The organism is Lentibacillus halodurans (genome assembly GCF_900112045.1).
In the GTDB taxonomy this organism is placed as follows: Bacteria; Bacillota; Bacilli; order Bacillales; family Amphibacillaceae; genus Lentibacillus; species Lentibacillus halodurans.
This window is the reverse complement of record NZ_FOJW01000019.1, coordinates 1-57,671: the sequence shown is the minus strand read 5'-3', so window position 1 is coordinate 57,671 and position 57,671 is coordinate 1. Positions and strand designations below refer to the sequence as shown.

At 38.9% G+C, this 57,671-nt stretch carries 57 protein-coding genes, 11 pseudogenes and 2 riboswitches (1 of these 70 running past the window's edge); of the genes and pseudogenes, 50 read left to right on the top strand and 18 right to left on the bottom strand.

The features are described 5' to 3' along the window. The 3 genes and pseudogenes from BM195_RS16920 to BM195_RS18720 form a co-directional block, all read left to right on the top strand. Positions 1-89, top strand: the end of a protein-coding gene (locus BM195_RS16920; protein WP_090241211.1) for a hypothetical protein. It extends 166 nt beyond the left edge of the window; 89 of the gene's 255 nt are visible here — the last part of the coding sequence; the start codon falls outside the window, past its left edge; it ends in the stop codon at positions 87-89. Between the two features lie 227 nt (positions 90-316). Beyond that, a pseudogene (locus tag BM195_RS18725) lies at positions 317-496 on the top strand (sigma factor-like helix-turn-helix DNA-binding protein); the annotation flags it as partial. Between the two features lie 57 nt (positions 497-553). Continuing rightward, entirely contained in the window at positions 554-955 is a 402-nt protein-coding gene (locus tag BM195_RS18720) for a sigma-70 family RNA polymerase sigma factor family protein (protein ID WP_244535794.1), read from the top strand. A 289-nt stretch (positions 956-1,244) separates the two neighbouring features. On the opposite strand, the gene BM195_RS16910 is transcribed toward BM195_RS18720, so the two are convergent. Then, positions 1,245-1,739 (bottom strand): hypothetical protein, encoded by a 495-nt coding sequence (locus tag BM195_RS16910; RefSeq protein ID WP_090241209.1) that lies wholly within the window; start codon positions 1,737-1,739, stop codon positions 1,245-1,247. Positions 1,740-2,099: 360 nt separating this feature from the next. Here BM195_RS16910 and BM195_RS16905 point away from each other — a divergent pair, with 360 nt between their 5' ends. From BM195_RS16905 to BM195_RS16875, 7 genes and pseudogenes are all read left to right on the top strand, one after another. Next, entirely contained in the window at positions 2,100-2,906 is an 807-nt protein-coding gene (locus tag BM195_RS16905) for a helix-turn-helix domain-containing protein (RefSeq protein WP_090241207.1), read from the top strand. Positions 2,907-2,970: 64 nt separating this feature from the next. Continuing rightward, positions 2,971-3,336 (top strand): VOC family protein, encoded by a 366-nt coding sequence (locus BM195_RS16900; RefSeq protein ID WP_090241201.1) that lies wholly within the window; start codon positions 2,971-2,973, stop codon positions 3,334-3,336. Between the two features lie 273 nt (positions 3,337-3,609). Beyond that, complete coding sequence (locus BM195_RS16895) at positions 3,610-3,948, top strand: hypothetical protein (RefSeq protein ID WP_090241199.1); 339 nt, start codon at positions 3,610-3,612, stop codon at positions 3,946-3,948. A gap of 17 nt (positions 3,949-3,965) precedes the next feature. Then, on the top strand, positions 3,966-5,429 hold the full coding sequence (locus BM195_RS16890) for a serine hydrolase domain-containing protein (RefSeq protein WP_090241196.1): 1,464 nt from the start codon (positions 3,966-3,968) through the stop codon (positions 5,427-5,429). A gap of 89 nt (positions 5,430-5,518) precedes the next feature. Next, positions 5,519-5,701: pseudogene (locus tag BM195_RS16885) on the top strand (VOC family protein); the annotation flags it as partial. 131 nt (positions 5,702-5,832) lie between these two features. After that, positions 5,833-6,138: a TIGR04104 family putative zinc finger protein gene (locus BM195_RS16880; RefSeq protein WP_090241192.1), complete on the top strand. Its 306-nt coding sequence runs from the start codon at positions 5,833-5,835 to the stop codon at positions 6,136-6,138. Positions 6,139-6,239: 101 nt separating this feature from the next. After that, complete coding sequence (locus BM195_RS16875; RefSeq protein WP_090241190.1) at positions 6,240-6,473, top strand: hypothetical protein; 234 nt, start codon at positions 6,240-6,242, stop codon at positions 6,471-6,473. 228 nt (positions 6,474-6,701) lie between these two features. Here BM195_RS16875 and BM195_RS16870 read toward each other — a convergent pair. The 5 genes and pseudogenes from BM195_RS16870 to sda form a co-directional block, all read right to left on the bottom strand. Then, positions 6,702-7,545: pseudogene (locus BM195_RS16870) on the bottom strand (tyrosine-type recombinase/integrase). A gap of 170 nt (positions 7,546-7,715) precedes the next feature. Continuing rightward, on the bottom strand, positions 7,716-8,051 hold the full coding sequence (locus BM195_RS16865; protein WP_211772934.1) for a hypothetical protein: 336 nt from the start codon (positions 8,049-8,051) through the stop codon (positions 7,716-7,718). Positions 8,052-8,822: 771 nt separating this feature from the next. Continuing rightward, positions 8,823-9,404, bottom strand: a complete 582-nt coding sequence (locus BM195_RS16860; protein ID WP_090241188.1) for a YkgJ family cysteine cluster protein — start codon at positions 9,402-9,404, stop codon at positions 8,823-8,825. Between the two features lie 14 nt (positions 9,405-9,418). Beyond that, positions 9,419-9,616 carry an SEC-C metal-binding domain-containing protein gene (locus tag BM195_RS19240; protein WP_139224018.1) on the bottom strand — a complete coding sequence of 66 codons (198 nt, stop codon included), beginning with the start codon at positions 9,614-9,616 and terminating at the stop codon, positions 9,419-9,421. 700 nt (positions 9,617-10,316) lie between these two features. Further along, positions 10,317-10,457 carry a sporulation histidine kinase inhibitor Sda gene (sda, locus tag BM195_RS16850; protein ID WP_139224017.1) on the bottom strand — a complete coding sequence of 47 codons (141 nt, stop codon included), beginning with the start codon at positions 10,455-10,457 and terminating at the stop codon, positions 10,317-10,319. 361 nt (positions 10,458-10,818) lie between these two features. On the opposite strand from sda, the pseudogene BM195_RS18715 reads away from it, so the two are divergent. From BM195_RS18715 to BM195_RS18710, 4 genes and pseudogenes are all read left to right on the top strand, one after another. Further along, a pseudogene (locus BM195_RS18715) lies at positions 10,819-11,205 on the top strand (DUF3231 family protein). Between the two features lie 33 nt (positions 11,206-11,238). Continuing rightward, a pseudogene (locus BM195_RS16835) lies at positions 11,239-11,776 on the top strand (DUF3231 family protein). Positions 11,777-11,965: 189 nt separating this feature from the next. Continuing rightward, positions 11,966-12,988 carry a DUF3231 family protein gene (locus BM195_RS16830; protein WP_090241178.1) on the top strand — a complete coding sequence of 341 codons (1,023 nt, stop codon included), beginning with the start codon at positions 11,966-11,968 and terminating at the stop codon, positions 12,986-12,988. An 85-nt stretch (positions 12,989-13,073) separates the two neighbouring features. Continuing rightward, positions 13,074-13,536, top strand: a pseudogene (locus tag BM195_RS18710) (hypothetical protein). 191 nt (positions 13,537-13,727) lie between these two features. Here the strand turns inward: BM195_RS18710 and BM195_RS16820 are convergent. Continuing rightward, a complete protein-coding gene (locus BM195_RS16820; RefSeq protein ID WP_090241176.1) occupies positions 13,728-14,186 on the bottom strand; it encodes a MerR family transcriptional regulator in 459 nt (152 codons plus the stop codon). Positions 14,187-14,357: 171 nt separating this feature from the next. Here BM195_RS16820 and BM195_RS16815 point away from each other — a divergent pair, with 171 nt between their 5' ends. Beyond that, positions 14,358-15,209, top strand: a complete 852-nt coding sequence (locus BM195_RS16815) for an aldo/keto reductase (protein ID WP_090241174.1) — start codon at positions 14,358-14,360, stop codon at positions 15,207-15,209. 337 nt (positions 15,210-15,546) lie between these two features. On the opposite strand, the gene BM195_RS19235 is transcribed toward BM195_RS16815, so the two are convergent. Both BM195_RS19235 and BM195_RS16805 read right to left on the bottom strand, forming a co-directional pair. Beyond that, positions 15,547-15,960, bottom strand: a complete 414-nt coding sequence (locus BM195_RS19235; protein WP_170848293.1) for a VanZ family protein — start codon at positions 15,958-15,960, stop codon at positions 15,547-15,549. 413 nt (positions 15,961-16,373) lie between these two features. Beyond that, positions 16,374-17,573, bottom strand: coding sequence for an IS110 family RNA-guided transposase (locus BM195_RS16805; protein ID WP_090241170.1), 1,200 nt, complete (start codon positions 17,571-17,573; stop codon positions 16,374-16,376). Positions 17,574-17,933: 360 nt separating this feature from the next. Here BM195_RS16805 and BM195_RS19230 point away from each other — a divergent pair. The 10 genes and pseudogenes from BM195_RS19230 (at position 17,934) to BM195_RS16750 (ending at position 27,938) form a co-directional block, all read left to right on the top strand. Continuing rightward, positions 17,934-18,121, top strand: a pseudogene (locus BM195_RS19230) (hypothetical protein). Positions 18,122-19,525: 1,404 nt separating this feature from the next. After that, positions 19,526-20,578 (top strand): Bug family tripartite tricarboxylate transporter substrate binding protein, encoded by a 1,053-nt coding sequence (locus BM195_RS16790; RefSeq protein ID WP_211772933.1) that lies wholly within the window; start codon positions 19,526-19,528, stop codon positions 20,576-20,578. A gap of 70 nt (positions 20,579-20,648) precedes the next feature. Continuing rightward, complete coding sequence (locus tag BM195_RS16785; RefSeq protein ID WP_170848292.1) at positions 20,649-21,098, top strand: tripartite tricarboxylate transporter TctB family protein; 450 nt, start codon at positions 20,649-20,651, stop codon at positions 21,096-21,098. 15 nt (positions 21,099-21,113) lie between these two features. Further along, positions 21,114-22,604 carry a tripartite tricarboxylate transporter permease gene (locus tag BM195_RS16780; RefSeq protein WP_090241164.1) on the top strand — a complete coding sequence of 497 codons (1,491 nt, stop codon included), beginning with the start codon at positions 21,114-21,116 and terminating at the stop codon, positions 22,602-22,604. A gap of 167 nt (positions 22,605-22,771) precedes the next feature. Continuing rightward, positions 22,772-23,461: a FadR/GntR family transcriptional regulator gene (locus BM195_RS16775; protein WP_090241162.1), complete on the top strand. Its 690-nt coding sequence runs from the start codon at positions 22,772-22,774 to the stop codon at positions 23,459-23,461. A 70-nt stretch (positions 23,462-23,531) separates the two neighbouring features. Continuing rightward, positions 23,532-24,203, top strand: a complete 672-nt coding sequence (locus tag BM195_RS16770) for an aspartate/glutamate racemase family protein (RefSeq protein WP_170848291.1) — start codon at positions 23,532-23,534, stop codon at positions 24,201-24,203. A 134-nt stretch (positions 24,204-24,337) separates the two neighbouring features. Beyond that, on the top strand, positions 24,338-25,243 hold the full coding sequence (locus BM195_RS16765; protein ID WP_090241158.1) for an NAD(P)-dependent oxidoreductase: 906 nt from the start codon (positions 24,338-24,340) through the stop codon (positions 25,241-25,243). Positions 25,244-25,356: 113 nt separating this feature from the next. Beyond that, a complete protein-coding gene (locus BM195_RS16760) occupies positions 25,357-26,013 on the top strand; it encodes a class II aldolase/adducin family protein (protein WP_090241157.1) in 657 nt (218 codons plus the stop codon). A 122-nt stretch (positions 26,014-26,135) separates the two neighbouring features. Next, on the top strand, positions 26,136-27,419 hold the full coding sequence (locus BM195_RS16755) for a four-carbon acid sugar kinase family protein (RefSeq protein ID WP_244535793.1): 1,284 nt from the start codon (positions 26,136-26,138) through the stop codon (positions 27,417-27,419). Positions 27,420-27,494: 75 nt separating this feature from the next. Beyond that, positions 27,495-27,938: a cupin domain-containing protein gene (locus BM195_RS16750; RefSeq protein WP_090241153.1), complete on the top strand. Its 444-nt coding sequence runs from the start codon at positions 27,495-27,497 to the stop codon at positions 27,936-27,938. A gap of 610 nt (positions 27,939-28,548) precedes the next feature. Here BM195_RS16750 and BM195_RS18400 read toward each other — a convergent pair. Together BM195_RS18400 and BM195_RS16745 are read right to left on the bottom strand one after the other, a co-directional pair. Continuing rightward, positions 28,549-28,689, bottom strand: a complete 141-nt coding sequence (locus tag BM195_RS18400; protein WP_170848290.1) for a hypothetical protein — start codon at positions 28,687-28,689, stop codon at positions 28,549-28,551. A 194-nt stretch (positions 28,690-28,883) separates the two neighbouring features. Beyond that, positions 28,884-29,315, bottom strand: a pseudogene (locus BM195_RS16745) (transposase); the annotation flags it as partial. Positions 29,316-29,491: 176 nt separating this feature from the next. Here BM195_RS16745 and BM195_RS16740 point away from each other — a divergent pair. Further along, a pseudogene (locus BM195_RS16740) lies at positions 29,492-29,731 on the top strand (transposase); the annotation flags it as partial. Positions 29,732-29,741: 10 nt separating this feature from the next. On the opposite strand, the gene BM195_RS18145 reads toward BM195_RS16740, so the two are convergent. The 3 genes from BM195_RS18145 to BM195_RS16720 all read right to left on the bottom strand — a co-directional run bounded on the left by BM195_RS18145 (position 29,742) and on the right by BM195_RS16720 (position 32,873). After that, the gene (locus tag BM195_RS18145) at positions 29,742-30,245 is read right to left on the bottom strand and encodes a hypothetical protein (RefSeq protein ID WP_139224016.1); all 504 of its coding nucleotides are present in this window, start codon (positions 30,243-30,245) and stop codon (positions 29,742-29,744) included. 1,114 nt (positions 30,246-31,359) lie between these two features. Beyond that, positions 31,360-32,295, bottom strand: a complete 936-nt coding sequence (locus BM195_RS16725) for an AEC family transporter (protein WP_090241145.1) — start codon at positions 32,293-32,295, stop codon at positions 31,360-31,362. A gap of 263 nt (positions 32,296-32,558) precedes the next feature. Then, positions 32,559-32,873 carry a transposase gene (locus BM195_RS16720; protein ID WP_342028048.1) on the bottom strand — a complete coding sequence of 105 codons (315 nt, stop codon included), beginning with the start codon at positions 32,871-32,873 and terminating at the stop codon, positions 32,559-32,561. 253 nt (positions 32,874-33,126) lie between these two features. On the opposite strand from BM195_RS16720, the pseudogene BM195_RS16715 reads away from it, so the two are divergent. Continuing rightward, a pseudogene (locus BM195_RS16715) lies at positions 33,127-33,554 on the top strand (pyridoxamine 5'-phosphate oxidase family protein). 191 nt (positions 33,555-33,745) lie between these two features. Next, positions 33,746-34,171 (top strand): YugN family protein, encoded by a 426-nt coding sequence (locus BM195_RS16710; RefSeq protein WP_090241143.1) that lies wholly within the window; start codon positions 33,746-33,748, stop codon positions 34,169-34,171. 628 nt (positions 34,172-34,799) lie between these two features. Here BM195_RS16710 and BM195_RS16705 read toward each other — a convergent pair. Then, a complete protein-coding gene (locus BM195_RS16705) occupies positions 34,800-35,810 on the bottom strand; it encodes a DUF3231 family protein (RefSeq protein WP_244535792.1) in 1,011 nt (336 codons plus the stop codon). Positions 35,811-36,355: 545 nt separating this feature from the next. Between BM195_RS16705 and BM195_RS16700 the strand changes: the two genes are divergently transcribed. Then, positions 36,356-36,760 carry a hypothetical protein gene (locus tag BM195_RS16700; RefSeq protein ID WP_090241139.1) on the top strand — a complete coding sequence of 135 codons (405 nt, stop codon included), beginning with the start codon at positions 36,356-36,358 and terminating at the stop codon, positions 36,758-36,760. A 175-nt stretch (positions 36,761-36,935) separates the two neighbouring features. Here BM195_RS16700 and BM195_RS16695 read toward each other — a convergent pair whose 3' ends face one another. Next, entirely contained in the window at positions 36,936-37,697 is a 762-nt protein-coding gene (locus BM195_RS16695; protein WP_090241136.1) for a C40 family peptidase, read from the bottom strand. 329 nt (positions 37,698-38,026) lie between these two features. Here BM195_RS16695 and BM195_RS16690 point away from each other — a divergent pair, with 329 nt between their 5' ends. Continuing rightward, on the top strand, positions 38,027-38,881 hold the full coding sequence (locus tag BM195_RS16690; RefSeq protein WP_090241134.1) for a chemotaxis protein: 855 nt from the start codon (positions 38,027-38,029) through the stop codon (positions 38,879-38,881). A gap of 191 nt (positions 38,882-39,072) precedes the next feature. Here BM195_RS16690 and BM195_RS16685 read toward each other — a convergent pair whose 3' ends face one another. Further along, entirely contained in the window at positions 39,073-40,008 is a 936-nt protein-coding gene (locus BM195_RS16685; protein WP_090241132.1) for a S66 peptidase family protein, read from the bottom strand. A 252-nt stretch (positions 40,009-40,260) separates the two neighbouring features. Between BM195_RS16685 and BM195_RS16680 the strand changes: the two genes are divergently transcribed. The 3 genes from BM195_RS16680 to BM195_RS16670 all read left to right on the top strand — a co-directional run bounded on the left by BM195_RS16680 (position 40,261) and on the right by BM195_RS16670 (position 42,457). Next, positions 40,261-40,809, top strand: coding sequence for a TetR/AcrR family transcriptional regulator (locus BM195_RS16680; RefSeq protein WP_090241130.1), 549 nt, complete (start codon positions 40,261-40,263; stop codon positions 40,807-40,809). A 66-nt stretch (positions 40,810-40,875) separates the two neighbouring features. Beyond that, complete coding sequence (locus BM195_RS16675; protein WP_090241214.1) at positions 40,876-42,018, top strand: MFS transporter; 1,143 nt, start codon at positions 40,876-40,878, stop codon at positions 42,016-42,018. Between the two features lie 124 nt (positions 42,019-42,142). Next, complete coding sequence (locus BM195_RS16670) at positions 42,143-42,457, top strand: hypothetical protein (protein WP_090241128.1); 315 nt, start codon at positions 42,143-42,145, stop codon at positions 42,455-42,457. Positions 42,458-42,853: 396 nt separating this feature from the next. Here the strand turns inward: BM195_RS16670 and tatA are convergent, their stop codons facing one another. Continuing rightward, a complete protein-coding gene (gene tatA / locus BM195_RS16665) occupies positions 42,854-43,048 on the bottom strand; it encodes a twin-arginine translocase TatA/TatE family subunit (protein ID WP_090241126.1) in 195 nt (64 codons plus the stop codon). Positions 43,049-43,255: 207 nt separating this feature from the next. Between tatA and BM195_RS16660 the strand changes: the two genes are divergently transcribed. The 17 genes and pseudogenes from BM195_RS16660 to BM195_RS16580 form a co-directional block, all read left to right on the top strand. After that, the gene (locus BM195_RS16660; RefSeq protein ID WP_090241124.1) at positions 43,256-44,692 is read left to right on the top strand and encodes an alkaline phosphatase PhoX; all 1,437 of its coding nucleotides are present in this window, start codon (positions 43,256-43,258) and stop codon (positions 44,690-44,692) included. Between the two features lie 92 nt (positions 44,693-44,784). Further along, positions 44,785-45,366, top strand: coding sequence for a TasA family protein (locus BM195_RS16655; RefSeq protein WP_090241122.1), 582 nt, complete (start codon positions 44,785-44,787; stop codon positions 45,364-45,366). Between the two features lie 74 nt (positions 45,367-45,440). Then, complete coding sequence (locus BM195_RS16650) at positions 45,441-46,010, top strand: TasA family protein (protein ID WP_090241120.1); 570 nt, start codon at positions 45,441-45,443, stop codon at positions 46,008-46,010. Next, positions 46,000-46,329, top strand: coding sequence for a SipW-dependent-type signal peptide-containing protein (locus tag BM195_RS16645; protein WP_090241118.1), 330 nt, complete (start codon positions 46,000-46,002; stop codon positions 46,327-46,329). The genes BM195_RS16650 and BM195_RS16645 overlap by 11 nt, the downstream gene beginning before the upstream one ends. A gap of 139 nt (positions 46,330-46,468) precedes the next feature. Then, complete coding sequence (gene sipW, locus BM195_RS16640; RefSeq protein WP_090241116.1) at positions 46,469-47,029, top strand: signal peptidase I SipW; 561 nt, start codon at positions 46,469-46,471, stop codon at positions 47,027-47,029. Positions 47,030-47,498: 469 nt separating this feature from the next. After that, positions 47,499-48,113 (top strand): annotated as a pseudogene (locus BM195_RS16635) (TasA family protein). 1,095 nt (positions 48,114-49,208) lie between these two features. After that, complete coding sequence (locus tag BM195_RS16630) at positions 49,209-49,514, top strand: PadR family transcriptional regulator (protein WP_090241114.1); 306 nt, start codon at positions 49,209-49,211, stop codon at positions 49,512-49,514. A 15-nt stretch (positions 49,515-49,529) separates the two neighbouring features. Continuing rightward, positions 49,530-50,726 (top strand): chromate efflux transporter, encoded by a 1,197-nt coding sequence (chrA, locus tag BM195_RS16625; protein ID WP_090241112.1) that lies wholly within the window; start codon positions 49,530-49,532, stop codon positions 50,724-50,726. 155 nt (positions 50,727-50,881) lie between these two features. Then, positions 50,882-51,181: a Rossmann-fold NAD(P)-binding domain-containing protein gene (locus BM195_RS18700; protein ID WP_244535791.1), complete on the top strand. Its 300-nt coding sequence runs from the start codon at positions 50,882-50,884 to the stop codon at positions 51,179-51,181. A 378-nt stretch (positions 51,182-51,559) separates the two neighbouring features. Beyond that, positions 51,560-51,698: riboswitch (SAM riboswitch) on the top strand. A gap of 60 nt (positions 51,699-51,758) precedes the next feature. Further along, positions 51,759-51,968, top strand: coding sequence for a hypothetical protein (locus BM195_RS16615; protein ID WP_090241109.1), 210 nt, complete (start codon positions 51,759-51,761; stop codon positions 51,966-51,968). A gap of 63 nt (positions 51,969-52,031) precedes the next feature. Next, complete coding sequence (sfnG, locus tag BM195_RS16610) at positions 52,032-53,114, top strand: dimethylsulfone monooxygenase SfnG (RefSeq protein ID WP_090241107.1); 1,083 nt, start codon at positions 52,032-52,034, stop codon at positions 53,112-53,114. Further along, the gene (locus BM195_RS16605) at positions 53,111-53,698 is read left to right on the top strand and encodes an NADPH-dependent FMN reductase (RefSeq protein ID WP_090241105.1); all 588 of its coding nucleotides are present in this window, start codon (positions 53,111-53,113) and stop codon (positions 53,696-53,698) included. The genes sfnG and BM195_RS16605 overlap by 4 nt, the downstream gene beginning before the upstream one ends. Before the next feature lie 469 nt (positions 53,699-54,167). Then, a riboswitch (cyclic di-GMP riboswitch) is annotated at positions 54,168-54,260 on the top strand. Positions 54,261-54,447: 187 nt separating this feature from the next. Then, a complete protein-coding gene (locus BM195_RS16600) occupies positions 54,448-55,218 on the top strand; it encodes an EAL domain-containing protein (protein ID WP_170848289.1) in 771 nt (256 codons plus the stop codon). Beyond that, positions 55,211-56,011, top strand: coding sequence for a flagellar motor stator protein MotA (gene motA, locus BM195_RS16595; RefSeq protein ID WP_090241100.1), 801 nt, complete (start codon positions 55,211-55,213; stop codon positions 56,009-56,011). Before BM195_RS16600 ends, motA begins: the two co-directional genes overlap by 8 nt. Beyond that, positions 55,989-56,771 (top strand): flagellar motor protein MotB, encoded by a 783-nt coding sequence (gene motB / locus BM195_RS16590; protein ID WP_090241096.1) that lies wholly within the window; start codon positions 55,989-55,991, stop codon positions 56,769-56,771. Before motA ends, motB begins: the two co-directional genes overlap by 23 nt. 6 nt (positions 56,772-56,777) lie before the next feature. Then, positions 56,778-57,239 carry a chemotaxis protein CheX gene (locus BM195_RS16585; RefSeq protein ID WP_090241094.1) on the top strand — a complete coding sequence of 154 codons (462 nt, stop codon included), beginning with the start codon at positions 56,778-56,780 and terminating at the stop codon, positions 57,237-57,239. Positions 57,240-57,256: 17 nt separating this feature from the next. After that, positions 57,257-57,671 (top strand): Hpt domain-containing protein (locus BM195_RS16580; protein ID WP_170848281.1); only part of this gene is annotated, 415 nt, incomplete at its 3' end.

The window sequence follows — 57,671 nt, the reverse complement described above, 5'->3', positions numbered from 1 at the left end:
TTGTTAAGAGACGTAACACCAATAACGAAATGGAATCAATTGTTGGATGTGCTGAATTGAAAAATGGTTTAGAAACCAATGAGTTATAGAGTCTTTGAAGTAAAAGCAAGTTCATTTCCAGATTACATAAAATACCAATCTGAGTTTAATAATAGGACTCGGAAAATATCAATGAACTTTTATGCTATGGAAGGTCAAATAATAGCTTACGATAATAAGGAGTTCAAGTGATTACGTATTTCATAAATTAGGTTAACAAATAACTCTAATCACTGTCTCAATCTTCAGAAATCAGCGCGAAAGAGACGGGAAGTGTATGTTGGTCCGTGGCTACCCGAACCGATTCGGACATCTGAGTCGTATACGCTCGAAACAACAGTCGTCCACCGCGACCTGCTGTCTTACGCCATGCTCGTTGGAGCAGTTAACCCCGACAGAGCGAGCGGTTTTCATACTGCGTGAGGCGCTTGGCTTCGATTATTCCGAAATCGCTGACTTGCTCAGCAATCGAGAAACGAATTGCCGCAAGCCAATGAGCCGGGCGAGAAGCAAGATGGGAATATCCACGGAAGAACAGGTCAAGGCAGAACCGACCGATTTGGAATGGGTTAGCCGATTCATCACTTCTCTTGAGCAAGGAAATGTTGATCATGTATTGTCTCTCCTGAGTGAAGACGTCATGCTAGTTGCCGACGGAGGCGGAAAAATAACTGCATTCAAGCATCCGGTACAAACGCGCGATCAAGTGGCTCATATCCTGGCAATGACGCTCAGCAGCGCAAAGACTATTTATCAAAGTAATATCCACTTTGAGGTGGCTCCTTTGAACGGTGGGACGGGGATATTACTTCGTTCGATGGACGAAATTGTTGCTACCATGTTTATACATCTCCATTGCGGAAAGCTTGCCAGAATTTACGTCGTACGAAACCCAGATAAGCTTACCCGGATTTAGGTAGAGTGCAGTGGCAAAGTCAATAGATTAATTAACATTATTTACTTTTTCGAGTTCATTTCAGCAACTCCCGATCTGAACTTTTCAGACTGATGTCCAGATTTGTTTTAATTTTGACAAGCTCTGGATATCCAATGCAGAAAGCAGCAACTGTGTATTCATAAGAAATTTTATTTGTTTATGTTCTTCCATGAGGGGGAGGAACAAAGCAAGAGTTCTTTTTACGATGCTGGGAATATCATGTGCCTTTTTCTCATGTGCGCTCGAGAACGCGAAGAAAGCTGGGTTCTCATGACTTGGTTACTCGTTGTTGACCCCATGGGCTTCGGTATTTTATCAAAAAATAAATCATGAACAAGATCAGGATCAACGCACCGCCGTCAGTCACAGTGCTCGGCAAAATACCCCAGAAGCCGTACGCTTCGGCAGCAGCTGTCCACATGGATGAAGGAATCATTACGAACCCTGCTGCCTGAGTGATATTAACGGTGAAGACGGTCCACCACAGTGTATGCGATCTGTTAAACAGTGACAGCATACCTAACGCATTACCGAGAATATAGATGCAGCCGACAATGCGAAAGCCTGTTGTGAAGCCTGATGCTTCAGCAGCTGGATCAGCAACACCTTCCATACGCATCATCGTCTCGATCAAAGCAGTGTTTACAATAACGAAATTATGCAATGTAGTGCCGATGGTAAAAACCAACGAGCTCAAGGCAATGGCCAGTTGCAATTTTCGAGTGGCAAGAGTGGGGTTCAGTTCATCTTTAGCTGTACTCATTCGTCTATAGCTCCTTTTTTAGCAATTCTGCTGCAAACCATTCCAACCATTAGAGCCCAACTTGTAATAAGTCCATAAAAGTTGTGGTCCGCTTCTAAATAGTCTTATGCATACATTATGATGAAGGAATGATAGTTTTTCAATAGGAATTGATCTCACGCCACTCAAAATAGCAATCTAAAAGAAATCGTCATTCAATATTAAAGTTAAAGTGTGTGGGGGTAATGCAATGAATTCACATACGGTAATCAGAGGGCAGGATGGTTTACAGTTGACTCGTGTAAACGTCAAAGTCAACGATGAGTACTTTATGTGCAAAAATTATAAAAACGAATCTGGATTAAGATAGGGGAGAGGATTATGTCGCAAGATCATGAGAGGACGGAGTGGGAGGCAGCCGTGGAGAGGGTGCTGGAATATATTCATCACCATTTGGATGGTCCGATAGCTTTGTCCGATCTGGCCGCCATCGCTTCCTACAGTCCGTACCATTTAACCAAAATTTTTAATAAAGTAACAGGCATATCTCCCCTTTACTATATTTCCGCCGTCCGCATTCAGAACGCCAAGACGCTTTTGCTGAACACCAATTTGACGATTCGGGATATTTGTCTGGATGTCGGTTACCAGAGCCTGGGATCCTTCACTTCGTCCTTTATGCAGAAAGTCGGCATGACCCCGGCTCAATACCGTGCCCAGTCACGGCAATTGCACGAATACCACCATTCCATGAAAGTCCATCGTGCAAAAACAAGTATTCCATACGGCAGCGATGGTTCCGTGGTTTGCGGATGGGTAACAGGGGTGGAGCAGCTTGATGAGGGGATCGTGTTAGTCGGGTTATTTAAAAAGCCTGTACCGGAGGGGTTGCCCGCCTATTTTCAATTGTTGAAAAAAGATGGTTTTTATCGTTTGGCAAATATTTGTTCCGGCACATATTATTTGATGGCGTCATCGATCGCGAAGTCCAAGCATACAACGAACAGGGAAATTCTTCACAATTCTTTATACGCAAGATGGGGAGAGCCTTTCGCCTTCGACCAAGGCTTTCATATCAGGGAAGGAATTGATCTGGCGTTGCGGCCGAGACGAAACACAGACCCGCCGATACTGGTCTCTCTATCATTATTGATGAAAAAATACATTCAACAGCGCAATTCAGGATAAATGAGTGTGAATGAAATTGGTTATAATGAAACCGAAATCAAATAAAGAAAGGAGAATAAGTGACATGGGAGAGGAAGGGAAGATTATATCCGCCGATTTAACCGTCGAGCATGCAGAGCAGGTGCGCGAATTTTATAAAAAGGTGATCGGTTGGGAGCACAGTGAAGTCAATATGGGAAATTATAGTGATTACATGATGACAACCAAAGAGGGGACTCCTGTTGCCGGCATTTGTCATCAGTCGGGAAGCAATGCGGGGTTGCCTCCCGTATGGCTGACTTATTTTCAAGTGAAAGATCTGGACTATAGCTTAAAGATGTGCCGTGAGCTTGGTGGGAATGTGCTGAGAAAACCGGAAGGCTCGGGGTGCGGCAGCTTTGCCGTCATTGAGTATCCAGAAGGAGCCGTCTGTGCATTAAGTCAAATATAAAAGGCAGTGTAGGAAGTCAGTAAGTTGCATCTCTTATGGAATCCTTACAGGGTTCCTCTTTTTCTGTTCTGAGTGTACAAATTCTTATATTTCACTTGCTCTATCCCGAAATAAAAACCTTGGCGTATTGCAAGAGTGTTTTTATGAAGGCCTCGGACTGCAGGGATCAAGTGACTATTGATCCACAGTCGAGGGGCTTCAATGAAATTTCATCATCTGATGGTGCCTTGCCAACGGCATGAGTGTCTAAATATAAATGAAAGGACGATATTGATGCCAATTGCTTTTTTCCATGCCAGTAAAGATTTGAAAATCAGCAAAAAACAGTGTGAACGGATGCTCGAAGACTGGGCGACGGCTGCCAGTGTTGGTAAAGAATATTGTACAATTAACGTAGTCGAGAATATCATGCAGGTTGGAGCAAATTATAAATTGATGGTCAAGCTTTATCTTCCAAGCTTATGGGAAGAGAATAACGTGAGAGAAATACAAAGATTTCTATTTCAATCGATATATGATCAATTGGAGATAGAGAAAGAAGACATATTCATCATGACATCCATAATTCAATCTGGACACGTGATGGACAAAGGAAAATTAGAGATATGGTGAAAAAAGGAGCTTAAATAATGTGTAAAAAAACAGGTGTTTTTCTACTGATGATCATGATTTTCATAAATTTATTGAATGTACCTTTATCAACCCAGGCTGCTGAATCGCTCGATCCATCAGGTGTTGAAGAATATGTTGCGAATTATATCGAAAAAAACGGACTGCCTGGTGCAGCCATTGTAGTCGTAAAGGATGGGAAAGTACTATATGAAAAAGGATTTGGTCATGATTCTGACGGAAAACCACTGACTGCAAAGTCTAAGATTGGTATTGCTTCTGGTACGAAGCCATTTACTGCATTTGCTGTTTTGCAATTGGTTGAGGAAGGGAAAATGAAACTGGACGACCCAATTGTAAATTATCTTCCAGAACTAAAACTGGGTGATGAAAGGTGGAAACAGGTGACTGTACGTCAATTGTTGAGTCACACATCCGGGCTGCCTAATCCTGCCATTGTAGCCCCAGCAAATACGTTAAAAGAAGGTGTAGAACGTCTTCGTGATTGGAAACTGCAATCTGACCCTGGAGAAAAACATTTATATAGTAATGCAAACTACTGGACATTAGCTTATTTGGTAGAACAAATTAGTGGGAAAGAATTTAATGACTACCTGAGACAAAATGTATTCTCACCGCTCGGAATGAATGATTCCATCTCAGCAGTTCGCTCCGGGGATATTGTAAAGGAATTCGGAATATCTCGAGGATATGTCACGCTATATGGTACGGCAATGCCATGGACAGAACTTGAAAAAATGTTCAGTGGTTCAGGAAGTATCTTTACGACAGCTAGTGATATGGGAAAATGGCTATCTATGCATACGAACGAGGGGAAAAATGAAAATGGAGTACAATTATTATCCCAAGAGCTGCTGAAAGAGTCATATTCACCACAACCTGGAAGTGAAATATATGGGTTTGGCTGGTCTTTTAGCTCTCCAAATATTAAACCAGCTCGAATTTCTCATAGCGGTTCAATATCTACTTTCCAATCTCAGCAAGATATCGTTCCAAGTAGCGGCTATGCAGTTGCCGTTTTACTCAATAGCTTCACTACTACATTCGAACATGCATATGAGATGAGTTCAGGAATTATACAATTGACGGAGGGACAAGCACCCGAATTGAAAGCTCCAACACCTAAAATCATTGATTGGTCACTTGGTGGTATCACATTGATTTACTTGATTTTAGGTATCATAGGAATACGGAGAAGTAAAAAATGGTCGTATAAACGCAAACAACATCCAGTTTGGAGATTCTATCTGCGTTTGATTCCACAATTGATACCTGTCGTGGCAATCGGCTGGTTGTTATTTATTGTTCCGACACTAAAGGATAATAGTTCAACGATTATTGATGCGTTTGGTCTTTTTCCAGCTGCGATGATCTTATTGGCGATCGTTTTCATCATTGGATTGGTTCTTACCATTTTGAGAGTCTATTATCGAATAAGGTTAAGCAGAAATGGAGGATTGTGAAGAATTGGGCACTATGGTGCGGTTAGCGGGCAGCGCACACAGCGCCGGTTCATTTTGGTGAAATTGCTAACAGGCAGAAAATAATGAGAGGCTCCCAGACGTCTGTGCCTGATCTGTCAATTGAAGTTGATGACCTCGACGATGCGCTAACTCGCATAAAAGAAGCAAGGATTCCAATTGAGTATAGACCAGCTAAGGAGCCATGGTGGGTTCGGCGATTTTATGTAAGGGACCCATTCGGGAAGCTTGTCAATATTCTTAGCCATTTGTAAATGAATGATTTAACAGGTGGTTTAAAAAGAACGGTATTAAAGTATAAAGATCTTCCGCAATCGGGCGCAGTAATCGAATAAGAGTACACCCCTTTGAATCGGGCCAGGTTTTAAAGTAAGGAGTGATTAAAATGCCAACTTGCCAGAATTGCAACAACAAGTGGAGTTGGAAACAAACTATCAAAAAAACCACTACATTGAATCCTGCAATAAATTGCCCTTATTGCGGGGAAAAGCAATATCAAACACAAAAATCAAAAACCAAAATTAGCTTTTTGACTGTTATGATTTTACTGCCACTGCTGATTAACATTTTCTTTGATATTCCAGGAGCCATCTTGCTCAGTCTATTTCCTGTTTTATTCATTATTGCTATGCTTTTATATCCGTTTTTAGTGGAAATAAGTAGCAGAGAAGAATATATTAACTTTTTTTAGAGATAAGCAGTAAAAAGTTTATTCCGTCATCGAGCACTTTAATCAAACAAATTAAGTCTGTAATAATTTTTGGATAATGCTATTGTTAGGAGGTTTTATTAGTGTTCAACTTTCCAAAAGTATCAATGATTAGATTTCCTAAATTGATTATTCATTCCATTCTATTAACAATTGTCCTTACATTTATATTGTTGTTTGCTGGTGACATAGTTGGATGGTTTCTTGGAAGACTTGTTGAAAATAACACAGGTTACGCAACTTTTTTCGTGCTGATTTGGGCGTTCTTTGCTTTACAAAGCGAAAAATATAGAAAGCAAGGTAACGCTGGTTCCTGAATTGTGCCCCACCTAACACTAATAAAAATGTGAGGTAGTAGAGTTATCATAAAAAGCTATTAAAAATAACTTAGAGCTTCCGTTAACGGGCGCTTTTCTTGAATAAGAAATATAAAAATAGCCTGTATCCTAGATTATTGGGTAATCTAGGATACAGACGTTACATTTGGGTAATGCCGTTTTTATTTCGGTAAAAATTATTGCTGATTTTCCTCAATTTGACCCGATTCAAAAATATTTACTATAAAAATCATGTCTCAATTTCCCGCTTAGATGAGCATAAATCCTCGTGGTCTCACTCTTTTCATGACCAAGAAGGCTTTGGATTACTTCAAGGGGTGCACCGTTGTCTACCATGTGTGTAGCATAACTGTGCCTTAATTGATGGGGGTGAATTGTTTTTTTAATTCCAGCACGGTTTGAAATACGTTTAACAATGTATCTCAAACTGTCTACACCCATACGCCTCTTGGGTTTGCGTTCCGTGACAAACAAGCAGGGTTCGTCATCGTTACGTTCATCCAAGTACCTTTTTAACCAAATCGCACAGCGTATATTAAAATATACTTCTCTTTCCTTATCGCCTTTCCCATGCACAATCACCGAGTTCCCAGCAAAATTAATATCATCTTGATTTAATTTTGCGATTTCTCCGATCCGGCAACCAGTTGAATAAAAAAAATTCAAATAAAGCATTCTCCATTGGTGTGTGGCAACCTTCTCGAAGATGCTCAATCTCATGTTCAGAAAGAAACTTCGGAATTCGTTTGCCTAACTTAGGTTCTTTTAATTTAGCAGCCGGATTTTTTGAGATAAAACCTTCCTCATGTGTCCATTTAAACAATGACTTAATGAATCGTACACGATGACCCAAACTGGATGGCTTTAAATGTCCTCCAGCTTCGCCCAGGTATTGTTTCAGATTTTCCGTTGTAATATCGTTCATTCTGATATCACCGAAATAACGTTGTAAAAGCTCACATTGAAAGCCATACATCTTCAAAGTAAGAAGAGAATAACCTTCGATTCTTTTATCAGACTGGTAATTCTCCCATGCTTTCGACAACAACATGTTTTTCACTCTCCCACACTATGAATCAATTAATTTGATTCTAGTATGGTCTTTTCACACAATTTTTATTCAACAATCGAATAAGCCTTGAGTAATCACGAAAATTTCGGAACAGTGACCTGAATAGTTAATCATGACTTGCATTTTTAAAACAGCATGCAAAATTCATTCTATTTTTTAGCGTGCTCGGCTTCTATTTCCTTACTCAGCTCAGGAAATTGTTTTTTAAACGATTTTACCATCTTTGCAGTTTTACTAAACATGTACTTTTTTACTTCACCATATGGAATCCATATTTCTCTATCCCTAATCTGTTCATATAGAGATGAAATAACTGTATCACGATGGTGTGGTGGAAGTTTTCTTGTTGTACGAATTTCCTTCATTTTATTGTGATATAAATTATAAAGTTCAGGAACAATCCAATTCTTTTGACTCTCTTTCAATTGAGAAAAACGTTTATTTGTTTGAAGAAGCTTCCCATTCACTTTTATATGATTTTTCATCAAGAACAGTCCTTATTTTTACTTTATTGCCATTGTTCCTATTCCATTAGATTACCTATTTAATGTTAACACAATTATATGACTCAACTTCAGCACACTATTGTTCGATTAAAACGCCCGTTCGGAAAATGATTTATACTATTGTTGTTAAACTAATGATTAGTTTGAATAAAACAAAAAATTCCTCAGTAATCACAGTATAAATGATAGCAATATGTTATAATAAAATACAATAGACCGGCTTCGCATGAGGGGTTTGGTAGCACTGTCGATCTGCCGTTAGTCTTCGTTGGGAGACTTCCCAGGGAGGGAGGTGCTTGCCAATGGATTTTGTTGATACTCTGACGCTGATGATATCCTTTGGGATGTTAGTGGTGTTCATTATGTCTGACAAAAACCATAAAAAATAACCCCTCAAAAATGCGTTGTGGTAGCGCCGAGGGATTATTTTTCCTAGATGCTGCCTAGCCCCTCTTGATGGGGTTTGGTCTATTGTGCCGTAGACGGTATAACGTCTGCGGCTTTATTATTATATGAACTTCTATATACAGTATACCTGATTTTGCTAAAAAAGAAAACACCAACTGTTACTTTTGTACAAAAAGACCTTACAAGCTAGCAGTTTATTAATCATTTTCCTCCCTGTGTTATTCAACAACTGCACCCTTTAGTTGAAGATCAACACTTATGCCAGTAAAGGACTTTTTTGTCCAGTAAACAACTTTTTTGAACTTTATTGTAATGGAACATGTATAGGATTACTAGTTAACCCTAAATAGTGTTAAATCCTTTCAAAGTATAATAATCAGCCTGTTTTATTGGTCTATCAAAATTCACTGTATCGTCATAGTGATTATATTGTGCCTTTTTTTCACCCGTTCTTTCATAAATAATCTTAAACCAATAATATATTGGATACGTTCTCAAATGTGCTATTTCTCCATCTGGTGTTTTCATATTGATAAAAGATAAAGCTTCTTCTTGTTCGTGATCAACAGATGGCGTTTGTTTTGCATGTTGCTTAGATTCAGGAATAAATTCACATATTTCGGTGTTACTATGTTTATGAGCATTAACATGAGCAGTACCATGACTTCTACAGATAATAGGTCGTGAATCATAAACCATACATGCTTTTGTCTCGGGATTTAATAAAGGACAAGGGAAACTATTACGGCGAATTTTTCCATGATATTCATATTGTTTACCCATAATAGATGCATTATTATGAGCATATTTTTCAAGGTTATTCCATACCTCTGGATTTTTTTCTTTTAGAAAATCACATTGAGCTAAGGCACGATCAAACACTTCTTTCACAATATCTTCATTCCAGTTTTTCATTTCTCTCATAATAAATTCAAATTCTATTCAGAAATAGAAAAGTCATCATAACAACAATTAAAACATCCTTTATGACAAGGTGGTATATATCCTGTTGATTCTTGATAATCTTTAACTTTATTATCAATATTCGTATATATGTTAATCAAACGAGCTGCTCTTGACTCTGGGTGAACATCACTATGACATATTTTGTACTTTTTTCCACTTCCACAAAACAAGGATCATTTCTACCAATTTCTTTGGCCATACCTTTTACCCCCTACTAATCAGATCATACTGTTACTTAAATTTTATTCCTTTCAATGCCCCTACAATGGTAAATTGGACGCTGTCCTTTATTCCGGAAGTGCGCACGTCTCTGGAACTACTACCTTAAATTAAGAAAGAAAACTTCTGATTCTTGATGATGCCGATTCGTATTGTTTTTCACCACAGTAAGGGCAGTTTAACCTGAATATCGTTTTAATTGTATGCTCCCAAGTCCATTTTACCTCATAAGCCCCTAAATGGACTTGGACATAGTACCTCTCCGTTTTTCAATCCCCTAAATTAACCCAAGAGTGATTCCGTTAAGTGGCCCTTATATATGAAACGGGTGTCAAGACTTATTCCGGAATAGCGCCCGATGATTGAACAAGCATTTTCTTGAAAATCTAATCATTTATTTCATATATTAATGTGTCAAATAATTCACCATCAGTATAAAGTAACATAGCCCATTCTCCTGACTCTGGTATTTTTACTGTTGATGGTGTATGTGCATCTGCACCATTGTTTGGTCCACCAAGAGTTTTTGTCCATCCATCTGTTAGAATTTGATGAACAGTTCCTGTTTCTTTATGAAAACTAACAACCGTTAAAATTCTACGTTCTCAGGATTTTCAATTCCCCAAAGATGCCACATCCACTTTTGGCTATTTAAACTTGGCATATCAACACCAATAACAAGCCGCGTGGTTTCATTTCCTTTTTGATTAGCCTAATAAAATCTGAGCCTAAATTTAATGCCTTTGCTTGATGATAAAATTCAATGAGCAAGGCATCAGATAAATTGTTCATCCTGCACATAAATTCTTAATCAGACATTCTTTTCCATTTTACTTCCCAAGCATGCTTTTGGGCAACCCATTTAAGAATTTCCTTTTCATCGATTGTTAATGTTGATTACGCTTATTTTTAAATTCACGAACAAAATGTATGTAGTTTCCTCAAAATCGTTCATTATTCCCCTTCGACCCTGCCTTTTTTCTTAGGATATAGTAAACATTATACAAGCGAGTCATCGGCATCATCAAAATTCATACGTGCATATATAATAGTGGATTGCAGAACTATCATTTTACAGATTGAGGGATGTATATCTTCTGGAGGGGGGTGAAAAATATGACAAGCATGAAATAAATAATGAAGGGTGATAGGCATGGATCAAACACAACATAATCCGAGACTGAATTCCTCGGAGTTTTCACAACTCTGGACAAGTTATATGCAGGATAGTATGACCATTTGTACAACGAAATACTTTATGCAAATCGTTGATGATGCTGATATTCGTCCGGTTATTCAACAAGCCTTGACGCTTGTTTAAGCCCGTATTCCCAAACTCACCGCACTTTTTCAAGCTGATAATCGTCCCGTTCCGTTTGGTTTTTCTGATCAAGACGTGGATTTACAGGCGCCGCGTTTATTTTCGGATGAATTTATGCTAAACAACATCAAACAGACCGCTCAAATGGCGATGGAAATGAATGATCAGGCGATTGCCTTATGTGCACGTCAAGATGTTCGAGATTACTTTTCTGAGTGACTACAGGAAGCCACTCAACTACATGACGAGGCTATGAATAATGTATTGTTGTCGAAAGGTATTTATGTTCGAGCTCCGTTTATGGAATCGCCAGGTCAAGTGGATTTTGTGACGAAGCAAAGTTTTTTGGCGGGATGGTTCGGGGAGAAAAGGCCATTGCTTGGTCTAGAAATCGCCAATCTTTATGCAAATACCCAACGAAATGCGCTGGGTTCGCATTTATTAACCGGTTTTAGTCAAGTCGTTAAATCTAACAAGGTGCGGCAATATTTTAAACGGGGAAAAGAAATATCATCGAAACATGTGCAAATCTTCACGTCGACACTAGAGAAAAATAATCTTCCGGCTTCAATGCTTTCAGATGAACCAATTACCGACTCAACTGTTTCACCATTTTCAGATAAGTTTGCTGTTTCAGACTCTAGGACTGAATCAGATAGGTATTGCTTATTATGGAACAAGTGTATCAACTGCATTAAGGCACGATTTAGCAGCTCTTTATCCACGTCTTATGGCAGAAATTGCTAAATATACGGAAGATGGAGTGAATCTTATGATTGAAAATGGCTGATTGGAAGAACCACCACGCATGATTGACCATGATCAATTAGCCAAAAAGTAACTGGGTATACGCCAACAATGTTAATTCTGGAGGGATTAAATGACAGACCATTAAGTTAAATTGGGTCTGGGGAAATTGCAAAACTTTGGACAACGTATTTATCCAGTAACGAATGATAAGAGTTAGGAGGATGTAAACATGACCAGTTCAGACCATCTGTCAATTTCAGGGGCAGAATTAGGAACACTTTGGATGGGTTATCAAAACAAGACGATGAACATGAGGTTTTTGGAATATTACATTGAAAAAGCAGAGAATCCGGAAGCCAAAGATATTTTAGAATCCTATTACAACAAGGAAAGTGAACATGTAGATACACTGATAAAAATATTTCAAGACGAAGGGGCTGTTCTGCCAGTTGGTTTTACTGAAAAAGACGTAGAACCTGGTGCGCCTCGTTTATTCGATGAAATGTTTGATATCATGCACTTGCGTATGATTACAGCCATCAATATGGGACTTTTCACAGTACATCTATCCATAGCTTATAGGGATGACATAAGAGAATTGTACCAGCGTTTTACGGCTGATGCTCAAGAAGCTTTTGACCAAACAACAGGTTTTCTGTTGAAGAATTCGGCAATTCCGCGTCCGCCATATGTTCCAATGCCAAAAAACGTTGAATTTGCACGTAATAAGCAGTATATGTCCGGATTTAATTTGTTAAGTCATAAAAGACCTTTAAACACTGTTGAAATTGCCAATCTTTACCTTGCTTTGGAGTCCAATACGATAGGTTCGACACTCATGACCGGTTTTGCCCAATCAGCGCAAAATAATGATGCTGCAAACATTTTCTTTGATGGAAAAGAACTTGCGAAACAAATTGTTACCACGTTAAGTGATGTTTTGCGTCAAAGTGATTTACACACTCCTTCTATATGGGCAGGTACAGCAACCGATTCGACCAATGCTCCTTTTTCAGACAAATTGATGATGTACCAAACCAGTGTTTTTGGCAGTTTTGGTCTGACAAGCAATGCTATTGGTTCGGCATTTAGTTTACGAAGCGATTTACCTCTAAAATTGGCGAAAATCGCAAAAGACGTCTTCACTTTCTCTAAAAACACCGGACAGATCATGATTAAAAACGGTTGGATGGAGGAACCTCCTCAAGCACAGGACAGAACGAAATTATCAAAAGGGCAGAGAAACAAATAAAGACATAAGAGTTGTCAATACTGTCGTTGTCTTTATTACAGGAAGAAAAGCAAAAATAACATCTGCGATAATTTGGATTGGTAATATGAATCGAAATAATAAGTATGAAAAACTCTTTTGGAGTATTGCGTTACTGGGTTTTGGCCAAATTTTAAACGGTAAGTTCCTTAAAGGATTACTTTTTATTGCATTGGAATTTCTGATTAACGTTCAATCTAACTTTAACGAAATCATTATATCAAGTTTTCATGGGAAATTGAAAAAGCAATTCAACAAACGAATTATGGCTGGTTGATGTTCTATCCTTGTCTGTATTTCTTTGCGATGTGGGATGCCTATAAAGATGCAGGCGGTGGAAAAAAACCATATTCCTTTTAACCTTTTGTATTTTCAGCCTATTTTGTGACCGTAGGAACCATTTATTCATCTAAACTTACACTATTTGGGTATTGTTGGGGCCAATTTGGCTTCCAATATTAAGTGTCATTCCAGGGTTGCTTGTTGGATTTTTATTACAGAGGATTATCAGAAAAAAGCTGATTATTTAGTGTCAGCTTTTTTATTATTATTAAGTATTCCACAACCTTAGAATATGGTCAACTATTCCGTTAAAGGACGCAGTAATTGAATAAGGATTGCGCTTACATGGATTATAGAATAAATTGAAAATGATAGTCGTCATTCTCAACGAAACGAGGGTAGAATATTTCTACCCCCTGTTTCTTCATATGGGTATTTTCTAGGACGGCTGCGATACTATCTTTTTCCGGAATGCTGGACCACCGTTCGCGTCCTTCCGATTTTTTTCCCATTTGCTGGGATTAGTTGTGTCTGGGATGCGGTGTTCCAGAATGGCCTGATATTGTGTGGTTTTTTGTTCCAAATGGGAGACGCGCCGCTTGGCTTCTTCGAGCTGAACGAGCGCCGCTTCTTTATACTCCTTTATAAGTGCGAAGCGCTGCGGGACGGTCGAATCACCCTCGAGGCAGAGGTCGACGTACGTTTTGATTTTTTCAATCGGCATCCCGGTCTGCTTGAGGCATTTGGCGCCATACAGCCAGTTGATCGATTCTTCGTCGAACAACCGGATATTATTCTTATTGCGCGATACGCTTGGCACCAACCCTTTATCGGTATAAAAGCGTACAGCGTGCTCGGTGAGTCCCGTTATCAGGGCGGCTTCTTTGACCGTATGCATGTGTAATCCTCCTTGAAAAAAATATTAAAAATCGCTTGCCTTCGTGTAACACGAAAGCGATATGCTTATTATAAAGCAAATCGGCCGTAAGCGGAACCCCAGCTGCGGTACCCGATTCCCGGGATTTGCGGCCGTTTGCTATTTTATATTTGAACAATGGGAGGAATTAAAATGCAAACTGTAACATTGAACAACGGTGTGAAAATGCCGATCATCGGCTTCGGTGTCTATCAAATTCCCGATGCTGAAGAATGCGAGAATGCGGTATATGAAGCGCTGATGGCCGGTTACCGCCTGATCGACACCGCCGCCGGTTACCTAAACGAGGAAGCGGTCGGACGCGCGATCAAACGCAGCGGCGTATCGCGCGAAGAGCTGTTCATCACAACCAAGCTTTGGATTCAGGATGCCGGCTACGAGAGTACCAAGCTGGCGTTTGCCAAATCCTTAAAAAAGCTGCAGCTCGACTATCTCGATCTGTACCTTATTCACCAGCCATTCGGCGATTACTACAGCGCGTGGCGCGCGATGGAAGACCTGTACCGCGAAGGCAAGATCAAGGCGATCGGTGTCAGCAACTTCCTGCCTGACCGTCTAATGGACCTCATCGTGCATAACGAAATCGTGCCCGCCGTCAACCAGGTCGAAACGCACCCGTTTTACCAGCAGATCGAGAGCGCCGCTTTTATGAAAGAGCAGGGAGTGCAGCACCAGTCGTGGGCGCCGTTCGCTGAAGGACGCAACAACATGTTCGGCAACGAGGTGCTGACCTCGATCGCGGAAAAACACAACAAGTCAGTCGCCCAGGTCGTGCTGCGCTGGCTTGTTCAGCGTGAAGTCGTTGTTATTCCAAAATCGGTGCGCAAAGAACGGATCGTCGAAAACTTCGATATTTTCGATTTTGAGCTGGACGCGGAAGATATGGAGCGAATTTCCACCCTCGATAGGCGGGAAAGTCTTTTCTTATCGTACCACGACCCGGAAGTCGCCAGGAATATGGGTGAATTGACCGTCGATCTATAATCTTTGATCGAACCGTAAATTCATCAAGCGATATCCTCATATGCATAAAGGAAGAGGGTTCTCCAAAAGCCAAGCGGTTTTTGAGGATACCCTCTTTTTTTTACAGGCGCGATTATGGAATAAATTAGCTTATTTGTTAATTTTACCTGTTGGAGGGAAGTAATAGATAAAAAGTGTTCAATTGTATCAAGCAGATACTGTTAAATTCAGTTTAGCAGTTACAACTTAAAGGTGCAGTTATGTTGAACAAGGGTTTGGTATTTTTACTTTAACTTAAAACGCTATTTAACCAAACTCCTCATTCATAATTTCCACTTCCAGATAAACTAGAATTACCCTAATAAACTCCGAATGTATTTTCAAGATATGGTGTGATCGTAATGTTAAATACCCACGCTATGAGAAACATCAACAAAGATAATCCCACAATGGACAATCCCATAGAAACCAAATTCTTTCTTGAAGTATTCATACGTTCGCTTACTTTGTATGAGCAGTAGCCAATTGTTGCACCCATTGTATTTACAATAATATCCTCTGTATCAAAGCTTCCTAAATAAGTTACCATTTGAACAATTTCCATACATAGAATAAAAAACACAAACAAGCTAATAAACTTAAAGTATGTTTTAAAATGATTTTCAAACACCATCGGCACAAGTATTCCAAATGGAATAAATACTAGAAGGTTGCCTAGAGCAAAGATCCAGATTTTGATAATATCTATTGAAAAATGTTTAGGAAGCCACAAGGGATCCGAACAGGTATTAACGAATATCGATATTCGTTAAACCTGCGAACTGCGGACGTCTATATCCGAAAAACATGAAGTATACCAATACAACTATATAAACGCCCAAGAGTATAAATAGATACCTCTTTTTATTTTTTGGTTGTTGTATCAACTTTCAAATCACTTCCCTAGTCTATAAATTCAAATTTATCGAGTTGCACATTATATAAAATAAACGGCTTAAAATATATTTAAAAACAACTTAAAAGCAGCAATCAAATAATTGTCCTGATCTTCCGCAATACCAGCCAATAGTTGTCAACATTCAAGGCTAAAAAAGTTAAAAAAACATGTTACACTAAAAATTGAGCATACCAAATACCCTTACCGTTCAACCGATAAGGTTTCGGAATGTTCATAATTTTAGTAACTTAAGGATCTACAAAGACTTCCTGACGTTCTAACATGGCATGGATCCAGTGAACGAGTTTATTGGCACAGGCAATCACAGCAACCTTGTGTGGTTTGCCCTCGTTTCTTTTGCGATTGTAAAAGGCTATAAGTTTCTTGTTTCGGTTTTTGGCAAGACCGCATTGTACAGCCGTATAAAGGGCCTGACGCAATCTTGATGATCCTCTTTTCGTGATGCGGTTGATGGATGCTTTATATTTGCCTGACTCAAAAACACTCGGATCTAGTCCCGCACAGGCAGCCAGTTGCTTTGGGTGTTCGAACTGATCGATTCCCCCGATTTCGGAGATGATTGTTGCCCCAATCTTTTCTCCGATACCAGGAACCGATTGGACCACGTCATAGTCTTCAAAGGTCTTAGCCAGGGCATCTATTTCTTTTTGTAATTTGGATAGGTGTTCCTGGTATTGAAATAGCATTTGAATATACATCTGCAGGCTCACAACGTGACCATAACAAACAGGGTGTTGAAAGGGATTACGATTCGCTGCAGCCTTTAATTGAGCTGCTTTATCCAAAAACCATGCATGGGAACGCCTTGTCCCGAATTGACGCATCTCATCGGCCAATGTCTGCTGGGAGACTTTTTGAACATCCGTAGCAGTCGGATAGTGCAGTAAGGTGTTTAACGACAACTTGCCACAAAGATTACTGAAAACCTTATGATATTCTAGGAAAATATGGTCCACAGCAGCCTGAAACTGCAGTTTTATTTCAACATAGCTATCTGTTAAAGCGCTGTGTTGCCTGGTTAATTGCCGCAGATTCAGGTATTGCTCGGTTTTCCTCTGAAATACTTCCAGATCTTCTTTGTAATACAACTCCCCCAGATGGAAGGCATCGATTTTATCCGTTTTCACCTTACGCAGACTCGTTTTCCTGGCCTCATAAGAAACCACTGGATTGATCAAATAATACGTTATAGCCTGATCCTCCAGAAATTGAAGCACAGGCTCATGATAGTGCCCCGTGGATTCAAAGATGACAGCCGGAGGTTGTCCTGAAACCTGTTCCACTTCCTTATAAAACTGATAAAAAGCGTGAAGTCCTTGTAGATGGTGTTCAAATTTAAAACTTTTCTTATAAGGTTTTTTCCTTTGTAAAAAGGCTTGGACCTGGCTTTCTTCTTTTGCGACATCCAGGCCAATGACAGGATTCATAGTAATCAAAACTCCTTTAATAAATTCGCCGGTACGCCCCTGACATCCCTTGTAGTTTCATAGCTTCGCTTGTTATGCGGGATCGCGTCCCAACCAGCCTCAAACATGCTTCTACAAGGAGGGGGTGGACTGTATTGCGGACGGGATCCAAGTCCCACGGGCGCCAGCGTCCTACCCCGACTACCTCAAGGATAAAACCTATTAAAATAGGTCAGCCAGTACAATGACTAGCTGACCATATAATACGAAAGGGCGCGCTTCCGGAATAAACAGCAGCGCCCAATTTGCCATTGTGGGGTCATGTTGCGGAATAATGTATGTTAAAATTCAGATATTGTGTGAATTAAGGAGCTATCAAATATGTCCACAGATGTTATAACCATAGCAGCTATATTTTCTATCGTTATATTGATTGCGGTGTCCCGAGAGGCTGTTAAACCTTCAAAAAAGATAACAGACGAAAAATGATAACTTTATTGTCTGCAGGATCCTTATCAACGCTAATTATTACCATTTCACTTTTTCAAAACCTCCCGTTTATCCGTTAACGGGCGCGTTTGTTTAAGAGGTAATGTGAAAGAACTTATGTGAGGTTTAAAACCTCACATAAACCTCACAAATTTCAATAAAAACACGAAAATGAGTGAAAGCAATTTCGTATTTTAATGTTCCCAATAATACAAAAGGATAGAAATTAGGGACCTACAAAATCCCAAATAAAACAGTCAAGTACGGGCGGCATGTTGTAAAACGCCTCCTATTAAACCTGATATGACAATGATTTGTGACCACAACTTAAAGTTGTGGTCACAATTTTGCTCACAAAACATTTTTGGACTTAAAAATTGGTGATTGTTTTCATTAGATTACTGAATTTTTCAGAATCTCTTTTCCTTACAGATTGTGTTGTATGCAAATATATTTGTTTGGTGGTTTTGTCCTCTGAGTGACCTAATCTTTCCATAATACGTTCTAGACTAACGCCAGCCTCGGCCAATAAACTTAATGCGGTCTTCGCAGGGGTACTTGCAGGGACCATTGTCGCATCGGTCATGACCATTTTTGATCTGTCATTGCTGAACATTTTGAGTGGCCTGTGGGGACTCCTCTTGAACGTCAGCATCTGTGTCATCGGAAGCTTCATGATGGCCGTAAGCGAGACAGAAGAAACAGAATCACGAGAAGTTATTGGCATGTAGGTTTATCGGGGAACTTTCCCCGGTCGGGTTTACACCCGGAGAAGTAACCGAAATCTCATGAATTTTGTCGAACTTAAATAATCAATTGGAGCCACTGGCTTAAATACAACTGGTGGCCTTTTTTATTATCCCTTTAATTGAGAACTACACTTTTAAACAATGATAAAGCAATATACATTGCTTTGAAAGATTTGTGAGTGTCTTGCCGGAATATTATATTCTATAAATCAGTGTTTAATTATAAGAAAATTATTATGGAGGTGACTAACTTTGAGAAGGTTATTGTGAATATATATTTCAATAATTTTTTAAATTAATAAAAAAATTATTGACTAACAAATACATTTTATGTATATTTTAAACATCAACACAATTACATTGAAGGAAGTGGATTAACTTTTAAATATTTATTATGTAACCGATATCAAGACACTTGTTAGTTGAAACTCTTGGTTAAACATTCCACAGAATTTAATTTAAATTATTGATAGCGATTACATATTTGACCAGGTTAGTTAGAAGGATTATTAAGTGAAGGGGGTTAGAATCAAATCAATTGTTGATAGTTTAAAAGAAAGGAGTTAAAAGTATGAAGGTTAAAAAACTCTATATAAATAACTGTAAAAAAAGGAAAGAAGGCGTTGTTGGTGATTTATAGTTAATTTACTACTAATTTGTAATATTAAAACCTTTATCAAATTCTTGATATATCGGTGGTTATTTCTGAAATCTAATTTATGGAGGAGGATGAAGATGTTAGACGTAATGTTTGGGAAGAAGAGATTTGTAACAATAACCTTGTTGGCACTTTTACTACTCTTAGTAGCTTGCAGCAACCACACAAGTGGTACGGAATCTGAGGGCGAGGGGAATAATGATAGTGCAGAAGCAGAAAACGCGGAATCCGGCTATCCGAATAACGACATTAATGTTTTGATAGGATTTGATCCTGGTGGAGGAAGCGATCAATTAGCTCAGTTAACGCAACCTTATCTCCAAGAATATCTTGATGCTAATTTTGTTAATGAATATAATCCCGGAGCTTCAGGAGCAATAGCCTGGACTAGGCTAGCACAACAAGCGGAGAACGATGGATACACAATTAGTGTTACACCATCGCCTCAAGTTGTCTCAAATTATATTTTGAACCCCGAACTTGATTATAGGCTAGATGAATTAGAGCCAATCGCAAATGTTGTAACAGATCCAGGTGTAATTGTTGTGCCAAATGATAGTCAATTTGATACTTATGAGGACTTTGCTAATTATGTTGAAGAAAACCCTGGTGATCTAACCGTTTCACATTCAGGTGTTGGTGGGGATGACTTTTTCACTACACTCAGGTGGATGAATACAACTGGCTTAGAAGTTGAAATGGCTCCTTACGATGGGGATGGACCATCGTGGCAAGCAGCAGCTGGAGGAGATGTAGCGGCTAGCTTTAACAACCTTGGTGTAGTTTTTTCACAAGTTAACGAAGGAAACTTAAAAGCACTAGCTGTTATGAGTGAAGAAAGAATGGATTTATTACCGGATGTTCCTACTCTAAAGGAACTAGGTGTGGATTTGGTGACTGGTTCTTCTCGTGGCTATACTGCACCAAAAGGCATACCCGAAGATGCAAAGCAAGAATTGTATGAGGCCTTCGAACAGTTAAGTGAGGATGATGAGTTTAAAAAATCTCTAGAAGAAGTCTCGCTCCCAGTTGATATTAAAATTGGGGAAGAATATATTAATTATCTAAATGAACAAGAAGAAACAACTTCAGAGATTTGGGATGAAGTAAAGGATGAGTATGAGGGATAACTCGCTGGATTTATAGAAAAATATGGAGGAGGAAGGTCTCTTCTTCTTCCATCCCATAAGGGGGGTTAAAATGTCAATATTATTAAAATATACAATTGCAAGTGGATCGATTCTGGTTTTCGTATCTATTTTTTTCATAGAATCACTAAAATTGCCAGATACTGCTGCAAGGTTACCTCAAATTGTAATAGTTTTAATCGCTATTCTTGCTATAGCGATGTTTATTCAAGCTTTTATTGAGCATAAGAAAGCGACTAATACAAATGAGCAGGTTGAAAAAGAAAACATAAATGTTAAGCGAGTATTTCTTTTTGGGATTTCAATTGCATTATATATTTTTTTCTTAGATATTATTGGCTATTTTATCTTAACACCAATTTTTAGTTTCGGAGTATTTATGTATTTAAGAGCGACTAATGTTATATTAGCCTTTATTTTATCTATAGGGTTTACAGCTTTTGTTTACGCGGTATTTAATTTGTTTTTAAATATACCGATACCGATGGGGGTATTGTCCTAGGAAGGGGGGACTAAAATGAATGAAATTATGCTGGGCCTAGCAAATGTGTTATCAATTACAAGTATCTTAGCTATCATTGCTGGGATGAGTCTTGGTTTATTTGTAGGTTCAATGCCTGGTTTATCTGCAACAATGGCAATTGCAATACTTTTACCGCTTACATTTGGAATGGATCCTGCAACGGGAATTACTATGTTGACATCTTTATACATGGGTGCAATGTACGGTGGGTCTATATTAGCTATTTTAGTTAATACACCTGGAACGCCTGCTGCTGCGGCAACTGTATTAGATGGATATCAGATGACTGAAAGAGGGCAGGCTGGGAAGGCTATGGGCATTTCACTCACTTCTTCTCTTGTTGGTGGTATTATAAGTGGTATAGTTCTTTTGACTGTTGCTCCTCTTTTGGGACAGGTAGCTCTTGCAATTGGTGCCGTGGAGCTATTTGCGATTGCTGTCTTAGGCCTGACAATTATCGGTTCTCTTTCCACAGGCTCTGTTATAAAAGGTCTTTTATCAGGGGCAATAGGTGTATTAATTTCCTTAATAGGAATGGATCCCATTACAGGATCTACTCGATTTACTTTTGGTAGTGTATATTTGTTTGATGGAATATCTTTTGTCGTTGCTCTGATTGGTCTTTTTTCAATTCCGCAGGCTTTTAAATTAGTAGAAAAAGATAGTGAGAAAGTAAAAGCAAGTAAAATCAAGGGAAAAATGTTGCCCACATGGAAGGAAATAAAATCTTTTAAAATGACCTTGGCGCGTTCGGGTGTGATTGGTGTATTTACAGGGCTTATCCCTGGCACTGGAGGAGATACAGCGAGTTGGTTTAGTTATAACGAAGCTAAAAGATTTTCGAAAGAAAAGAACAAATTCGGTACCGGTCACCCTGAGGGGTTAGCGGCACCAGAGGCGGCAAATAATGCAGTAGTTGGCGGTGCTCTTATACCTACCATTACCTTAGGAGTACCTGGAAGTTCAACCACAGCTGTATTACTTGGAGCTCTAATGATACATGGGATTATGCCGGGTCCAACATTAATGTCTGAGTATGCAGATGTAACATATACGTTACTTTGGGCGGTGTTGATTAGTACCCTGTTCTTGTTTGGCTTAGGTCTTCTGTACACTAGATTAGCTGTGGGAGTTACTAAAATACCTAGCAAGATATTAGCACCTATAATTGTGTTAATGGCTGTAATAGGGACTTTTGCTGTGAATAATAGTATGGCTGATGTCATGATTATGTTTACATTTGGAATTGTTGGTTATTTCATGGACAAGTTGAATATATCAGTAGCACCACTGGTTATAGGGATGATACTTGGAGCAATGCTGGATACCAGTTTACATCAATCATTAATTATAGGAGATGGAGATTGGTTAGTATTTCTTAGAAACCCTACTTCAGCAATACTTTTATTTATTGCACTAGTGTCGATTATTCAATCTACTCCATTATTGAAGAAATCTATTAATCTGTTCAAAAAGGAAGGTTAATCGAAATAGTGTAAAAAATTTTGGATATATAGTCGGCTTTAGCCCATTTCTACTAGTTTTGTGCTCACACTGAACAATCAGATTAGGGGGGGTTAATTAATTGAGTGATTGACATATAATACATATGATGTATTATATAAAAATCATTACAATTTGGAGGAATTCCAATGTCAAAAATTCAATATCGGCAACTCCTAGATGAAATGACAAAAAAGATCGAAAGTCAGGAATGGGAGGTTGAATCTAGGCTGCCAACAATAATTGAACTAGCTTCTCAGTATAATGTAGGGATTTCTACAATCCGTGAAGTTTTTCGAACTCTTGAATCCAAAGGATATGTAAACATCCAACAAGGAAGAGGGACATTTGTAAGCTATGATCCTTCAATGCAATTCACAAATGTAAGTCGTAAAACTTTCATGAAGTTGTTAAAGTTGATGGAATTTCGACTTATGACAGAACCTTTGTTTGCAAATGTCGCAGCAAAACGAGCCTCTAATCATGAAATCGAAATGATTACGGAGTCTTCGGAAATAATGAGTGAATTGGCTCAAACTTTTAAGTCAACAGACGAAGAAGACAATAGATTTCATAGGCTTATTGTTGAATCAACTCATAATGAGTATGCCATAAAAGCTTACTTAGATTTACAGGAAGAGTTGAAACAATTGCGCACCTACACAAAAAGTCCAGGAATGATTGAAAAAGCAGTGCATTATCACCAAGAGATTGCTAAATCAATTGCTAAAAGAGATTCAGATAGTGCAAGAATGTATATGGAGTCCCATATGGATGCAACCAATAGTGAATTGGCAATGTTTGTATTATCTGAAGTTAACATCGATGATGATGTTTGATTTTCGGACTAAATGATATTAGATATTAACAATGTCCATTTATCTACACTTAGGAAGAGGAGAGGTTGATATGAAAATTGGTGTGATTCATGCAACATGTAATGCTGTGCCACCGTTAAATGAAGCTTTTAAACAAACGTTACCGGATGTTACCTTATTGAATTTTGTTAATGAGAATATCCAGTACTACGCAAATCAAAATGATGGTATTGATGACCGATTATATCGAGATTTTGCCAGAATCACCTTTGCTGCACAGGACGCTGGGGTGGATGCAATCATCGTAGCATGTACAGTTCTGACACCTTATGTCAATGTTATGAAACCTTTTATATCAGTTCCAATATTGGCAGTCGATCAACCGATGTTGGAAAATGCCGCTAAAAACTTTAGAAAGGTGGGTGTGGTCGCAACCAACGCGCCATCTATACCAGCGACAAAAGCTCAAATTGAAAAGCTCGCAAAAGATTTTGCTAATGAAATAGAGGTGGATACTGAAGTCAGCACACAGGCGTTCACGGAACTAAAAGGGGGAAATGAAACAGAGCATAATCGTCTTAACTGTGAAGCGGCAGCTAAATTGAAAGAAAGAGGTTGCGAAGCGATTGTTCTTGCGCAGATTACCCAGGCATCCGCGAAAAGTGAAACAGAAACACTTGGACTACCAGTATTGACAAGCCCAGGAGAAGCAGTAAAAGCAGTCTCTCAAACAATTGAAGGTAATCAGCCCATTGATAATTGAATAATGCAGGGGATGATCCGACTATTAAAAGCAACTAAACGCATAATTTTAATAAGTGTTTATTTGAAGTTATAAAGCGAAAAATAGTTTAGAACTTATACAAACAAAATATAATTTAAAAGGAGAGTATAATCGTGAAAGTAAGTTTTATTGGTTTAGGTGTAATGGGGATGGGTATGGCTTTAAACTTAGCAAAGGGTGAACAGAAAAATGAGTTTGAGTTTCTTGCATGTGATGCAAATCTAGAAGCATTAGAGCAATTCAAGGAAAAAGGAATTAACACAACAACTGACATCACGGATACAGTAGATAGTGATTATATATATCTTTGTTTACCTAACTTAGACATTGTAAAAGAAGTAGTGTTAGGCAAAAGTGGTCTTTTAACTCATTTAAATCCAGGTCAAACTATCATTGACTTTAGTACAATAAGCTATCTAGGTGCAACGGAAATTGCTGAAACCTGCAAAGCAAATGGTGTTGAATTTTTGGATTGCCCTATCTCTGGACAACAGGCAAAAAGTATGGAAGGAACACTTAGTATCATGTGTGGCGGTAATGAAGAAGTATTTAATAAAATTAAACCTATGCTGGACAAGATGGGGACACAGGTGCTTTACATGGGTGAGAACGGATGTGGTCAGCTCACAAAAGTAATTAATAATTGTGCATTAAATATTTGTGTGGCAAGTTTTAGTGAATTAATGCCAGTTGGTGTCAAACTTGGTCTAGATCCCGAAAAACTCGGTGATGTGTTAATTACAGCTACAGGGTCAAGCTTTGCTTCAAAAACATTGGTTCCGAAGGTTTTAGAAGGGGATTTTGAACATGGGTTCTCACTTGATAAAGCTTATAAAGATATGGAAAGCATCAATGAAGTTTTAGTGAAACATGAGATTCCACTACCAACATTAAGTGGCACAATGCAATCTTACCAATTGGCTTTACAGGGAGGGCAACGTGATTATTACAAACACGCAATGATTCGCTTTTATGAAGATTTACTAGGTGTACAGGTTCGTAAGGAAGGCTTTGAATAAAGAAAAAATCCAAAAAATTTAAATGTACAAGCATTACTTTCTATAAAGCATACAAATTTACAAGCTGCCAAAAGTTGCTAAATAAATGAAGCTAATTTACATAGGAGGTGCTTATGACTTCTATTGAAAAAGAACTAATAGATACGGGTAAAAGTTTGGTGGATAATCAGCTGGCATGGGGCACTTCAGGTAACATAAGTTTGAGAATGAATGACGAATCAATGCTTATTAGCGGTTCTGGAACTAAGTTGGGTGAACTTAAGAAAGATGACTTTGTGGTTTTTGACATCTATACAGATAAAAAAGGCGGCGAAAGAAAAGCATCTAAAGAAACGCCGATGCATTCAGGTATTTATAAAAAACGTAAGGATGCAAAAGCAATTTTACACTCTAGTCCATTTTATACGACATTAGTTGCCTGCAGTAACGAATTAAGCATCATATCTGAGTTATTTATTGAAACCATGTATTACCTAGAAAATGTTTCTTATATTGACTATTACCATCCTGGCTCACAAGAACTAGGGGATGCGGTAGCTGAGCAATCATTGAACGCTAACATAATTATAATGAAAAACCATGGCGTCATTGTATTTGATGATTCAATGCCGCAAGCATTGATGAGGTTAGAAACTTTGGAAATGGCTTGTCGCATGGTTCTTGAAGCTAAGAAAGCAGGTATTCGATTAACTAGAATACCAGATAAAGTTGTGGAGGACTTCTTGGAAAATTCATTATACAAGCCAAGAAAGATTCATAAAAATAAATGAAATAGACACAACAGGTATGTTTTCATATTGTAAAGTAATTATGATTGTTGTGAATAACACACACATGCTTAAACAATGAAGGAAAATACTTAACTAGGAAATTTGATGGGAGGGGTATGAGCGTGATAGGAGTAGTGGCAGATGATACAACTGGGGCAAATGATATCGGAGTGATGTTCGGTAATAATCAATATTCTGTTAAGGTCCTTCCTTATAAAGAAAACGCTGATTATGAGGTTGACTCAGATGTATTGATTGTTGACACTGATAGTAGACTAGATCGCCAGGAAATCAGTTATGAAAAAGCATATAATGCTACAAAAAGCCTTAAGGAGTTAGGTTGTTCGTTATATTTTAACAAAACCTGTTCTGTTTTTCGTGGTAATATTGGTCAGGAATTTGATGGGATGTTAGATGCTTTGGATGAGGAATTTGCAGTAATTAGTCTTGCTTTTCCCAAAAATGGAAGACAAACGATAAATGGAAATCATAGCGTTCACGGTGTGATGCTAGAAAACTCAAACTTTGCTAATGATCCTGTGCATCCAATGGTAAAATCCAACCTTGTCGATATTTTGCAGGAGCAAACTAGCCGAAAAGTTACATTAATAAATATTGACACTGTTAGGAAAGGAGCTAGTTTCTTAAAGGAATCCATAAACAAAGCTAAAGAGAATGCTAATTATTGTATCATTGACTCTGTAAACCAAGAAGATCTAGCAATTGTAGCAGAAGCTATTCATGACTTAACAGTAATTTGTGGCAGTTCGGCAATTGCTGAGGAGTTGCCTAAATATTGGCCAGAAAAAAACGGTAATAAAATTTTGGATAATTTAGATATTGAAGATGACAATGGAGTTTTAGTTGTTTCCGGGAGTTTAACCCTGGAGACAAAGGGGCAGACAAATTACTTAACAACTAATAGGGTTAAGACTTTAGTTTTTGATTCTCGTAGAGCATTTAACGAGGATGAAGCTAAAAAAGAAGTCACTAGAATAGTTGAACAAGCCAAAGATACAATTAGTAGTGGAAAAGACGTGCTTGTTATGGCGGATAACGCTGAAAATGTAGTGGCCAAAACTAAAGAAATAGGGTCCCAAAACTACAATGTTGATTCTTTTACAATTAGTAAGTTAGTTTCATCTAAGTTAGCAGAAGTCTCTTATAAACTAGTAAAGGAAACAGGGCTAAAAAGACTGATTATCGCTGGCGGCGACACGTCTGGAACGATTTTAAGGAAACTTGGAATAGAAGGTAACTTCGTTTTAAAGGAGATTGAACCTGGACTGCCTTCCAGTTTATCAATAGGTAAAGAGATGCTCATTGTATTAAAATCAGGCAGCTTTGGTAAAGTAGATTTTTTGGCTAAAGCAATCAATCATTTAAAAGACCTTTCTAAAGGCTAATCAATTATAATTCAAATATATAAGTTAGAAGGATTGTCTTGTTTCTAAGATATAGCTGAAAGTGAGGAGAATTTAGTGGAAGACCAATTGTATCGACCGTTTATAAATAAGTATAACGAGGTCGAACCATTTGAAATAGATAGCGGAGTTTATTTTCATAACATGGTAACAAAAGAAATGGGAGCAAGATCTATTCTTACAGGTTTGGCCACTTTTGACCCGGGGGCAGGTCTCCCATGCCATGTACACAACGTAGAGGAATCTGTAACTATTTTAGAAGGTGAATCATTTTGTGATGTTGCGGGTGATCGCTCATTTGTAAGAAAATTTGATACATCTTTTATCCCGCCTGATATCCCACATAGATTTGTAAATGCAAGCAAAACTGAAAAACTAGTAATCTTATGGGTATATTCACAAGTAAACAATTCACTTGAATTTGTTGATGTCAAGAGGATTATAGTAGAATCTGATCGTTGTATGTTATCTAAACATGAGAAAAAATCATACATTACTTAATGATGATTCACTTCTAAACAAGAGAAGCTAACATGACATGTCACTTGCATATACGAATGAATTTCCGGAGGTCATTAACTTAGTTTCCAGGGGTTGATTGATATTAAGGAAGGTTTTCACGAATCGTACCGGATTAGGTGATGTAGTTGAACGAGTCATGCAAGTATTAACAAATGATAAAAGCCAAGCCATAACCCCACATGAGTGGTAGATGATGCCTGTTTCGGTACCACCTCTCGAATTTTGTCATTTTATGTAAAATAAAATTAAACTGTACGAACCACTAGTTTGAATAAGACTGGTGGCTTTTTTGTTGTTTAGGAATTATAAAATTTGATATCTGTGGATAACTTTTATGGTAAAATGCAAGGAACAAATAGAGTAGAAGAAACAGATGAGAAAAGGCACTGGTGTTATTAAACAATTTTAAAAGAACATTTCGCATTTCGCCGGGTTTTGGGAGCTACATTCTGATCATTTCCCTAAGTCCTATCGTAGTCATATTAAAGAAACGGTTGAGAAGACGATTCGTTGTGGCACAAGTGATTTAGGATTTGCGATATGAATGTTTAGGATGTGAAGGAAGTCCGTCCCCCGAAATTTGTTTATTTCACCTATTGAAGAAATTGATTCCCACATCTAATGCTTCGTAAATTACTTTTATTCCTTCACTTTTTTTAGTGAGGCGCATACATCCCATTCCAACCTGTGACAGTGACAAACCGTTTCTCTGATCTTTTTGATATTTCATAAAAAATTCCTCCTATAAATGTAAAATAAAGATTTAAAATTTTAGTTTAATAAAAAGAATGCCTGCTTTGGGTTAAACACTTTCTTATTAGGGTTACTTTGTTTTATCAATCATTTACAAAAGACACATTAGATCCTTAGCGAAAAGTCAACAATTGAAAAGCATTTTCATGTAAACTTCTATAACCATTTTGTTTAAGGCTGGAACATAACTAGCCAAAAATGACTTAAAAAAGGTTCCAATCATCAGTTTTTGATGGTTGGAACCTTTTTGATTTAATGGTTGTTATCATCTAAGGTAGGATTAGACTTTTTGGCGGTGTACTTTCTCATGCTCACCGCCATGAATGCAAATCCCAGCTCATTTTTCACTTTCTTCTGGCCCCTGACTGAGAAACGCGAGAAACGCAAATTAGCCTTCAGAAATCCGAGGACTGGCTCCACATCAATTTTACGTTTGCCGTAAATTTCACCAGTTTCTTCCTCCGAAAGCTGTTGTCTTGTGTATGCTTTTTGGCTTTCCCACTTGGCGTTCCTTCGCTTTGGTGCATTGGGAACGCGCGGTGGGCACCCTGTACAGTCCTCGCATTCGTAAACTTTGAAGGTTCGTGTATAACCGTACCGGTCTGTTTGCAACTAAACTTACCTAATAGTAAAAAATTAAATTATGATAATAGCTCGTGATGCGAGAGTGTAAAATTTTTTGTGTAAATAGAATTTGAGTATTTCATGTCATAGAAAAAGGAAGACCCTTTCTGTAGAATAAAGTTAGCCGACTAATTCACAGAAAAGAGGTCTTCCCTATGAATCATCCTACTACAGATTTACTTGAAGCACTAGCCCAAAAACTAGATATTAAAGAAGTTTTTCGGCGGCATTTGGAAACAGCTGTCAATCAGCTTTTGAAACATGAACTAACTGTTTTTCTGGACTATGAGCCTTATGATCGGGATGGTGTTAATTCCGGTAATTCACGTAATGGGTTTTACGGGCGTATATTCAAAACGGAGTACGGGAATCTGGAGCTTCATATTCCCAGGGATATCTGCCATCTTATCTACCTCCTTGAAGAACTTGAAGGTAAATATCTTGATCACGTTCAGGTGCAGTCGTGGCTTTATACTTCTCATTAATCACTTCTTTTTTGGAAGATTGTTTGCTGCTTTGTATCTCCAATGCAATGGCGATATCTCTTAAATAATTTGCGCTGGTTAATACAAGCCGTTTCATTTCTTTTACGGGATCGTTGATATAAAGTGGATATATTTCTATAACCTTAAGTACCACTTTGAATTGATCAATGGTATGCCTTGGATAATGCTCTTGTAAAGTCATGATAAGCCAGATTGAGTCTTCTGTTTCAGCCAATTGTTCCGTAACCTGTTTCACCAGTTTATCTCTTTTTGTTTGAGATCGTCTTCGATGAGTGGGATCTGTTATGATTCTCCCTTTCTCGTTTGATAATTTATGCACAGCTATTGGACTGCCATCTGGGTGAAGAGAGATGCTTAACTCCTCTCCAGCCACGGATACATAAGCAACATTTTCCCGCACCATTTTGAAATGTTCCAAGTGGAATACTATATCGATTCCCTTCAAAACGAATAACGTTGTCTTTATGAATTTTTCTTGTTATATTTATAGATGAGATATTTTCAAAAATGTAATTTTCATTGACCTTTTGAAGGTGCTGCTTTTCGAGGGCGTGCACTTCGAAAGGTCTTTTCTTTGTATTATGCTGAATCTTATAATTCCCCGTTCTTTTAAGCCACTTCAAACATGACTGTTGCCATGAATCCAAGTCCTTGAAGATGCTATGCTTTGCCTTCTTCACATACTTTATTACTTGTTCAACTTTCCCTTTTGACTCTGGATCACTTTTTTTACAGAGATATATCTTAAACCTTCTGGTTTTTTGATATTTAGTAAAAGATTCCGTAAGGATTAAATCTCCGGTATTCTCGCTAATCGCCAATTAACGATCTTGATCATACACAATTTCTTTCGTCATCCCTCCAAAATACTGAAATGTATTTTCCTGCATTCTGATTTAGTCAGATGTACGAAGAGGGCGATCTAACCACTCTGCATATTTGTATCTTGAATGGGCTAAGATAAACCCAGCTACATAAAGCTTCTTTCTTTGCCCTGACACCGTATATACAAAGGTTTCTCCAAAATCGACTTGCATCTGTTTTCTCATCGGTAATTCCTTCTACTGAGCCATAAACCCGTCCCGCCGTTTCTTTAGGTATATGATACTTGTCTCTTAATTCTTTCACATAGTTTCTTACAGTGTTCTCAGCTACTGCTGTTACATCTAACCTTTCCTGCAGCCAATCATGTACCTGGGCACTCGTCATATCTGGATATTCTTTTAAGATGGAACCCAAAGCACAATTCTGGTCACTACGTTCGTTTATTTATTTAGTTTTAGGTTTTTTGATTTTTGATAATACAGTGATTGCAGTTAGCAGGTTTGTAGGAGAAGGGGATTTATTGGAAACGCTTAATCTGCTGCGTTACTGGGATTTTTATTAGCCATATTATTAGTCGTAACTAAGATGCATCAAGAGCGCTTTGTTAGAAACCAGTTATAAGCTTGTACCATCATCTGTAATCCGGTCTTCCTAACCTTGTATAATTACCGAGTGGTTTTGGCCCAGGATTATTAAAATATCAGGTGTAAAACAACATATAACAATGGGATCGTGAGGATACCTGACAAACTGGAAATCATTACACCTAAAGAGGCAAAATGTGTGTCAGCTCCAAATTTTTGCGCGTAAAGTGACATCGTTGGGGCGGAAGGCATTCCTGCTGTTAGAACGGCTATCATGAGCAAAGATGATGGGATGGAAAAAGCTGCAAAAGGAATTAACAGCAGCGGAATGATGAGAAGCTTGAACATTACTGCCTTCCATATATAAATGTTTTTCATCAGAAAGGCAAAGTCTTTGCAGGTTATATTTGCGATTAAACTGCCGATTAAGATCATCGAAAGCGGAACAGTCATTTTTCCGACATTTTCAAATGTGCTTACCAATAAACCTGGCCAGCTGATTGGAAGAAACAACACGAGCATTCCAGTCAATGTGGAGAGCACGCCAGGGTTTAAAAATATTTTCCTCCATTCTATCTGAGATTTATCGTTTGTGAATAAGTAAATGCCATACGTCCAAATGAGAATGAAATAAATCAAGTTAAACATGGTTAAATAAACAATACCCTGCTCTCCAAAAACAGCAAAGATGACCGCAAAACCAATATACCCCTGATTGCCAAAGATAATAAGTCCTTCATAAACACTTTTTTGCCTATCCGGAAGATTTGAGCGCCTCCGCATCCATCCAGCAAGGAAAATGGACAGCAGCAGAATGTAAGCAGACATGCCCAAGAGCAAAAGGAATTCTTTAATTAAGAAAAAAGAAAAGGGAATATCCAATGAGAATAAAATCAGGGCAGGAAGTGTGACATATAAAATGAGCTGTGTCAGTTCATGATCAGTGCTTTGATTTAAAATTCCTTTTTTCCGTAGCATAAACCCGATCAGTGCAGTAATATAAAGATGAACCATTTCCTGCAGAAACGCCGATGCTGAATCCATAATAATCACTCCTGCTGTACCAGATAAGCATATACCTAAATTAGTTTATGCTAAGGATACTTCTTGTGGTACAACGAGGACCAACTTATTTGTTATTAACTTTGCCAGCTATACCTATCATTTTCATTATAATTTCAGGAATGTCTTCAGTCCCGAAAATTTCTCTGTATACACAAAAAACATGGAGCAGACACAACCTTTACAACTTCAGGTGTTCGTCTGACTACATTGTTAGGGAATAGTTCCAAACCCTAATTTTAAGCTTAATCCTCCATCACTGCTGCAAGTAGCCGGAAGATGATGTATAACCCTAAATAGGAGCCCGTAATTAAAAACAAAGGATTTAAAAATATCGCATGAATGTTTATCATCATAACTGTTTCATTTTTAATTATCTGATAAACCGACAATGAGGCGATATTACCAAATATCAGGGCGGATATGACCGCTGCCAAATTAAACATAAATCGGAGTCTATTCCAGTTGTTTTGGGTTAAATACATTATTACAGGCAATACAATACTTCCTGCGACCAGGAATATTTTCATACCATCATCCTTTTTAAGTAATAAATTCAAAGTCATAATCCTTTTGGTATTATTTCCTTTCACTTGTTAAAAATACGGATAAATACTTTTTTTAAAAAGGAGAACATATGAATGACTAAACTGCAGAAAGCACTTGAAGGCTTAAGGACTAATTGTCGAAATATCCTAAAAAATCTTGACTTGGTTATAGTCATGGTGAACAAGCAGTATATACAATAATGGAACATGTTAAATTCGCTAATATCTGGAAATAATTGATTATTGGATGGAAGGAGTGCATCAATTGAGCCAGCAGGAAATGAAATCAACTGTTGAAAAAATTATAGATGACAACGCTGTTGGTACGATGGCGACTGTTAAACAAGATAAACCACATTCAAGATATATGACCTTTATCCGAAAAGGTTTAAAGCTTTATACAGCAACAAGCATAGAAACACATAAATCAGAGGAAATAGAAGCAAACCCATACACTCATATCTTATTAGGCTATGAAGGGAAAGGGTTTGGTGATGAATGAATATGTGGAGTATGAAGGAAGAGCCGCTATAAACAGTAGCGTTGAACTGAAGACATGAATTGTGGAACTCATACATGGAGTACTGGTTTAATGGACCGGATGATTCAAACTATATTGTGTTGGAGATTACACCAGTGACAATAAGAATTATGAACAAAAAGGGTGCTGAGCCAAAAACGGTAGAGCTTTAGCAAGTAGTGGGCAAGTATATTCCACATGTTCCTGTCCATTTCAGAACGGTCAAACGACAAGGGGTTTTTACGTCATTCCACAGGTGTAGAAAAGATGTTTTAAGTGTATGTTTAGTATAGATTTAGTGGTGTTTTACGCCACCATTTAGTTAAAACCTAATATGATAATCTTAATCGAGGAGTGAAGGTGTATGTTAAAACTAGAAACGGAAATTGAGGGAAAGAAAGCCTATTTCGGTGATGTGTACAGAATGTTTCGGACTAATGGATACACCCTTTGCGGGAACTGGGAATATGACCGTGGGAAATTCGATATGGTTCTGTGCCGGGAAGGCGGCGAGACGATCTATATCAGAATTCCGTTTGACGTCATTGAAGGGGAACTTGACAGTGCTAATGCCTATTTAGAATTCCGGACGCCATATGTAATCAAGCATGTCGTAAACACGGGACTGGACTGGGACGGAAATTCATTGCTGACAACAACAGGCTTCAATCAGTTCCAAACGCCTGTTGACAAGGACGGAAACATAACTGATAAAAGCCGTTGGGAAGCGGCTGGTGAGCAGGAAATAGAAAGAGTTATCAATTCGTTTGACGATTTGAAAATATCGTGATCGCACTGTCCGTTAGGAAGGACTGACTGAGGAAGACGGATCTATAAGCTTTGTCTTCCTCAATATTTATAGATATCCATTCTTGTAATTATCTTACAAATCATTTCATAGAATTCTTACTCTCAAAAAAGTTCTCCATATCTATCTACAAAAAAGGATTTTCAACATTTCAATCGAAGTGTTAATATGATGGATTGATTATGTCAATATTGATATTTTTGTTCATTTCGATTGTAAAGAGTGTCCTGTTTAAACAGGTAGTACTAGCGGAGATAATACAGGCTTCTAAATGCCGAATAGCTCAATGTTAAGTAGAAGGAGCGAAAAACCGAAACGCTGTCTGGGGAAGCAGGCGTAAGGAATGCAATCAACTATATCGTCTCTGTAAGCGTCCTATGCTGCGAAAAAATATAGGCAGGGGAAAAAATAAACCATTGGTAATTGGCTTGATCAATGGCTTCTAGGAAATTCTCGTGAAAGCTTAAAATGATGATCTCATTAAAGTGGGCTTGAATGTTTACGAGAAATTCTGACGCAATTAACAAAAACTCTTCTAGGTAACTTGCCGGTTAGAAGTTGACCAAAGCCAGGAAGGGTAATACTCCAAAGTAACTTTTCCATTCATAGTCTAATCCTTTTCTTTAGCAAGCTGGTTTCGGTTTGGTGCTTCTGGTGGCTGTTCCATCCAATTATGATCAATTATAAGGTTAGCACCATCTTCTACATATAGTGAAACATCTAATAAACAACGGGCATATAAAGCCCCAATATCTTTTCTTCCATTAAATGACGCTCCATTGGCATATTCTCGTACCTTCATTGAGAACATGTCGATTTTATGAGAAACCATAAGTTTATCTGAAAATGGTGGCGTGGTTGATGTTGTAACCAAATGATCTAAAAGTGATGGTGAAGGCAAGCTATTTTCAGACAACTTTTTTGAAAGTGCTTCTATGTGCTTATGATTAATACCTTTGCCACGCTCTAAAAATTTTCTAACTTTTTCATGTCGTGCCCCTTGCGCAAAACCGATAATGAGTGCCTTGCTTGTGATATCATTGTTGATGTTTCCATAAAGATGAGCAATTTCTAACCCATGAAGGGTTCTCTTATCTCCAAAAAAACCTTTCAAATAACTTTGATTATCAACAAAATCAATTCCTTCAGGGTTCGGTATAAGGGGTGAATTCTGTAAATAACCTTTTGAATTTAAGACCTGATTTACTTCAGCCAACAATTTAGCAGTGTCGTTCATGGCATTTATGAAAAAGTCTCTTATAGGTTTTTTGGTCACCAAAGGAATGGCGGCGGAGTAAATACTTAACCCTGCTTTTCCTAAATATTGCAGGTAATAAAGGTAAAACTCATCGTGAAATAGTCTCGGTGCATCTGAATTTACATCGTCATCAGTAAATCCAATGGGTAATGGAAAATCTCCTTTCTTAAAAAAAGTTTTTATCTCCTGTATCAATGACTCATCTAGTTTCAAAGCAGTTTCCAAAACTTTTTTAATATCAGTGTCATCTACATTTTTAAGATAGTAAGTCAGTACACATTTCCCCATGGTATTTCCTACATAAGTTATCCAAAGTTTGCCCATTTCCGCTGATGTTAATTTGACATTCTTTTCGGATTCCACTTTATATCCCTCCAGTAATTTCACAGGTTACTTTAGGCATCTCCAACAATTACCTTTAGTATGTATAGCTTATGCACTGTTACTTTTTTCAAATTATTGGTCTTTTTTATAATTACCAAACACACGTGTCACTAGGTATAGAGGTGTACGTGAAGAGCAGTAATCGATCGGCATGTGCTATATCTTGATGCTTAATGATCTGTTATGGTTGAAAGGTATTACTCATTAAATTTGTTAAAAAAAGTGAAGGATACGGGAAGAGTTATGACTAAACTTCCGAACAGTTAGGGCTGAAAAATAAAACCTCTACCGATGGTTAGAGGTTTTATTTTTTGTCCACCATTTGTCAACATTGTCCACTAAAATTCAACGGGTTATACATTTTTGTATAAGGTTTTTTATGTTTTTATTTTAAAACAACGCATGTTTTCAGCGTTTTTAAATTATACAGATGCTTCGATATAGCCCATTTATGGTGTGATTAATACTGTTATGAATGGGGGGGTATTTTCTCATATGATGTTGAATCTGGGAAAACAGATGCATTGTTAGTTTCAGACAATGTGATGCCACAAGACAAATATACAACGATGTTAACCTCTGACGAAAAATACATTATATATGGCGTTAACAATTCTGATGAAACTGTAACGATTACATACCATGCCCTTAACTTAGAAACTAAAGAATCTCTGGAACTTGGTGAGGATTCTCAACTATTTACATTAACAAATGGCAATGTAGTTATCGTTGATGATAACGAAGTGAAACTTTTCGATTTTGAAACAGAAAAACTGGAAACTATCCATGAAATAGAATTAAAGGGAAACCAAAGCATTGATAATGTAACTGTAAGTTTAGACGGGAGTACTATAGCCTATGGTTACTCAACAGAAGGTGAAGAGGATGAAGAAGATACCTTTAATACAAGAATTTTAGTGGTGTTGTAGTTAGGAAGGATGCCTTTTGAATTCTGGTTAAATTTAAAGGTAAGTTAAGGCTGCCATCAAGGATTTCAAACTTTGGGTGACGGTCTTTTTATAATCGAGTATTGGCAAAGTAAAGGGGCTGACCCAAAAAGTCAACTATTGGTGACCTTTTTGGCGTCAGCCCTCGTTTTAACCTTTATTGAAATGATTTAACACCTAAATAATGATCTTGCCAATAGTCTATGCTAAGATCAGCAACGGCAACACCTTCGCTACCTGCATGAATCATTTTGTTGTCCCCTATATAAATGCCGCTGTGTGAGGCTCCTTCAGTATCATATGTTCCTTCAAAGAATATGACGTCACCAATACGAGGTGAATCTACCCTCACACCATCTGATGTCCACATATCATGTTCTGTTCTGTGAAGATTGATACCAACCTGGTCAAATACATAGGAAACGAAACCGCTGCTGTCAAATCCATCTGGGGTTGTGCCTCCCCATACATAGGGTGTTCCTATTAAGTTTTCTGCAATAGACACGACTTCGGATTCTGAAGCAGCATCAGTCGAATTTGAATCTAATTTCATGCTTTCGACTGAAGATGAGGATAGGGCTTCTTTTGTTTCAGGACCTACTATTCCATCAATCGTTATTCCATGGTCGGATTGAAACGATTCTACAGCTTCTTTCGTGATGGGGCCGAAAATTCCATCAAGATTATATGTATAATAACCTTGGGAAGCAAGTTCGGATTGTACCGACTTAACTGCTTCACCACGATCCCCTTTACTCAAGAGTGTGCTTTCTGATACATCAATAGAAGAATGAGTATCTGAAGAATTTACGTTTGCCTTGGCAAGGACCTTCTCACTTAATGCAGGTGTAAATGCCAAAGATGTGACGAGTGCGGTGGAAACGACATACATCTTGATGGGGTGTTTTGGTTTAGTCATTTCGAATTCCTCCAACTTAAAAATTAGTTAGAAGCAATGTGTCCTTTGCTTTTGTCTCTAGATGACCAACACATCTTCAAACTAACCCCATTGTATCAATTCATTGATACAATGAGATTTCACCCATTTTAAGTTCTCGTTTTATTTTTTTACATGTAAGTCTGTCCTTTGTAAACAAAGAAGGACTAATTTAATATTCTTATATAAAGGTCATTGTGGGACATAGACTTCTAAGTTATCAGGGCTATTAGATGATTCCTAAAAAATTGAATTTTGGTATAATGCAGGTGGTTTGACATTTCATTCCAATAATCCTGAGGAGGGAGCACGTGACACAGAAGATAGGTATTGTTTTACTTCACGGTGCTGGAACACCAAATAAAGATTTTGCGAAGGAAATGATTAAGGAAATTACCAAAGGTTTTAGCAGTAAACTTAAAGTAGAAGATCCAGAAAATAACCTCGTGTTCCAATCTGTATTTTGGTCTTCGATATTTGAAAACGAGGAGAATACATTATGGGAAAGGGTGCAACAAGGAACGGAGCTGGACTATCGTTTTTTACGCAGCTTTGTCGTTGAGTTTCTTGCCGATGCTGTAGCGTATCAGCCCTCATCGGTATCCGACCAAAATTATGATAAAGTACACGCCCTTATAGCTCAGTGTTTGCACAGTCTCCAAGCAAAAGCTGGGTCATGTGCTCCCTTATGTGTCATTAGCCATAGCCTTGGTTCCGTCGTTGCCAGTAATTATTTTTATGATTTACAGGCAAGACAAGAGAATATTGGGAAAATCACAAAGCAATGTTCCGGCAATACACCTTTAGAAAAAGGGGAAACCCTTTCCTTATTTTACAGTATGGGAAGCCCAATTGCTTTATGGTCGCTCCGTTTTAACGACTTTGGCATGCCGATCCGTGTTCCGCCTCCCGAAATTCAAAAATATTACCCAAACATCAATGGTGAGTGGCTAAACTTTTATGACAAAGATGATATTCTCGCTTATCCCTTAAAAGGTTTAAATCAACATTATCAACATGCCGTAACGAAAGATGTAGAAGTAAACGTTGGGGGATTGCTGACAAACTGGAATCTCTTTTCCCATATCAAATACGATATCGATCATTCTGTGATTGATCCCATTGTTGACGGGCTGGTTAGAACGTGGCTCAAAGTCAATCAATAAGATAAGCAGGAGATGATTAAGCATTCAATAAAATTAATCGATTTTTTACGCTGGTTTATCGAGAAGGGGGCAGAGAATTATCCATGAAGGAAATTGTTCCCCCTATAAATAAGTTGGACTGAAGATCTTGACATAACCTGAATCTGAGGAGCCTCTTATAAATACTTTGAACATTAGGGGGTTCCTTCCATTTAGAAACTGGACATGACAGGAGTCGTCGTGGGTTCAAGAACCGTTAAAGTATTATTGAATGTATTCAAATTGACCGTTGCCCCAATAGGAATTGCAGCCTTATAAGTACCGTGTGCTGTGGCTAGATTCGTCATAAGCGGCTTACCAAATGGTGCGATAAATTCATTGATCAGGTCTTCATATGTTCTACCGTAAGATTCTGGACATTCTGTACATTCTCCCATCACAATCCCGATACAGTCCTGGAATTTACCGGCTAATCTTAATTGCTCAATATACCGGAAGATCGTATTAACGGGTTCATGTGTATCTTCGAGCAGCAAAATCTTTCCGCGGGTATCGATTTCAAAAGGAGTCCCGATTGTGCCAATTAGTGAAGTAAGATTGCCTCCAACAATTGGCCCGGTAACATTTCCCGGTATTTTACTTTGCAGCGGGATTTCTGGTGGATTATTGATTTGTCGAGTTGGTGCAGGGGTGGAAATCCCTGAAAAAAAATGATTAAAATTATATTCGGGGGTACTAGGGTTAAAATCAACAAGCATAAGACTTTGAAAAGCAATAATGCGGGCAAATTGATACAGTGCATTCAACAACACCGTAATATCGCTGTAACCACTGATAAGTTTTGCGTTTCCCATGATAAATGTGTAATCAAGATAGGGGAGAATGCCGGATACGCCTACCCCTCCCCGTGAAGGCAGGATCATTTTTACCTGAGGATTGGCAAACATACGCATTAGATCGTCCGCACGTTCTTGCTCTGTTCCCGCTAAGAAACCATCTCGCGCGAACACGTTACGACCAAGAAGTGTGTTAAATCCCATGTCTTCCAGCATTTCCACACCTGTCTCGACTTCATTTCTTTCCGGCGGGCTTCCTAATGTGACTATACCAATCGTATCTCCGCGCTGTAATGCAAGTGGTATCGGCATAAAAAAATAACTCCTTTCGTGAATCATGTCATGTTATATACATTGTATTGTGGAAATCCGCGCACCATACTAAATTTTTTACCAGGTCAGTCATTGAAATCAGCGGACAGGACTGAAATTTCCGGTAGATTGGGCAGCGCAATGCCCAGCCTAGCCTGGGAAATTGAGAACGATTGGTTGACGATAAGATTGGAAATTGATAGGCTTATATTAGAAAGATCGTTCTATCTAATTCAAGGAGAAGTGAAAGACATGACTGCAAAAAAAGATACATTATTACAAGTAGCTGAACGATTATTTTATGAGCACGGATTTCGTGGCGTAGGATTGAAGAAAATCATCAGTGATGCGAATGTAGCAACGATGACGCTTTATAATCATTTTTCTTCCAAGGACAATTTGGTCGAAGAAGTATTGAAACAGCGGGAGGAACGCTATTGGACTTATTTGGATTCACATGTGGAAATGGATTCAGATTCTCCTTTCATTCTTGCTGTTGAAGCTCATGGCCGATGGCTAAAAGAACAATCTTACAAAGGCGATATGTTCTTAAGAGCGATAGAAGATTATGCGGGAACCAATAATGAGATAGAGAATATTGCAAGGGGACATAAATCTAATTTGCTTAAATATTTTCAGCAATTGGCTCAAAAGAAAGGTAAAGATAACGAACGAGATTTAGCTAATCAATTCACATTGCTGCTTGAAGGAACTACCTCCATGACGACATTGATTGGTGCAGATAAAGCAACGGAACATTCTATTGCGATGGCACGATTGCTTGTCCAACATACATCGTAAATTTTTTTAAACTAAAATTAGAAAGGTCGTTCTATATAATTTGTGGAGTTAGGGTGAATGAATGCCATGAAATTTTCAAAGTTAGTTTTACCAGGGGTTACCATGATTGCTGTCACCTATGGATTAGCGAGGTTTAGCTTCGGGCTGCTTCTTCCCGATATGAATGACTCGCTTCAAATGTCTGAATTTGTATCAGGGATGGTCTCGTCGTTATTTTATTTGGCCTACTGCCTTACAATCATTGTATCCACTGTGATTACGACAAGAGAAGGACCAAGAAGGATGATTATTTCGGCTGGTCTGTCAGCTTTTGCTGGCATGTTGTTGATATATATGGCTCCAAATGCATGGGTTCTTGCGTTAGGCGTGTTACTTGCTGGAGGAAGCACAGGCTTGATATCACCACCTTATGGCGCAGCAATATCACTTTGGATTAAACGGGATAAACAAGGAAAAGCAAATACATGGATCAATTCCGGAACAAGTTTTGGCATTGCCCTTTCTGGAGCAGGCGCTATTCTATTATCGCCAAATTGGAGACTAACGTATTTGATCTATGCCATTTTGACCTGCCTGATATTGATATGGAATTTCCGGGCAATTCCAAAAGTCGGGACGCGTTCAAAATTGATGTTTCAAAAAGGGCAGTTCTCTATACGAGGTGTAGAAGGATCCATCCCTTTGGTTTTGGCATCGCTTATCCTGGGGATTTCTACAGCAGCCTTTTGGACATTTTCCAGATCTTTTATTGAAGTGGCTGGTGATTACAGTGAGTGGCAGCTTTCCGGATTTTGGATCATCATTGGACTATTTGGTGTGCTGGGAGGTTTTTCTGGTTCATTAGTTGAAAAGGGCGGGTTGTCTTTTTCTTATAAATTAGGGAGTTTGTCGATTGCTTCAGCATCCATTATACTGTCCTTTTCACCTGAATGGTTGTTAATGTCTTACTTATCCGCTGGCATTTTCGGTTGCGCCTATATATTTTTAACCGGCGTTCTCCTTGTGTGGGGAATTCGCGTATTTATTACGAATGCATCATTAGGTATTGGGGTTCCATTTTTACTTTTGTCATTGGGCCAAGTAATAGGCTCATTACTCGCTGGATGGTTCATTGGGACATGGGGCTATGCTACGTCGTTTATACTTTATGGAGTAGTTGGTATGTTGGCTTCGCTCACAGGTCCTAAAAATCACCATAAAAAGAATTAGCGCAAATAGCGTTTATAAGGACCTGGGGAAACAGATACGATTTAAAGATTGACAGGGGAGTGTTACACTGAATTAAATAACACAATTGCTAAACGGGAAAGAAAGATAGAAAAGAGGATTAGACATGACTGGCTTACTTAATATTGGCAGTCTCGTGCTTGGACTAATTGCTTGGATACTTCCTGCTGTTAATCTGATGCGATATAAAACGCATGACCATCAGAATTGGATGGCTTTTTCCATGATGAGCATCAGTGCTTGTGCTATCTCGCTATGTTTTCAGATTTTCTATACCTATTATTTGGTAAAGATTAAGGATTGGTCTGCGCTGATGGACACAACGAGTGCTGTGGCGTTTGTCTCAGCAGTTCTTCTCATCGTTACTATCATATTAAATGGCATTACTCTGATTGTATATCGTGACAGAACAGCCAAGTAGGAAGTCAAATTTCAGTTTGTAAGAGTCACTTTTCTTATGATGTCTGAAAGATCGTAAAAAAGTATATTTAAACAAAATCGTCTTTACTTCCCCTTTTCGATAGGTGTGAGTCGTTACTTATCTGTCTTTTAAGGGGTCGTTTAGTGCATCGATTATGTCTTCTAGTTTTTCGCGTGCTTGATTCAAAAAGTTAAGATTTGTTGGATAGGCAAAACCGGCTGGAGAACAGGTAGTGTCTATCATGAGATTTTCTTGAATTTATGGAGGATTATCCGTTCCCTGATCGGACTGGTTACCATGGGAACGGATGTGATTCATGCGACAATACTCATTAACTATCGTTAACTTTGCCTTAGGTTTTGCCACAAGCGGTTATACACTCTTCCGTGCTGCACATTAGATATTTTCCTTCTTGCTAACGTCTTTTTCTTCCTCTTCATCGTCTTTTACCAATTCATTCGCAGAGCTTTTAAATTCACGCAGGGTTTGCCCGGTAGCTTTTCCGATTTCCGGAAGTTTTTTTGGTCCAAATATGATGAGCGCGATCAACAATATTAAAATTAACCCCGGTATACCAATGCTGGATAACATCCACACATCATTCCCTTCTACAGAAATTCATCGATTTCCTGATTATGTATGTATTTTAACATGTCATCACTTAAATAATAATCTAAATTACCAGAATTAATATAAAATTAATACTATCTATATAGTAAGTTAATATTTCCTTGTTAATCTATTAACAGAAGACATCAAAAGAAGGGCACCCCTAATTAATACGAGGAGGTTTCTTCCATGAATGGTGAATCTAACATGGACAGACGGAAATTTTTAAAGGTAAGCGGCATGAGCACAGCAACGATTGCATTGGGAATGTCAGGCGTTTTATCCCTGACCGGAAATCGTACATTTGCAGCACCAAACAGATCAAAGGGATCGTTTGGCGGTTATGGTCCTCTAGTAAAAGATCCGGGTGGAGTTTTGGACCTACCAAGAGGTTTTCAATACCGTATTTTATCTGAAGAGGGAGGTGAGCTTTCAGACGGACGGCCAATACCGGCAATGCATGATGGAATGTGTGCATTTCAAGGGACGAATAATTCCACGATTTTAGTACGCAATCACGAATTATCGGAGGAATCGGACTATCCAGTGATTGGTAAAAATCCGTATCACAAGGATAATATTGGCGGAACGACCGCACTGGTTGTTGGCCCAGATCGTAAATTAAAAGATGAATACGTCACGTCTGCAGGTACGTATCGAAACTGTGCGGGAGGGGGAACACCATGGGGAACATGGATAACCTGTGAGGAGACACTTGTACAAGGGCATGGTTATGTGTTTGAAGTGGACCCAAACGATCCGGAAAATAATCTTTCAAAAACGCCTATTAGAGAAATGGGGCTGTTCTCTCATGAGGCGGTTGACGTAGACCCGGCGACAGGAATTGTATATATGACTGAAGATGCTGGACCAAGCTATTTTTACCGTTTTCTTCCAAATGACCGCAGTCAAACGATTGGTTCTTTACATAAGGGAGGAACCTTGCAGGCTGCTGCAATTGAAGAGCTTTCGCGAAATGAAGCGAGCAGTTATCACACCGGGCAGCGTTATGGAATCGTCTGGAAGGATGTGGATCCAGAAAAGCCGAGCCTTGAAGCTGGGCAGAAGGGATGCATCGAGTTTAGCAGATTAGAAGGCTGCCATTTTGTAGGTGGCGTCTTTTGGTTTTCCGATACCGATGCAGGGAGTAAAAATCTTGGCCGTATTTATCGTTACATTCCTTCAACCAATACGCTGGAACTTTTCTATGAGTCAACTTCTGCCAATAATTTAGAATCTCCAGACAACATTACAGTGACCCCGTGGGGAGATTTATGGATTGTGGAAGATGGCGGAGGATCTGACCGTATTATTGGATTAACACCAGAAGGAGAAACGTACGTTTTCGCTGAAAATGTACTCAATGATTCGGAACTGGCAGGTCCTACCTTTTCACCTGATGGGAAAACATTATTCGTGAATATTCAAACACCTGGTATCACTTTCGCAATTTGGGGTCCTTTCGCACGCAGAAACCCTGGTCGCGGCCGACAAATGGGACATGCAGCACCTCCGCAAGGGTATGCACCTAAAGTTTCGGACAACATGTCTGCTTTTGCTGCATTACAAGGAATGTCCGATTTGGAAGCAGCTGCATTCCAGCGTAATGGCATTCCCATCATATAAGGCAGAAAGTAAGAAGTGTTTAATTTGGAAAACGGGAAGCATTTTACGGCGTCTTTAAAAAATAAGAATGCAAGCCAAGGAGGTTTCTTGCAATGAGTATAAGGAAAAAATTGGGTACGGGGTTCGCTGCCGCAGCATTGGGAATCTCTTTAGTAAGTGGCGGAACTTTTGCGTATTTCAGTGATACAGAAGAATCGGAGAATACGTTTGCTGCAGGTACGCTGGATCTTTCGGTGGACCCGGAAGTGATTATTAACGTGGATAACCTTAGACCCGGCGATTGGGAATTTCGCACTTTCTATTTGGAAAATAATGGATCACTTGATATAACGGAAGTTCTATTAAATACAAGTTATGAAGTAGTCGATGCAGAAGGTGATAATACGGATGATTTCGGCAAGCACATTAGAGTAAATTTCCTTGAAAACTATGACAAGTCAGAAGGCGATCGATTTAATGATATCATTTATTCGACAACGCTATATGAATTACAGGACATGGCGCCAGATGCTGTAGCAAAAAATGTACTCGGTTTTGAAAATGAACAAAGTGGTTTAGAGGCTGGAACAAGTGACACGATGTATGTCCAATTCGAATTTGTGGATAACGAGGAAAATCAAAATCAGTTTCAGGGAGACGCATTAACTCTTAATTGGTCGTTTGAAGCCAGATAAACTTAGGAATCCTGACCACCGGGAAAATTATCTGTTGAAAAACATCCGGGTACATACGCCGAGGAGGGGCTGAAATGACCATAAGGCATGAACTTGTCATGAGCATCATCTTAGCTGCACTTGGATTAAGTTTAATCACCGGAGGGACAACTGCCTATTTTACGGATGTATTCTCTACTGATAATCAGATTACAACTGGCTCATTAGATTTAGGTGCAAATAAAGAAACGATTTTTCAAATTGAGGATTTAGTGCCTGGAGATACGCAGGAGTCGAGGTTTGAGCTTACCAATGATGGAAGTGTGGATATGAAGGAAATAATCCTGCATGCTTCCTATGAAGTCGTTGATAAAGGTGAACCAAACAACGGTGATAACTTAGGCAATTATATTTTGGTGGAGCTGCTGTTGAATCAGGACGAGGAAGAGACACGTATATTTGAAAAAACGCTTTCGGAATTGAACGATAATTCTATGCCAATCGTGGAATCATTTCCTGCGGGAGACATAGCCAAAAACTTCACAGTCCGGCTGACATTGGTGGACAATGGGGAAGATCAAAGCCATTTTCAGGAGGATCAGTTAGAACTCAATTGGGAATTTAAAGCTATTCAGCAAGATGGTGATGCTGAGAATGGGGAATAAGGATATTCAATCTCTGTTCAAAGATCAGTGCTGTGACATTAACCTGGATCAGGAAACAGAGGGAAGGGTGGGCGATCAATTTGAGAGACCGCCGCAGGGAAAAAACAAACCACGAAATGTCTTCATTTTACACTTTTTTAAAATGGTGATGTTCATGTATCTGCTTCTATTTTCAGCTGGATATGTAACAACAAATACTGCTGCATACTTAACGGACCATCAAGAGTCAAATGGAAGTGTGAGCATCGGCAAGTGGGAACAAGAAGATATAGGTGTCTCCTTGACAGGAGCTGAAGAAGATGAGCAGGCCGCTCCTTAACACTTAGGCAGATTGTCTTGATCTGCCGTTCTTGTGAAGTTTGAAAGCAAGGGGAGGCAATCTGTTCCTTAGAATACACGGGGAAAAAGGAAGGCAACTGTCGTAAAGGAAGTAAGCCATGGCAAGAAGGTGAAGCGAATTGAAAATAGTAAAGTGGACAAGACGAACGGTATCAGGCGTATTCATCATCTTACTGATAAGTGCAGCAATACTGGTTATTTCCGCAAAAGTGACAGGAGGCCAGCCGGAGATATTCGGCTACCAATTAAAATCTGTACTATCCGGATCCATGGAACCTAGTATCCAGACAGGTTCCATTATCGCTGTAAAATCGGTTGACGAAAAGGATCGATCAAACTTTCAATCGGGTGATGTGATTACGTTTATCGGTGAAGAAGATAAATTAATTACGCATCGTATCACAGACGTTATATCAACAGACGATAATGTAGTTTACACCACCAAAGGGGACAGCAATAATGCTCCCGATCCTGATCCGGTTTTAGCTGAAAATGTAATAGGGGTATATAATGGCTTTACGATTCCATATGTCGGTTATATTATAAATTTCGCACAGTCTCCGAATGGAAGTATCTTATTTATGATCATACCTGGTTTGCTGCTGCTTGGATACGCCGGATTTACCATATGGCGAACGTTAAAAAGATTGGATCATATTGAAAAAAAGAAGCCGATGTGAAGTGAATAGAGAAAACAGGTTTATTCCTCTTTCTTCCTGTGTGAGCCATAATTTATTGATAGGAAGGAGAGGAAGATCTGTTTCATTTTTTGTGAAACTGTTCTTTAGGGTGCTTGAGATCCATCCTAAAGAACGGTTTGCCAAATAATCCAGTAAAAAACCGATGTACTTCATAAACAGTAGCTACTTTCCCACTTGTGCTGATTTCCTCTTCTTCTTTTACCGCCCTTTACCAATTCGTTCGTAAAGTTTTTAAATCATACAGGATTTGCCGGTAGGCTTTTTGGTTCAATTATGATTGCTGCGATTATGTTTGTTATTTCAACATGTCATCATTCGCTAAAAATTATCAGAATTAATATAAAATTAATGCTATCTATATAGTAGATTAATACTTTCTTGTTAATCTATTAACAAAAGACATCAGAAGAGGACATGCTAAATCATATAGAGGGAGGTGAAAACAAAAATGGCCATAAGAAAGCAATTAGGTTTGGGTGCAGTAATGGCGGTATTAGGGTTAGGATTAATTAGTGGCGGTACGGTTGCATATTTTAGTGATACTTCAGAATGAAATAACACGTTTGCAGCCGGTACGTTAGACTTGAATTTGAATTCAACCGCCATCATCGATGTGGAAAATATAAAGCCTGGTGGCTCTTTTTACCGTGATTTTAAATTGGCGAACGATGGAACACTTGATATTAAGGAGGTACTTCTGGAAACAACTTACACGATAACAGATGACCAAGGTGACAATGGATCCGAAGATTTTGGGGAACACATCGAAGTCGAATTTTTATACAACGATCATAACATGGATGAGATTATTTATTGAACAACACTTGCTGAACTTCAAGACGTGACGCCTGAAGCGATTGATCAACATATAATGTATCTATGGTATGGTGAAAAAGGTTTGCCTTCAGGTTCAGTCCATGATTTTACTGTAAAATTCAATTTTGTTGACAATGGGGAAGATCAAAATATTTTTCAAGGCGATTCACTGCAATTGCTTGTTCCATTTCCGGTACGTAATCTTGTGAAAAAGAATGCATTTGTCTCCTTTCAAAATTCTTATTAATGATCCGAAAGCAGCGACAGTCTAATTCATATACGGCATTCAAATATTTCACCATCTAATCACCTCCTGATCAAAAGGTGTTGGTAATCTTCTAAACCAGATATATAACAACTGGAACAAGGCAGACACAGACCTTCATAATAAAGCGCATCATACCACCTCCGATTGGCAGAATTCATTGTTTAATTAGAGTATAACTTATAACTGTTAAGTGACTAATAAGCGTCTGTGAATTTTCTGTAAAGTATAACGAAATAAGTTTGCTAATACCTGCGACTTAGTGTCTTGCGGAAAATGGTATATGAAAGGATGTACAAGTAATCGCACACCCTTTCGTATCATTTATTCCTCTATTTTTCAGCAGTCAATCCTTTCATCGTTGATAACGAATGTGAAAGCGTGACAATTTATGTTGGTGCAGTCTTCCTTTCATTCTGATGTTAGTTGCGTGCGATCATTCGCTCCGGCAGCATACTGTGCTTTCCATGAGCACGGATTCAGCCGCCTCGGAAAGCCAAGACCTCTTTCCTGCGGGGTCTTCGGTTCGTGCAATTCCCATAGGCGTCTCCGTATGCTGCCGCCGCTCATGTTGGGGTTCTAATTGTTGAAAGAAAAGAATTCATGGAACGTTTGCTGTCACCTTATGCGAACACGATTCTAAGCTGCCGAAAAATGCGACACGCTTGGGGGAAGAGCGAGAGCTGAAGATCCACTTTACAAACTGGTTTTCTTGGCAACGTTAGCTGAGGCTGCCGTTCCCCTGGAAAGGGCATATTTTCCCGCAGCGATAATCATGCACTCACCAACAAAAGCATGGAAGCAAGTCAATCTAAGACCAAGTGACTTCTCCGTTTATCGATCATGTGTAACCAATTTTCAAACATACTTCAAAAGGTCAATCGAACTGTTCTAATCATAGTGAAATCATCGTTCGGATTTACCTTTGGCTCATATCCTTTTGTCCCTGTCTCATTAGGAAACCTATATATCTTATTGGGACTTGAAAGATACTTGCATTTAAATTAAATGGATTGTATTGTACAATTGGAATCGAATTTCGATATCGGTTTTCGTTATTGATGGGAGGAAGATTATTTGGATAACAAGGTGTTACGAAAATTATTCTTGGGATTCATTCAAATTCATATCTTACACCACGCAAAAGAAGAAGCCATTTACGGTTCATGGATGCTGGAAGAATTGCGTGAACACGGTTATGAAATAAGTGCAGGGACTTTATATCCGATTCTGCACAACATGGAAGTCGATCAATTATTGGTTAAAGAGGAGGTTAATGTGAATGGAAAGATAAGAAAATATTATCGTATCACAAGCTGGGGAGAATCAGTGCTTAACGAGGCGCGCTCCAAAGCCTATGAGTTATTTAAAGAAATCAAATAAGCGAGGGGGATTGGCGTGAAAAAACAAGTAAACCATAAAAACCGTTTACAGGTTCTTTTAGAGATTCTATTTGCTTCCACAAAATTAGGTTTGACATCATTTGGTGGTCCTGTTGCTCATTTAGCTTACTTTAAAGATGAATATATTGATCGAAAGAAATGGCTGGATGATAAAACCTATGCAGATATCATTGCACTCTGCCAGTTTCTCCCAGGTCCTGCCAGCAGCCAAGTTGGGATTTCAATAGGTATGCTGCGCGGGGGATTTTTAGGTGGCATCATATCGTGGATCGGATTTACCCTCCCATCAGTTATTGTTTTAGTTATATTCGCAATGCTTTATCAAACCTTTTCCTTGGAAGGTGCGGTGTTTATTCAAAGTCTGAAGGTTGTAGCAGTAGCAGTCGTGCTACATGCTCTAATAGGCTTGGGAAGAAAATTAACACCGGATAAAACACGTATCGCCATAGCGGTAGTGGCTGCATTCGTTATGTTGCTCTATCCTTTTGCATGGATGCAGATTCTTATTATCCTGGGAGCAGGGTTGCTGGGGCTAAATCTTTTTAAACATAAAGCTGAGTCCAATGTGAAATCTTTTTCAATAAATATTTCAAAAAAGGCAGGCATTTTTTCGTTAAGTATTCTAGTGATCTTTCTCATTGTTCTCCCAATTATAACGAGGGTTACGAATAATCCTTTCGTCAATCTATTTGATATCTTTTTCAGGGTCGGTTCATTGGTCTTTGGCGGAGGTCATGTTGTGCTGCCGATGATTGAGCGTGAAGTTGTCCCACAGGGCTTGTTGTCACCTGATGAATTCCTGGCTGGGTATGGAATGGCTCAGGCAGTGCCAGGTCCCTTGTTTACATTTTCAAGCTACCTTGGGACGGTAATGGAAGGGATAGGAGGAGCTGTCGTTGCAACCATCGGTATATTTTTGCCATCCTTTTTACTGATTGTGGCTGCTTTACCATTTTTAAATGCATTGCGAAAACGTGCTTCTTTCCAGGGAATACTCATGGGTGTCAATGCCAGCGTGGTCGGGATTTTATTAGCTGCATTTTATGACCCTGTTGTCAAAAGTTCTATTTTTGACGCTGCTGACTTTGCCTTGGGTATGATACTATTTGCCTTGCTGAATATCTGGAAAGTTCCCGCATGGCTGATCGTTATATCAGGTGTTGCGGGTGGATATATAATCAACTTGATTTGAATACGCTATATTGGGAATCAATAGGGACCGCTGGGGAGATAAGTTAAAGAGATAAACGAGGCGGAAAAAGGACAGTAAAAGGTTTGGTATTCTTCACTTTTCAGCTGAATCATGCATTACTGTCCGGCACCCGGCTTTACAATAAACAGTAGTTTTTGATCGTTTATGCTATTGTACCGTTTCTTCTGGTTGAACAAAAAAAGAGCCATCCAGCTAACTATTATGAAGATATCACGGGACGCAGCACGAAAGGAAACTCCACAAATAATTGGCCTGGAACAATTGATGATACAGTTTCTCAAATTGAAGCTTACGGTGGAAAAGGTATTGCAGTTCGCTGTGATCATACGAATGATTCAGAAACAGAAGCAGTCATCACTCAAATTCGTAAGGAACAGGAAAAACTGGAGATTCTTATTAATAATGTGCAGATGAGAAACATTGGCATAACTTAGAGGAATTAAAAAGAGCTGAAACCCCTTATTATGTTGGACGTGGCATAAAAGCGTTGGCAAGCGACCCAAACATCATGGAGAAAAGCGGACAGGTGTTAAAAGCTGGTGATTTAGCCAAGGAATATCACTTCACCGATATCGATGGCCGATTTATTCCGCCATTTTCAATATAGCTATTGGATGTCGTAACAAATAATGTCTTTATGGAGGTTTCCATGAAGTTATTGAACTTATTGGCGACCGCTTTTTATCAGCGTCATAAAATTGATTGTTTACACAGGACTTTGTGGCCATTAGTCAATATTAGAATAAAAAATAGTTGACGAATAATATGCTTGTCGTTAAAATATTCTATAAATAAATGAATAATACGAATACTTCTTATCAAGAGAGAGGGAGGGACTGACCCTATGAACTCTCGGCAACCAGCTTATTGCTCGACAGCACATTTTGTGGAATGGGAACGAAAGCCCGGTGCCAATTTCAGAGGATTGCTTTATGAATCCGAAGATGAGAAGGCGTCAGCAAAATGTGATATATGTTTTGTAAACCCTTCTCTTTTTTGGAGAAGGGTTTTATGACGTTTAAGGGGGGATGCGATGAGAAGAAGCGTCATGTATTAATAGCTCAGGTGAGGAAAAATGGAAGATTAATTAAAGTGGCACTGGAAATGTTTAAGGCAACGACGTATTTAGGTGAAACTTGCAGGTTGAAACACAATGACAACGTTTTGAAGTATACAAAATGGCAAAAAGTCGCAGCCACATTCAAACTAAAAGACTGTTAAGGTTCAAACCAACACTTGCATCACAGGGACATTTTACAATGGAAAGAAAAGGAGGTCATCAAAATGGGTAATTTGCAATTCGCTTATTGGGTGCCGAATGTCAGTGGAGGGCTCGTTGTTTCTAAGCTTTCGCAACAAACGGACTGGACGTTCGAGGCGAATAAACGGTATGCACAAATCGCGGAAGAAGCCGGTTTTGACTTTGCATTGTTGCAAACACGTTTTTTTGCAAGCTACGGTGCGGAATATCAGTTGGAAGCTGCAACACTCGCCTCTTCACTGGCCAGTGTTACGTCGAAAATTAAGCTGATTGCAGCGGTACATCCTGGTCTTTGGCACCCGGGTGTGTATGCGAAAATGCTGGCAACCCTTGATCATATCAGCAATGGCCGTGCAGCGGTCAACGTTGTCAGCGGCTGGTTTAAAGGGGAATTTACCGGCTATGGTGAACCATGGCTGGAGCATGATGAGCGATACCGGCGATCAGAGGAGTTCATCCGCGTGCTGCGGTCGATGTGGACGGAAGAGGAAGCGATATTCAGAGGAGATTTTTATCGGATTAACGGTGCCCCTTTAAAACCGAAGCCTGTACAGCATATCCCCATTTTTCAGGGGGGAAATTCAAAAGCGGCCCGGGAAATGGCGGCACGTGTGTCCGATTGGTATTTCATGAACGGAAATACGTTAGACGGCTTCAAAGAACAGATTGAAGGCGTTAGATCACTGGCTAAAGCTGAGGACCGAACAGTTAATTATGCTGCCAATGGGTTTGCGATTGTACGTGATACCGAAAATGAAGCCCTTCAAACACTGCGGGACATTGTCTCTAACGCCGACGTTGAAGCGGTAGAGGGCTTTAGGCAATCGGTAAAAGAGGCCGGTCAATCAACCAGAGATCATGACGGTATGTGGGCAAATTCCACTTTTGAAGATCTTGTTCAATACAACGATGGTTTTAAGACTGGATTAATCGGAACACCGGAGCAGGTAGCTGATCGTATCATTGAGTTGAAAAAACTTGGCGTTGGACTGATCTTAACAGGATTTTTCCATTATGAAACCGACTTGAAGGCATTTGGGGAAAAAGTGATCCCACTTGTGCGTGAAAAAGAGCAACGATTGAAAGAAAAAGGAGTGACAGTGTGAAACTGCTTGGATTGTCGGGTAGTATGACGCCCCGCTCAAAAACAACCATCGTAATAGACAAAGTGTTGGAGTTTGCCAAAGTTGAGAATCCGTCGATTGAGACAGAGATCATCAGTTTGCGTGATTATGACTTGCAATTTTGTGACGGACGAGATCCAACGTACTATGAAAACGATACAAAACAGGTTATTAAAAAAATTGAAGAAGCAGATGCGTTGATTATTGGTACTCCTGTATATCGCGGGTCCTATACTGGTGCCTTGAAAAATGTATTCGATTTGATCCCGAATGATGCATTGAAAGGGAAGGTTGTCGGCTTGATTGCAACCGGTGGAACATATCATCATTTTCTGGCGATTGAGCATCAGTTGAAGCCTTTGATCGGATTTTTCCGAGCACATATTGTACCGGGTTCGGTCTATGCACATAATCGTCATTTTTCTGAAAAAACATTAGTGGATCCGGAAGTCATGGAACGGCTTCGTTATCTGGGAGAAGATGTGGTCAAATTTCAAGCTCAAATCGGGGGAGACTATGTCGGAGCAGGCAGCCCATCGATTCCGAGAAGGGCATTGCATGAATGAAGAAGGTGCGGCAACACCCTCTTCGCAAAGCCATTTGCGGCGGTGGGGAGTTCGGTACTGGCACCCAACCGCACGTTTATTTTAGCATAGCCCGGTTTATTCGTCATCTGTCTGATAAGGTCGTACACGGTTATCATTTCAGCGCTAATACCTGATTTTAACTGATTTCGTGTACTGAATCGCGGATCATTCAAGATACATTTTCTGACCATTACATTTTGTATCATGACTGTGCAAAAAAGATTCCTATCAAGTTATTGAACCTGATGGGAATCTTTTTTTAGCGGCATTTCTTCGTATGCGTTATGGTAAATACTTTTATTTAATACATCATCCTGAATACGAAACGATGCAGTTCATTTCACTAAATATCAAAAATTTTTATGTTCAACAGTATAAAAGATTGTTATATTTTGTCGATATAATAATAAGATGAACAAAAAGACATAGTACAAAAAACCCATTAATTAGAAGAAAAAGGCAAACTATTCGAAAGGGTAGGACGCAAAGCCAAGGATCTAAAATGCCGGTTACAGGACATCATGACCGCCTGGCTGCCAAATCATCAATCTCATCTATATGTGATCCTTTGGCTATTCTATTAATTCCTGAATGGCTTTTTTTTTTGAAGGATTAAATCATCATGTTGATGAGGATGACAGAGACCATTTTTATTGGAACTTAGGAGAATGTTATAGATTGTGTTCATCATGAAGACAAATTAAAGAAAATACAGAATGAGGGATAATATGAATCATTTGCGTTTTGGTTTGGCGCCTGACGAAATTGACTTCTATCATGTTGTTCAACCGATTGTAAATTTAACCACAAATACCGTTCATGGGTATGAGGTGCTTATACGTTCAAAGCAGTTTCAAAATCCTGAACGGCTGTTCGAATACGCCAGGCAAAAAAATCAGCTGGCTAATGTAGACCTGGGTTCCATATTTGAAGCATTTCAGAAGATTATTAAAGATATATCTATGAATCATTTATATATATTTGTCAACGTGTTTCCCTCAACTTTAGCTGATTCAACTTTTTATGATCTTCTGCAACACCTGAAGTCTTATAGCCATATGGAAGCGTGTCATATTGTATTTGAAATAAATGAATATGAGAGGGCAACAAATTTTTCAACGATAAAAAAGGTTATTCAAGCGATCAGAAATGAAGGATTCCTAATTGCATTCGATGATATTGGGAAGGGGGAATTCATGTTAAGTTCCATATTGGAATTGAATCCTGATATAGCTAAAATGGATCGTTATTTTGCTGAAAATCTGGCTGCCTCGCCCAAAAAACAGAAGGCTCTTCAATCAATGCTGACCCTCTTTGACAATAATACTGAGGTTATCGTAGAAGGATTTGAGTCTGTGGCTGATCTGCAAACAGCGAGGGAATTGGGTGTTACGTATGGACAGGGGTATGTTTTAGGGAAGCCAAAACCGATAAAGGATTATATGTCGGGTGAATTTCCAGATCAATATATAAGGTTGTGGAGGTTACAAGATGGATAAAGCATCAATTATTGGGATACTTTTTGGGATTATTGCTGTTGGGGCTGGTATGGTATTAAAAGGGGTAAGCCCTATGGCGATTATCAACCCGGCAGCACTATTAATCATCTTTTTAGGCACTGCTGCCTCGGTGTTTATAGCTTTTCCAATGAGTACGCTTAAGAAAGTACCAGCATTATTGAAAATCATATTTACAAAGGATCAAAATAGCGATGCTACAGCATTCATGACAGATATCACAAACTGGGCTGAAACGACAAGAAAAGAAGGAATACTATGGTTGGAAGGGAAAATGGACCATGTGAATGATCCATTTTTGCGTTCTGGCTTGCAATTAGTTGTTGATGGTCAATCCCCTGACTTTATACGGGAAGTGATGCTGGAAAAGATTGATGCAATGGAGGAAAGGCATCAGAAAGGTATATCTATATTTACGCAAGCCGGTACATATGCGCCTACATTAGGTGTACTTGGAGCTGTGATTGGCTTAATTGCTGCACTTAGTGATTTGAATGATATTGAGGTTTTGGGTAAAGCGATATCTGCTGCTTTTGTGGCAACATTATTGGGGATTTTCTCCGGGTATATTTTATGGCATCCCTTTGCCAATAAGTTAAAAGAGAAGTCCGAAAATGAAGTTCGATTGAAGCAAATTATGATAGAAGGCATTTTGTCCATAACAAATGGCGAATCTCCTCAGATCATCAAAGATAAGTTAAGTTCTTACTTATCTTCGGAAGAGTTGGCAATATTGGGTCAGGAGGATGAAAATGCGACGGAAGAGACAGCGTAAAGGCAATCATATCAATGAATCGTGGCTGCTTCCATACTCGGATTTACTGACCCTTCTAGTTGCATTATTTATCGTTCTCTTTGCGATGAGCGAAATAGATGCTCAGAAATATGAAAGTCTGATACAAGTTTTTGATAGTGAGTTTAATGGAGGAAGCGGAATATTAGAGGGCAGCAACGGTACTCAGGATCAGGTTCCAGTTGAGGCAGATCATAGCAATGAAGATGATAATGAACATGATCAAGAACTTGATAAAATGAATGAATTACAAAAATTAAAGGGACTGCAGCAACAGATTAACGAATATATTGAGCAAAATGATTTATCGGAAGTGTTAGGCACAAAATTATCAAATGAGGGATTATTTGTCACGATATCCAATGATGTGTCTTTTGATACAGGCAGTGCTGAAGTGAAGAAAGAAGGCAGGAAGCTCGCCAGGGAAATTTCCAATTTTTTATATACTGATCCGCCTAATCAAATCGTCGTGAGCGGGCATACCGATAACCGCCCGATAGAAAATAGTGATTTTTCGTCTAATTGGGACTTAAGCGCCATGCGTGCGATTAATTTTATGCAATTATTACTTGAACACGAAAATCTGGAACCAGAGCAGTTCAGTGCTAAAGGATTTGGTGAACATCATCCGATTGTGCCTAACACAAATGAACAAAACATGGAAATAAATAGAAGAGTTGAAGTGCAAATAATGCCGAATCATGTTATTGAGACAGGAGAATCGAGTTCCGATGAGGAGTGAGAACAAATGCAAATTACAGCAAACGAGCGAAATAAAGCAGTCACCAACTTGCTTAATGGTACCTTGATATCGTTGAATACAGTTGTGCCAATTGAATATACAAGGACAAATCCACGGTTATTAGAACGTGATTTTGGTCTGAAGTTTGGCGTCCTGATTGGTATTACCGGGGATGTTAAAGGAAAACTGGTTTTATCAGGAAAGTCTGCAATTTTTAGCAAGGTTGGAGAAGCCATGTACGGGATGCCTCTTGAGGGTGATATGCTTATATCCTTTAGTGGTGAACTCGGTAATATGATTGCTGGGGGTTTATCAACGAATATCATCGAAAATGGGATTGATATTAATATTACTGCCCCAACGATGATACAGGGAGATTCAACATTATCGGGCTTTAAACAAGGCCTTAGTGTGACGGCTTCATTTGATCATTTAGGAGATTTGGATATTTTCCTGTTGCTTGATTAATAGATAGGGGGGTTGAAATGGATACCAGTGATTATCTTGATGTATTCCTTGACGAAAGTGATGAACACCTGCAGTCCATCAATCATCATTTATTAGAACTCGAACAGAATCCGGAGAATCCGGATATCGTCCATGACATTTTTCGTTCAGCCCATACATTGAAGGGCATGGCCGGAACAATGGCATTTCATGACATTGCCGCTTTAACCCATCAAATGGAAAATGTCTTCGATCAGATCAGAAATCAGGAATTGGACGTGACGGAAGATGTGATGGATGTCATGTTTCTGGCAGTGCAATCGTTGGAAGACATGGTTGAGGCGATCCGAGATGGTGGAGATGGCAGCATGGATGTCCGGGAACTTGTTTCACAGCTGAAACAGATTGAAACAGGAGATTTTCAGCCGCCGGAACCGGAAAGGCATGCTGGAC

Coding starts and splice junctions, on each gene's coding strand:
- BM195_RS18720 (WP_244535794.1), top strand. CDS start 554: ATGGGAATATCCACGGAAGAACAGGTCAAGGCAGAACCGACCGATTTG.
- BM195_RS16910 (WP_090241209.1), bottom strand. CDS start 1,739: ATGAGTACAGCTAAAGATGAACTGAACCCCACTCTTGCCACTCGAAAA.
- BM195_RS16905 (WP_090241207.1), top strand. CDS start 2,100: ATGTCGCAAGATCATGAGAGGACGGAGTGGGAGGCAGCCGTGGAGAGG.
- BM195_RS16900 (WP_090241201.1), top strand. CDS start 2,971: ATGGGAGAGGAAGGGAAGATTATATCCGCCGATTTAACCGTCGAGCAT.
- BM195_RS16895 (WP_090241199.1), top strand. CDS start 3,610: ATGCCAATTGCTTTTTTCCATGCCAGTAAAGATTTGAAAATCAGCAAA.
- BM195_RS16890 (WP_090241196.1), top strand. CDS start 3,966: ATGTGTAAAAAAACAGGTGTTTTTCTACTGATGATCATGATTTTCATA.
- BM195_RS16880 (WP_090241192.1), top strand. CDS start 5,833: ATGCCAACTTGCCAGAATTGCAACAACAAGTGGAGTTGGAAACAAACT.
- BM195_RS16865 (WP_211772934.1), bottom strand. CDS start 8,051: ATGAAAAATCATATAAAAGTGAATGGGAAGCTTCTTCAAACAAATAAA.
- BM195_RS16860 (WP_090241188.1), bottom strand. CDS start 9,404: ATGAGAGAAATGAAAAACTGGAATGAAGATATTGTGAAAGAAGTGTTT.
- sda (WP_139224017.1), bottom strand. CDS start 10,457: ATGAACAATTTATCTGATGCCTTGCTCATTGAATTTTATCATCAAGCA.
- BM195_RS16830 (WP_090241178.1), top strand. CDS start 11,966: ATGACCAGTTCAGACCATCTGTCAATTTCAGGGGCAGAATTAGGAACA.
- BM195_RS16820 (WP_090241176.1), bottom strand. CDS start 14,186: ATGCATACGGTCAAAGAAGCCGCCCTGATAACGGGACTCACCGAGCAC.
- BM195_RS16815 (WP_090241174.1), top strand. CDS start 14,358: ATGCAAACTGTAACATTGAACAACGGTGTGAAAATGCCGATCATCGGC.
- BM195_RS16805 (WP_090241170.1), bottom strand. CDS start 17,573: ATGAATCCTGTCATTGGCCTGGATGTCGCAAAAGAAGAAAGCCAGGTC.
- BM195_RS16790 (WP_211772933.1), top strand. CDS start 19,526: ATGTTAGACGTAATGTTTGGGAAGAAGAGATTTGTAACAATAACCTTG.
- BM195_RS16785 (WP_170848292.1), top strand. CDS start 20,649: ATGTCAATATTATTAAAATATACAATTGCAAGTGGATCGATTCTGGTT.
- BM195_RS16780 (WP_090241164.1), top strand. CDS start 21,114: ATGAATGAAATTATGCTGGGCCTAGCAAATGTGTTATCAATTACAAGT.
- BM195_RS16775 (WP_090241162.1), top strand. CDS start 22,772: ATGTCAAAAATTCAATATCGGCAACTCCTAGATGAAATGACAAAAAAG.
- BM195_RS16770 (WP_170848291.1), top strand. CDS start 23,532: ATGAAAATTGGTGTGATTCATGCAACATGTAATGCTGTGCCACCGTTA.
- BM195_RS16760 (WP_090241157.1), top strand. CDS start 25,357: ATGACTTCTATTGAAAAAGAACTAATAGATACGGGTAAAAGTTTGGTG.
- BM195_RS18400 (WP_170848290.1), bottom strand. CDS start 28,689: ATGAAATATCAAAAAGATCAGAGAAACGGTTTGTCACTGTCACAGGTT.
- BM195_RS18145 (WP_139224016.1), bottom strand. CDS start 30,245: ATGGTGCGGGAAAATGTTGCTTATGTATCCGTGGCTGGAGAGGAGTTA.
- BM195_RS16725 (WP_090241145.1), bottom strand. CDS start 32,295: ATGGATTCAGCATCGGCGTTTCTGCAGGAAATGGTTCATCTTTATATT.
- BM195_RS16710 (WP_090241143.1), top strand. CDS start 33,746: ATGTTAAAACTAGAAACGGAAATTGAGGGAAAGAAAGCCTATTTCGGT.
- BM195_RS16695 (WP_090241136.1), bottom strand. CDS start 37,697: ATGACTAAACCAAAACACCCCATCAAGATGTATGTCGTTTCCACCGCA.
- BM195_RS16685 (WP_090241132.1), bottom strand. CDS start 40,008: ATGCCGATACCACTTGCATTACAGCGCGGAGATACGATTGGTATAGTC.
- BM195_RS16680 (WP_090241130.1), top strand. CDS start 40,261: ATGACTGCAAAAAAAGATACATTATTACAAGTAGCTGAACGATTATTT.
- BM195_RS16675 (WP_090241214.1), top strand. CDS start 40,876: ATGAAATTTTCAAAGTTAGTTTTACCAGGGGTTACCATGATTGCTGTC.
- BM195_RS16670 (WP_090241128.1), top strand. CDS start 42,143: ATGACTGGCTTACTTAATATTGGCAGTCTCGTGCTTGGACTAATTGCT.
- tatA (WP_090241126.1), bottom strand. CDS start 43,048: ATGTTATCCAGCATTGGTATACCGGGGTTAATTTTAATATTGTTGATC.
- BM195_RS16660 (WP_090241124.1), top strand. CDS start 43,256: ATGAATGGTGAATCTAACATGGACAGACGGAAATTTTTAAAGGTAAGC.
- BM195_RS16655 (WP_090241122.1), top strand. CDS start 44,785: ATGAGTATAAGGAAAAAATTGGGTACGGGGTTCGCTGCCGCAGCATTG.
- BM195_RS16650 (WP_090241120.1), top strand. CDS start 45,441: ATGACCATAAGGCATGAACTTGTCATGAGCATCATCTTAGCTGCACTT.
- BM195_RS16645 (WP_090241118.1), top strand. CDS start 46,000: ATGGGGAATAAGGATATTCAATCTCTGTTCAAAGATCAGTGCTGTGAC.
- BM195_RS16615 (WP_090241109.1), top strand. CDS start 51,759: ATGACGTTTAAGGGGGGATGCGATGAGAAGAAGCGTCATGTATTAATA.
- sfnG (WP_090241107.1), top strand. CDS start 52,032: ATGGGTAATTTGCAATTCGCTTATTGGGTGCCGAATGTCAGTGGAGGG.
- BM195_RS16600 (WP_170848289.1), top strand. CDS start 54,448: ATGAATCATTTGCGTTTTGGTTTGGCGCCTGACGAAATTGACTTCTAT.
- motA (WP_090241100.1), top strand. CDS start 55,211: ATGGATAAAGCATCAATTATTGGGATACTTTTTGGGATTATTGCTGTT.
- motB (WP_090241096.1), top strand. CDS start 55,989: ATGCGACGGAAGAGACAGCGTAAAGGCAATCATATCAATGAATCGTGG.
- BM195_RS16585 (WP_090241094.1), top strand. CDS start 56,778: ATGCAAATTACAGCAAACGAGCGAAATAAAGCAGTCACCAACTTGCTT.